Annotated in this window: 42 protein-coding genes and 8 pseudogenes; 38 read left to right on the top strand and 12 right to left on the bottom strand. The window is 52.6% G+C overall.

The window, feature by feature from the left end; all coding sequences use genetic code 11:
- Positions 1-15: 15 nt before the first annotated feature.
- A complete protein-coding gene (locus DW082_RS11095) occupies positions 16-624 on the top strand; it encodes a flavodoxin (RefSeq protein ID WP_118458638.1) in 609 nt (202 codons plus the stop codon).
- Positions 625-848: 224 nt separating this feature from the next.
- Here the strand turns inward: DW082_RS11095 and DW082_RS11085 are convergent, their stop codons facing one another.
- From DW082_RS11085 to DW082_RS11055, 7 genes and pseudogenes are all read right to left on the bottom strand, one after another.
- The gene (locus DW082_RS11085) at positions 849-1,568 is read right to left on the bottom strand and encodes a flavodoxin (RefSeq protein ID WP_118458670.1); all 720 of its coding nucleotides are present in this window, start codon (positions 1,566-1,568) and stop codon (positions 849-851) included.
- Between the two features lie 155 nt (positions 1,569-1,723).
- Positions 1,724-2,125 carry a hypothetical protein gene (locus DW082_RS11080; RefSeq protein WP_228385773.1) on the bottom strand — a complete coding sequence of 134 codons (402 nt, stop codon included), beginning with the start codon at positions 2,123-2,125 and terminating at the stop codon, positions 1,724-1,726.
- A gap of 356 nt (positions 2,126-2,481) precedes the next feature.
- A pseudogene (locus DW082_RS11075) lies at positions 2,482-3,626 on the bottom strand (aldo/keto reductase).
- A 2-nt stretch (positions 3,627-3,628) separates the two neighbouring features.
- Positions 3,629-4,195: a DapH/DapD/GlmU-related protein gene (locus DW082_RS11070; protein WP_118458668.1), complete on the bottom strand. Its 567-nt coding sequence runs from the start codon at positions 4,193-4,195 to the stop codon at positions 3,629-3,631.
- A 113-nt stretch (positions 4,196-4,308) separates the two neighbouring features.
- Positions 4,309-5,124 (bottom strand): AraC family transcriptional regulator, encoded by an 816-nt coding sequence (locus DW082_RS11065; protein WP_118458636.1) that lies wholly within the window; start codon positions 5,122-5,124, stop codon positions 4,309-4,311.
- 306 nt (positions 5,125-5,430) lie between these two features.
- Positions 5,431-6,069, bottom strand: a complete 639-nt coding sequence (locus DW082_RS11060) for a helix-turn-helix transcriptional regulator (RefSeq protein WP_259335610.1) — start codon at positions 6,067-6,069, stop codon at positions 5,431-5,433.
- Between the two features lie 215 nt (positions 6,070-6,284).
- Positions 6,285-7,181 (bottom strand): AraC family transcriptional regulator, encoded by an 897-nt coding sequence (locus tag DW082_RS11055; RefSeq protein WP_118458634.1) that lies wholly within the window; start codon positions 7,179-7,181, stop codon positions 6,285-6,287.
- Between the two features lie 278 nt (positions 7,182-7,459).
- On the opposite strand from DW082_RS11055, the gene DW082_RS11050 reads away from it, so the two are divergent.
- The 8 genes and pseudogenes from DW082_RS11050 (at position 7,460) to DW082_RS11010 (ending at position 15,278) form a co-directional block, all read left to right on the top strand.
- Positions 7,460-8,413, top strand: coding sequence for an alpha/beta hydrolase (locus DW082_RS11050; RefSeq protein ID WP_409049078.1), 954 nt, complete (start codon positions 7,460-7,462; stop codon positions 8,411-8,413).
- A gap of 278 nt (positions 8,414-8,691) precedes the next feature.
- Positions 8,692-9,072: pseudogene (locus tag DW082_RS11040) on the top strand (putative quinol monooxygenase); the annotation flags it as partial.
- An 11-nt stretch (positions 9,073-9,083) separates the two neighbouring features.
- A complete protein-coding gene (locus DW082_RS11035; protein ID WP_118458630.1) occupies positions 9,084-9,905 on the top strand; it encodes a carboxymuconolactone decarboxylase family protein in 822 nt (273 codons plus the stop codon).
- Positions 9,906-10,145: 240 nt separating this feature from the next.
- Complete coding sequence (locus tag DW082_RS11030; protein WP_118458628.1) at positions 10,146-11,192, top strand: cyclophilin-like fold protein; 1,047 nt, start codon at positions 10,146-10,148, stop codon at positions 11,190-11,192.
- A 15-nt stretch (positions 11,193-11,207) separates the two neighbouring features.
- A complete protein-coding gene (locus DW082_RS11025; protein WP_101570714.1) occupies positions 11,208-11,777 on the top strand; it encodes a DapH/DapD/GlmU-related protein in 570 nt (189 codons plus the stop codon).
- Between the two features lie 11 nt (positions 11,778-11,788).
- Positions 11,789-12,654: pseudogene (locus tag DW082_RS11020) on the top strand (DUF3737 family protein).
- Positions 12,655-12,672: 18 nt separating this feature from the next.
- A pseudogene (locus DW082_RS11015) lies at positions 12,673-14,105 on the top strand (MATE family efflux transporter).
- Positions 14,106-14,108: 3 nt separating this feature from the next.
- Positions 14,109-15,278, top strand: coding sequence for a MalY/PatB family protein (locus DW082_RS11010; RefSeq protein WP_118458626.1), 1,170 nt, complete (start codon positions 14,109-14,111; stop codon positions 15,276-15,278).
- Between the two features lie 174 nt (positions 15,279-15,452).
- On the opposite strand, the gene DW082_RS11005 is transcribed toward DW082_RS11010, so the two are convergent.
- Positions 15,453-15,794 (bottom strand): helix-turn-helix domain-containing protein, encoded by a 342-nt coding sequence (locus tag DW082_RS11005; RefSeq protein ID WP_118458624.1) that lies wholly within the window; start codon positions 15,792-15,794, stop codon positions 15,453-15,455.
- Positions 15,795-15,961: 167 nt separating this feature from the next.
- Between DW082_RS11005 and DW082_RS11000 the strand changes: the two genes are divergently transcribed.
- Complete coding sequence (locus tag DW082_RS11000) at positions 15,962-16,492, top strand: DJ-1/PfpI family protein (protein ID WP_118458622.1); 531 nt, start codon at positions 15,962-15,964, stop codon at positions 16,490-16,492.
- Positions 16,493-16,592: 100 nt separating this feature from the next.
- Here the strand turns inward: DW082_RS11000 and DW082_RS10995 are convergent, their stop codons facing one another.
- Positions 16,593-18,434 carry a VWA domain-containing protein gene (locus tag DW082_RS10995; RefSeq protein WP_118458620.1) on the bottom strand — a complete coding sequence of 614 codons (1,842 nt, stop codon included), beginning with the start codon at positions 18,432-18,434 and terminating at the stop codon, positions 16,593-16,595.
- 117 nt (positions 18,435-18,551) lie between these two features.
- On the opposite strand from DW082_RS10995, the pseudogene DW082_RS10990 reads away from it, so the two are divergent.
- Positions 18,552-19,123, top strand: a pseudogene (locus DW082_RS10990) (RNA polymerase sigma factor).
- Positions 19,120-20,352 (top strand): energy transducer TonB, encoded by a 1,233-nt coding sequence (locus DW082_RS10985; protein WP_182424154.1) that lies wholly within the window; start codon positions 19,120-19,122, stop codon positions 20,350-20,352. The pseudogene DW082_RS10990 and the gene DW082_RS10985 overlap by 4 nt, the downstream one beginning before the upstream one ends.
- Before the next feature lie 340 nt (positions 20,353-20,692).
- On the opposite strand, the gene DW082_RS10980 is transcribed toward DW082_RS10985, so the two are convergent.
- Both DW082_RS10980 and DW082_RS10970 read right to left on the bottom strand, forming a co-directional pair.
- Entirely contained in the window at positions 20,693-21,661 is a 969-nt protein-coding gene (locus DW082_RS10980) for a hypothetical protein (protein ID WP_118458616.1), read from the bottom strand.
- Between the two features lie 437 nt (positions 21,662-22,098).
- A complete protein-coding gene (locus tag DW082_RS10970) occupies positions 22,099-23,064 on the bottom strand; it encodes a hypothetical protein (protein WP_118458666.1) in 966 nt (321 codons plus the stop codon).
- 873 nt (positions 23,065-23,937) lie between these two features.
- On the opposite strand from DW082_RS10970, the gene DW082_RS10965 reads away from it, so the two are divergent.
- From DW082_RS10965 to araJ, 14 genes are all read left to right on the top strand, one after another.
- The gene (locus DW082_RS10965) at positions 23,938-24,612 is read left to right on the top strand and encodes a porin family protein (RefSeq protein WP_101570731.1); all 675 of its coding nucleotides are present in this window, start codon (positions 23,938-23,940) and stop codon (positions 24,610-24,612) included.
- 259 nt (positions 24,613-24,871) lie between these two features.
- Positions 24,872-27,439 carry a hypothetical protein gene (locus DW082_RS10960; protein ID WP_118458612.1) on the top strand — a complete coding sequence of 856 codons (2,568 nt, stop codon included), beginning with the start codon at positions 24,872-24,874 and terminating at the stop codon, positions 27,437-27,439.
- A 182-nt stretch (positions 27,440-27,621) separates the two neighbouring features.
- On the top strand, positions 27,622-28,389 hold the full coding sequence (locus DW082_RS10955; protein ID WP_118458664.1) for an amidohydrolase: 768 nt from the start codon (positions 27,622-27,624) through the stop codon (positions 28,387-28,389).
- 22 nt (positions 28,390-28,411) lie between these two features.
- Positions 28,412-30,028, top strand: a complete 1,617-nt coding sequence (locus DW082_RS10950) for a thiamine pyrophosphate-dependent enzyme (protein ID WP_118458610.1) — start codon at positions 28,412-28,414, stop codon at positions 30,026-30,028.
- A gap of 5 nt (positions 30,029-30,033) precedes the next feature.
- A complete protein-coding gene (locus DW082_RS10945) occupies positions 30,034-30,627 on the top strand; it encodes an indolepyruvate oxidoreductase subunit beta (RefSeq protein ID WP_101570735.1) in 594 nt (197 codons plus the stop codon).
- A 19-nt stretch (positions 30,628-30,646) separates the two neighbouring features.
- Entirely contained in the window at positions 30,647-31,963 is a 1,317-nt protein-coding gene (locus tag DW082_RS10940; protein WP_101570738.1) for a pyridoxal phosphate-dependent aminotransferase, read from the top strand.
- A 56-nt stretch (positions 31,964-32,019) separates the two neighbouring features.
- Positions 32,020-33,321 carry a phenylacetate--CoA ligase family protein gene (locus tag DW082_RS10935; protein WP_118458662.1) on the top strand — a complete coding sequence of 434 codons (1,302 nt, stop codon included), beginning with the start codon at positions 32,020-32,022 and terminating at the stop codon, positions 33,319-33,321.
- A gap of 24 nt (positions 33,322-33,345) precedes the next feature.
- Complete coding sequence (locus DW082_RS10930; RefSeq protein ID WP_055204030.1) at positions 33,346-33,762, top strand: ACT domain-containing protein; 417 nt, start codon at positions 33,346-33,348, stop codon at positions 33,760-33,762.
- A 276-nt stretch (positions 33,763-34,038) separates the two neighbouring features.
- On the top strand, positions 34,039-36,405 hold the full coding sequence (locus DW082_RS10925; protein ID WP_118458608.1) for a TonB-dependent receptor: 2,367 nt from the start codon (positions 34,039-34,041) through the stop codon (positions 36,403-36,405).
- On the top strand, positions 36,354-38,366 hold the full coding sequence (locus DW082_RS10920; RefSeq protein ID WP_259335609.1) for a HAMP domain-containing sensor histidine kinase: 2,013 nt from the start codon (positions 36,354-36,356) through the stop codon (positions 38,364-38,366). Before DW082_RS10925 ends, DW082_RS10920 begins: the two co-directional genes overlap by 52 nt.
- A gap of 112 nt (positions 38,367-38,478) precedes the next feature.
- Positions 38,479-39,183, top strand: a complete 705-nt coding sequence (locus DW082_RS15150) for a phosphatase PAP2 family protein (RefSeq protein WP_259335608.1) — start codon at positions 38,479-38,481, stop codon at positions 39,181-39,183.
- Complete coding sequence (locus tag DW082_RS15145; protein WP_259335607.1) at positions 39,107-39,652, top strand: hypothetical protein; 546 nt, start codon at positions 39,107-39,109, stop codon at positions 39,650-39,652. The genes DW082_RS15150 and DW082_RS15145 overlap by 77 nt, the downstream gene beginning before the upstream one ends.
- Positions 39,653-40,350: 698 nt before the next feature.
- Complete coding sequence (locus DW082_RS10910; protein ID WP_118458606.1) at positions 40,351-41,961, top strand: BACON domain-containing protein; 1,611 nt, start codon at positions 40,351-40,353, stop codon at positions 41,959-41,961.
- Positions 41,962-42,087: 126 nt separating this feature from the next.
- Positions 42,088-43,236, top strand: coding sequence for an MFS transporter AraJ (araJ, locus tag DW082_RS10905; RefSeq protein ID WP_101570746.1), 1,149 nt, complete (start codon positions 42,088-42,090; stop codon positions 43,234-43,236).
- A 70-nt stretch (positions 43,237-43,306) separates the two neighbouring features.
- Here the strand turns inward: araJ and DW082_RS10900 are convergent, their stop codons facing one another.
- Positions 43,307-43,759, bottom strand: coding sequence for a hypothetical protein (locus tag DW082_RS10900; RefSeq protein ID WP_101570749.1), 453 nt, complete (start codon positions 43,757-43,759; stop codon positions 43,307-43,309).
- A gap of 1,319 nt (positions 43,760-45,078) precedes the next feature.
- Between DW082_RS10900 and DW082_RS10890 the strand changes: the two genes are divergently transcribed.
- The 12 genes and pseudogenes from DW082_RS10890 to DW082_RS10840 form a co-directional block, all read left to right on the top strand.
- Entirely contained in the window at positions 45,079-46,833 is a 1,755-nt protein-coding gene (locus tag DW082_RS10890) for an Ig-like domain-containing protein (protein ID WP_220452658.1), read from the top strand.
- A gap of 592 nt (positions 46,834-47,425) precedes the next feature.
- Positions 47,426-48,727: a site-specific integrase gene (locus DW082_RS10885; RefSeq protein ID WP_118458601.1), complete on the top strand. Its 1,302-nt coding sequence runs from the start codon at positions 47,426-47,428 to the stop codon at positions 48,725-48,727.
- A gap of 29 nt (positions 48,728-48,756) precedes the next feature.
- Positions 48,757-49,740 (top strand): virulence protein RhuM/Fic/DOC family protein, encoded by a 984-nt coding sequence (gene rhuM / locus DW082_RS10880; protein WP_118458599.1) that lies wholly within the window; start codon positions 48,757-48,759, stop codon positions 49,738-49,740.
- 32 nt (positions 49,741-49,772) lie between these two features.
- A complete protein-coding gene (locus DW082_RS10875) occupies positions 49,773-50,192 on the top strand; it encodes a hypothetical protein (RefSeq protein ID WP_118458597.1) in 420 nt (139 codons plus the stop codon).
- A gap of 69 nt (positions 50,193-50,261) precedes the next feature.
- A complete protein-coding gene (locus DW082_RS10870) occupies positions 50,262-53,186 on the top strand; it encodes an N-6 DNA methylase (protein WP_259335604.1) in 2,925 nt (974 codons plus the stop codon).
- Positions 53,187-53,188: 2 nt separating this feature from the next.
- Positions 53,189-53,596, top strand: a complete 408-nt coding sequence (locus DW082_RS15140; RefSeq protein WP_259335603.1) for a hypothetical protein — start codon at positions 53,189-53,191, stop codon at positions 53,594-53,596.
- Between the two features lie 17 nt (positions 53,597-53,613).
- A complete protein-coding gene (locus DW082_RS15135; RefSeq protein WP_259335602.1) occupies positions 53,614-53,970 on the top strand; it encodes a hypothetical protein in 357 nt (118 codons plus the stop codon).
- A 187-nt stretch (positions 53,971-54,157) separates the two neighbouring features.
- Positions 54,158-54,256: pseudogene (gene rhuM, locus DW082_RS15505) on the top strand (RhuM family protein); the annotation flags it as partial.
- Positions 54,257-54,588: 332 nt separating this feature from the next.
- Positions 54,589-54,879 (top strand): helix-turn-helix domain-containing protein, encoded by a 291-nt coding sequence (locus DW082_RS10855; RefSeq protein ID WP_118458595.1) that lies wholly within the window; start codon positions 54,589-54,591, stop codon positions 54,877-54,879.
- A gap of 2 nt (positions 54,880-54,881) precedes the next feature.
- Positions 54,882-56,065: pseudogene (locus DW082_RS10850) on the top strand (primase-helicase family protein).
- 203 nt (positions 56,066-56,268) lie between these two features.
- Positions 56,269-57,246, top strand: coding sequence for a toprim domain-containing protein (locus tag DW082_RS10845; RefSeq protein WP_118458593.1), 978 nt, complete (start codon positions 56,269-56,271; stop codon positions 57,244-57,246).
- Between the two features lie 217 nt (positions 57,247-57,463).
- Positions 57,464-57,671, top strand: a pseudogene (locus tag DW082_RS10840) (plasmid recombination protein); the annotation flags it as partial.

Below are 57,671 nucleotides of genomic sequence, written 5' to 3'. Positions count from 1 at the left end.
AAACAGTATGAAATCATGAAAAAGATTCTGTCGATTTTAACCGTGCTTTGCATATGCGGGATTTCCGCATTCGCGCAAAACACTGCACCAAAAGAGAATATAATGAAAGACAAGAAAGTATTGGTGGCATTTTTCTCCCGTACCGGAGAGAATTACAATGTCGGAAACATCAGCAAAGGCAATACGCACATCATTGCCGAGATGATTGCGGGAGAGACCAATGGCAAATTATTTCAGATAGAACCGGTGAAGCCTTATCCCGATGAATACAGGGCTTGTGTGGACATTGCCAAAACAGAAAAGGAGAACAAGGCCCGGCCTGCCGTAAAAGAGGACATTGCCGCAGAGGATTACGATGTCATCTTCCTGGGTTATCCCAACTGGTGGGGAGATATGCCGATGGCGGTCTATACCTTCATCGAAAAGCACGACTGGAATGGGAAGACCGTCATCCCGTTCTGCACGCACGAGGGCAGCGAATTGTCCGGCACGGAGCGTCTTTTGGAACAAGCCTGCAAGGGCGCGACCATTGCCAAAGGTCTCGCAGTTCAAGGAACTACCGCCCAGAACTCGCAGGCCCAGGCAAAAAAGACCGTGCAGTCCTGGCTGAATAAATTGAAATAAAGGAATTCTTGTGCATCACAAACAGCCCCTGCCGCAAATTTATCCGGCAGGGGCTAAATATTTATCCCGCTTTTCTAATTCATTCCCGTAACATTTGCCAGTTTTTCGGCGGTTCGTGCCGTCGTTCCTGTCGCTGATAAATAGGCGACGAGGATACCGCGAAAACCATCACCGGAACAAGCAGCATCGATAGAATGAATATCTTTTTCATACCGTCTCCTATTTTATTCCGTATAACCTATATCTTCCAGCCATTGGGCTATCATCGAGTGGCAGTCGGACGTCTGGGACGAACGGATCCAGAGGCTCGGCGTCAGGAAGTTCCCGTCGGGAATCAACCGCTTGGCGTCCGACTCCACGCCGCTGATGCCGCTACTCGAACTCGATACGATCAGACCGATGCGCTTGCCGACCATCTCCGCACCATGGTTGAACAGGAACGTCTGCAAAGGAGCCGCCATGTTGCTCCACCAAAGCGGCGCCGCCACGATGATGGTGCCGTACTGCCCGAACTCTACCTCTACGGGATCGATTGCCGGATAAGAAGATGCATTGCCGGGATTGTTCCGGATCGCCTGAATCAATGCACTGCCGATGGCGTAATTGTTCGCTGCATAGTCGAGTCCTTTCTCGGCCGGTTCCACCCGTATCACATCGGCTTCGATCTGCGTGCGCAGGTCACCCACGACGGTATGCACGTTGTTCGTGAAACTGTAATAGACGATGAGCGTCTTTCCTGTTGTCGGATTCGGATTCGGATTCGGATTCGGGTTCGGGCCAGGGTCAGGGTTGGGATTGGGGTCCGGATTATCCGGCTGATCGGGGTCGTCCGGATTTTCAGGAATTTCCGTCGGGGGTTCATTCTCCGGATCGTCATCGGGAGAACAGGCGTTCAATCCCACTGTGATGAACATCGCAAAAAGAAGATACAGAAACTTTTTCATATTCATATATTTTACTGGTTTACATTGCAAAAATAGCCAGAGCCGGACGAACGGGCTTTGTTCGTCGGCTCAATTAAGTTTGCTATAAAGCTCATTCAGTATTTTTTGCCACTTGATTTCAACATCCTCTTCTTTTCGCAACAGGTCGAGCAGATTCATTCCGCATGTTCCGCTGAAATCGAACAAGGTCGGAACATATCGTTTGTCCGTATCCAGCATGTTTTCGCTGCGTGTCGCAAACGGCGGACAATACTCATCTGCGACCTCCTGACGGATTTGCGCCAACAGCGTATCGTAATATCGGTATAAGTATCCTCGGTTTCGAGTTCCACCATATCGCTCTTTACCATGTCGTGAATATAACCGGCTATTGTCCGCGTATTGCCCGTATGGGAGAAATAGACGATCTGTGCCTTGCGGTTACCGGCAGGAGCGACCGGTTCTTCCAGTTTCTCGGCCGGAGGCATATCCGACAAATCCTTACGAGATTCATCAGCGGAACATCCTGTGGCAGTCGCCATGAGCCACGCGAACAGAAGCAATATTTTCGTTTTCATATCTGATATTTTTTAGTTATTCCTTTGATGCAGAGGTAAAAGCAAAGCCTCGCAACGTATTTGCTGCGAGGCTCAATTTACTTCGTTCGTAAGTTCAAGATTATTGTAATTTGTCGTACTCTTCGTCGGTTACGGGTTCGAGCCACTCGTTGGATGTTTTTTCTCCGGGAACGTCAAATGCGAGGTGCGCAAACCAACTGTCGGCTGCTGCGCCATGCCAGTGCTTTACACTTCTCCGATGGGGAAAATCATTTCGCGCTGGAATACCGCTTTTGCATCCTCACCGGTGGCGTCTTCCGCCTATCCTCCGCCAACTATGGTTTCATAAGATAATCTATTATAGTAAATACTTTACATTATCGTCCCACCTGCCGCTGCTGTTCGGCGTTGTAGCGGTCGCCCACGACGGGAAGGGCGGCGACGGCTGTTTCGAGTTCTCGCCACTCCTCCGCTGCGAGGTCGAAATCGAGCGTGCGCAAGTTTTCTTCCAGATGCGAGAGTTTCGTGGTTCCCGGAATCGGCACGATCCACGGGGCTTTCTGCAACAGCCAACCGAGAGCCACCTGCGCAGAAGTCATGCCGCGCGTGCGACCGAACTGTTGTAGCACATTCACGATGCGCGTATTGGCTCGTATCGCTTCCGGCCGGAAACGCGGCAGGGTCTGACGGTTGTCGTTCGTCGGGTCGAAGACCGTGTACTCGTTGATACAACCGCCCAGAAATCCCCGGTTGATCGGGCTGTACGGCACGAAGCCGATACCCAGCTCGCGGCAGGTGTTCAGCACGCCGTTCGTCTCCACGTCGCGGTGCATCAGGTGGTATTCGCTCTGAATGGCTGTCAGCGAGCATACGGTATGGGCCCGGCGGATGGTGTCGGCGCTGACCTCGCACATGCCCCAGTGCTGCACCTTGCCCTCTTTCATCAGGTCGGCAATGGTCTGCGCCACCTCCTCGGCAGGTACGTTCGGGTCGGCGCGGTGCTGGTAGAACATAGGCAGCGTGTCGAGCCGCAGGCGGCGGAGCGAATCCTCACAATACTTGCGAATCGTTGCAGGACGGCTGTCCTGACGCCCCGTGCCTTTGCCGTCAATGACTTCGTGTCCGAATTTGGTCGTCACGTTGATTCTGTCTTTGAACTCCGCCAACGCTTCGCCTGCCAGATTCTCGTTGGTCAGCGGCCCGTAGATGATGGCCGTATCGAAAAGCGTTACGCCACGTTCCACAGCTTCATGTAGCAGGCGGATACACTGCTTCTTGTCCGGGTGCTGGCTACGGTTGTAGGTCATGCCCATCACGCCGAAGCCAATAGCGGACACGCCCGGCCCGTGCCGAGCGTACGGTGCGGCATACCGCCTTTTTCCGTGGACAATGCGTTTTCTCCGTTGAATGCGACATTGGCGGCTTTTACCTTATCTATTGCGGGCTGAATAGTCAGTGCCGCTCCTACTGCGGCCGCAGTCTTCAAAAAACTGCGCCGGCTCATTCCCTTTTTCTCTTCCATATCTATTTCTTTTCGATCGTTTTGATGATTCTTGCCGGATTGCCCGCTACGACGGTCATGGCCGGCACGTCTCTCGTCACCACGCTGCCGGCGCCGACGATGGCTCCGTAGCCGATCCTAACGCCCGGCAATATCGTAGAGTTGATACCGATCCACACCTTGTCCTCAATGACGATCGGGCGGCCGTAGGTGGCACTGCGGTTGTCGGGATTGACATCGTGATTGATGGTTATGAGATTAACCTTCGGGCCGATAAAAACATCATTGCCGATGGAGATGCCACCGCGACCGAAGAAAGTACAGCATTGTTGGATGAAGCATCCCTTGCCGACGGTCACGGGCTTGCCGTAGTCGATGTAGAGAGGCGGCAATACGGTGGTGCTCTTATCGAGCGGTTTGCCGAGAATGCGCCCCATATACTCGTGTACCTCTTCAGGCGTGCGATAGCCCGTGTTCATCTCCGTCGCCGTTTTCATCGTGGCGAAGATGTCTGCAATCAGCTTTTCGTAACCTGCGTCATTAGGCGAGACCATTTCGCCGTTCAAGTCCTTTGCAAAAATATCATTCATAACTTCTTTTGTTTTTAATATTCTGATGCAAAGGTAAAAAGGAAACCTCGCAACCATTTTGCTGCGAGGCTCAAACAACTTTGTCGTGAAGTTCATTCCGATTTTCTTCCAGCTCAAATCATACTGGGAGCATAACCGTATGTTTCCTTATAAACTTTCGAGAAATGGGAAAGATTCTTGAACCCGACATCGAAACAGGCTTCCGTTACCCGCTTCTTACCGGACTTTATCAACTCGTGTGCGGCCTCCAACCGGCGTTTAATGATCCATTTCTGCGGCGTCAAGTCGCTAACTTTGGCAAAATCGCGTTTGAACGTCGCCAGACTGCGACCGGTATAACTTGCGATCTCTTCCATCGACAGGTCATACATGTAGTTATCGTTCAGATAGTCGATGATGTCTATTTTCCACGGATCAACGAAATCGAACAGTGAAGCGTAGAGATTCTTGTCCGTGTTTAGTAAGACATAAGCCCCCTCGATCATCTTGAGTTTCAACACGTCATCGGAGGGTTTCACGCCCGCATCGAAATAGGGGACAACCGACTCAAACAAGCTGCGGATGTCCGGACGGTTATTCGGCAATACACGCAAGCTCACTTTTTCACGCTTCGATTCCATAGGAATCTCTTTTCTGTCGAGTGTCTGGTAGAACTCCCGCAGAAACGGTTTCGTGAATTTCAACACGACGGAGCGGTAAGGATGCTCCTCGTCGGCGTGTTTCTGTAACCACATGCGGTTGTCTCGCCGCATGAACGCGCACTCGCCCGGATGCAATATCGTTTTCTTGCCGCGTTCCTCGATTTCAAGTTCGCCTGAACACAGGTAGATCAGCGTGTGTTCCCGATTCTCGTGGGCGCAGCCTCTGTCATCTGTGAAAAAACTTGCTATAAGGACATTCGAGCAGTCAAATACATTCAGTTGTTCCATATCAATCTCTATTTTTTGCAAAAATAACGAGTTGCGTCTATTATTATCTGTTGTAAAGCTTATCTGTTGTAAAGCTCATTTTTTATCTATTGAGTTTAGTGACGTTAAAAGACTTGTATAGTATTAACATATCATTATCTTTGTTTTTTACATAGAAATAGATGTCCCGTAGAAGATTCCTTTATCACCCAGAATCTGTACGACATAAAGCGACAGGAATACGTAACCAACGTTGTGATCTACGTTCGGAATCCGCTTCGACAAAGAGCCGATAGGATCGGACAAGACCTGTCCAAATTTATCAACTCAATTTATTCTTTTATACTCGCCGGGGGAAAGTCCGGTCATTTTCTTGAAGAGAAAGCCGAAATATTGCACCGAAGGGAATCCGAGTTCTCGTACGATCTGGCAAAGCGGTTCCTGTGACAGGCGCAATTTCCGTTTCGCGATCTCGATACGCCTGAGTTGCATGTGGCAATGATGCGTGTGCCCGAGTTCCTGTTCGAGAAGGTCTTCGAAATAAGCTTCCGACAACCGGAGCCGTTCCGCGCAACGTGCGGCGGTAAGAGGGCCCCGTATCGCCCATTTTCCGTCGGTGAGGTAGCGGTCGGCAAAGGCTTCGTACTCCCAGACAAGGGCTTCGTTCGCCGTATTCCGGGTGATGAACTGCCGCTCGTAAAAGCGGGTCGTATAATCCAGCAGCCGGATGATATGCCGGGTCAGAATCGCGCGCGTGTAGCGATCCGCACCGTGACGGAGTTCCCGGCGCAGATCGTCGAAACAGGAGGTGAGGATGCGACGTTCTTCGCAGGATACGTGGAGCGCTTCTGCGGGAGCATACGAAAAAAAACGTATACTCTTCGGCCCGTTTCTCCTGTACGCAGCCCTCGAACAGATCGGGGTGGAATGCAACCGCCCACAGGCAGGAGGCCGGAAGTCCTGCATATGCAGCGTCCGGATGGCGGCAGATCAATGTCCCGCAGTTGTAATCGTAGTACTGCCGGCCGTATTTCGTCCCGGATTCGGAAACATCCGCCGCCATGACCAGCGCATAGTATCCGCATCGGACGAGGGACGGGAGCGCCGGGCGGAGATCGGCAGCTTCGCCGATATAGAGACCGGGAAATTGCAAGTCGCTCATCGCCTTTTCCGCATAAAAACTATTTCCGCGAGCGGAACTCGTTGGGGGTGCAACCCGTAACCCGTTTGAACATCCGACTCAAGTGCTGCGGGTATTGGAAGCCCAGGCCGTAGGCAATCTCGCTCGTCGTCTTATCGGTCGACAGCAAAGATTCTTTGGCCCGTTCGATCAGCTTGTTTTGAATGTATTCCGAAGCGGTCTGTCCGGTCTGCTTGCGGATCATATCGCCGAAATAGTTTGCCGAAAGAAACACCTTGTCGGCAAAGTATTTGACGGTCGGCAGTCCCTCCTGCAACGGGGCCTCGCTGTCGAAATAGTCGTCCAATAACCGTTCGAAACGGACGATGATGTCTCTGTTCACCTCTTCGCGCGTGGTGAACTGCCGTTCGTAAAAACGCATACAGTAGTCGAGCAACAGCCCGATGTTGGCCGTAATCAGCCGGCGGCTGTGCTTGTCGATGCCGTGCTTCAGTTCCGCTTCGATCTTATACAGGCAATCCATCACGGTTTGCCGCTCCTCTTCCGAGAGGTGCAACGCCTCGCGGGTTTCGTAAGAAAAAAAGGAATAATTCCGGATCTCCTGACCGAGCGCCGTTCCGCGGATCAGGTCGGGGTGGAACAGGATACCGTGGGCATTCGGCCGGGTATTTTGCGACATCTCGGTCTCCACGACCTGTCCGGGCGCGAAACTAACGATCGTCCCGTCCTGATAATCGTAACTCTGACGGCCGTACATGATGTCGCCGCAACGGGTATCCTTCAGGAAAAGGGCATACACCCAATAATTGATCCTGAAATGCTCGGGCCACCGCGTCGCTTTCGACAAATCGACCACGCTTACCAGCGGATGCCGCGTCTCGAGTCCGAAAAATTTGTTGTACTTGTCTACTTCGTCGAGTTTTATAATCTCTTCCATAGGTCTGAACGGTTTTCTTTCGAGCAAAAATAACTTATTTAATTCAAACGGCGCACGGCCTCACTGCAGAATCGGGGATTCGGGTATGAATATCGGTAAATCGTATACAATCCCGCCGTTTTATCGCGGTAATTTTGCAATCGGAAGTTTAATAAAAACTGAAAATTATGGATGGCAGAGTTTTTTTGAAAACGGCATTGGGCCTGCTGACGTTTCTGGCTTTCACGAACGTCGCGGCATCGGGAAAGACAACGTTAAAAAACATAAAATCGACCGACATGGACACATTGGAATTAACGCAGGAGTGGGACAAGACCTTCCCGCAGAGCGACCGAGTGGAACACTCGAAAATCACTTTCCACAACCGTTACGGCATCACGCTCGCCGCAGACGTGTATAAACCGAAGAATGCGCGGGGACGCCTGGCCGCCGTCGCGGTCAGCGGCCCTTACGGGGCGGTGAAAGAGCAGGTTTCGGGCCGTTATGCGCAGACCCTCGCCGAGCGCGGCTTTCTGACCGTCGCATTCGACCCCTCGTTTTACGGAGAGAGCGGCGGCGCGCCCCGCTACCTCACTTCGCCCGAAATCAGCACGGAAGATTTCAGCGCGGCGGTCGATTACCTGACCGCCCGCGAAGATGTCGATCCCGGGCGCATCGGCATTCTCGGCATCTGCGGTTGGGGCGGGTTCGCGCTCAATGCCGCAGCCAACGACCCGCGCATCAAGGCTACGGTCACTTCCACCATGTACGACATGAGCCGCGTGAATGCCAACGGATATTTCGACGCCATGAGCGCCGACGATCGCTACAAGTTGCGCGAACAACTGAACGCCCAACGCAGCAAGGACTACGGCAACGGCAGTTATGAGCGTAACGGCGGCGTAGTCGACCCGGTTCCCGAAGACGCTCCGCTCTTTGTCCGTCAATACCACGACTATTACAAGACCGAACGGGGCTACCACCGCCGGTCGCCGAATTCAAACGAGGGAATCATCAAAACCAGTTCCCTGGCATTCGTCAATATGCCGATCCTCTCCTACATCGGCGAAATACGCAGCTCCGTACTGATGATACACGGGGCCGAGGCCCATTCGCGTTATTTCAGCGAAGACGCCTACAAACGGCTGACGGGAGACAACAAGGAACTGCTGATTATCCCCGGAGCCAACCACGTCGATCTTTACGACAACCTCGATGTCATACCTTTCGACAAAATAGACGTTTTTTTTTAAGGAAGCCTTGAAAGGAAAATAGGATTCCGATTGCCGAAATCCCGCTTACCGAACAGCGACGGCTAAGGCCCATTCCGACCATCTCGACAATTTGCTCGGAGCGGGAATGATTCGTCCGTCGGCCTGGAAAACGGAAACGTTCGACCGGGAATACGCGCAAATCGATCTGATAGGTCACCTCGCCGAAAGTCAGATCGACGAATAAAACAGGTTTATAAAAACTGATTATGGTCAAAACAATCATAGGCTTTCTGTCTCTGTTCGTCCTGCCGTCATGCGGCAAATGTCTGAATCTGGATAAGCAACCCGGCATGTGCGCCAAACTGCCGATGGCGGCCGACGGCATCGTGCGGCTGTCGAAAGTAGAGGTCTATCCGGAATATCTCGACGAGTATATGAAGTATGCGACCGAAGTGGGCGAAATCTCCCTGCGTACCGAGCCGGGGGTGCTGACCATGTATGCGGTCAGCGAAAAGGAGAATCCCCGCAGGATAACCATTCTCGAAACCTATGCGAGCCGCGAGGCTTACGAATCGCACGTTGCATCGGAGCATTTTCAGAAATACAAACAGGGAACGCTGCATATGGTCAAGACGCTCGTGCTCTCCGACCAGACGCCGCTCAACCCAGCAAACCGCATCAATAACTTCATCCAATAAACGAAACGATTATGAATAAATTCCTTTTATTTTCAGTATTCAGCATGTTAACAATCAACGTTATGGCACAGGAAAAAATCGTACAAACGGCCGGACGCGACCAGTTAGGCGACTTCGCTCCCAAATTCGCGGAACTCAACGACGACGTCCTTTTCGGCGAAGTGTGGAGCCGCACCGATAAACTCGGTCTGCGCGACCGCAGTGTAGTGACCATCGCTTCCCTGATCAGTCAAGGCATTACGGACAATTCGCTCGTTTTCCATCTTCAGTCGGCCAGAAAGAACGGAATCACCCGCACGGAGATCGCCGAAATTATCACCCACATCGGTTTCTATGCCGGTTGGCCGAAAGCGTGGGCGGCATTCAACCTGGCAAAGGGCGTGTGGGCCGAGGATACGGCCGGCGAGGACGCCAAGGCCGCTTTCCAGCGCGAAATGATTTTCCCGATCGGCGAACCGAATACGACATACGCCCAGTATTTCACCGGCAACAGCTACCTCGCCCCGATTTCGCGCGAGCAGGTATCGATCTCCAATGTCACGTTCGAACCCCGCTGCCGGAACAACTGGCATATCCACCGTGCGACGAACGGCGGCGGACAGATGCTGATCGGCGTGGCCGGGCGCGGCTGGTATCAGGAAGAGGGAAAGCCGGCCGTGGAGATTCTTCCCGGCACGGTCATCCACATTCCGGCGAATGTCAAGCACTGGCACGGGGCGGCGACCGATAGCTGGTTCGCCCATCTTGCATTCGAGGTTCCCAGCGAGAACGCTTCCAACGAGTGGCTCGAACCCGTTACGGACGAAGAATACGGTCAACTCGACCAGCGATAAAAGGTTCGCCGGCGAAGGTCGAACGGCTCTACGGCATCGAATGTCCGAAATGAATACGGGCATACCGAAAACAGACTCCCGTAATCGATCGTATTACGGGAGTTCTTTTGTTGCGACGGGACGTTTTTGCAATCGGAAGCACAATCCGTAATTCGGGTATATAAACCGGGGAATTATCTACAAAAAGTACGACCGGGACAATCTACTTTTGTATCAAATAAATAATATAAATAAAGAGAGATGAAAAAATTACTATTGCTTCCGTTCCTGCTGCTCGCCGTTCTGTCGATGGTAGCCTGCGGGGGTTCCGACAACGAACCGTTTACGCCCGGACAGCCCGAAACTCCCGAACAGCCCGGCGGAGGAGACGATACGGACGATTCCGATACGCTCGCTCCCGAAGGCAGCGGCCGATACCTGGTACTTTACAGTTCGCGCACGAGTAATACCGAACGTATGGCGCGACAGATCCGGACGGCACTCGACTGCGACATGATAGAGGTGGAACCTCAAATGCCTTATGAGAACGACTATAACGCCATGCTGGAGCGAGCGCAAGAGGAACTGGCCGCTATCGAGCAAGGCCGTTATCCGGCCGTCGGCACTTCGGTAGACAGCTTCGACGGTTACGATATCGTGTTCGTCGGCTATCCGATCTGGTACGGCAGCATGGCGACGCCAATGCAGGCTTTCCTGCACGAACACGCCTCGAAACTCGCCGGCAGGCGGATCGCCCTGTTCGCCACGAGCGGCGGCAGCGGTATATCCGCTTCGATCGGCGAAGCGCGGTCGCTCTGTCCCGAAGCGACCTTCGTCGATCGAACGTTGCTGCTGACCTCCTCGACACTTTCCCAGATGGAGGGCCGCGTTGCGGAATGGCTCGACGAAATCGGCGCCGGCCGTGAAGAACCGGTCACACCCGGCATCTCATCGCCGAACGTAAACATCTCGGTCGGCGACCGCACGATTACCGCCACGATGGAAGACAATGCCGCCGCACGGGATTTCCTTTCGCGCCTGCCGTTGGAAGTGACGCTGAACGACTACAACCAGACGACCGAAAAGATTTTCTATCCTTCCCCGGCACTGACGACCGCCGGCACCGCGCGCGGCTGCGTCCCCATACCCGGCGACATCACGATCTACGCGCCGTGGGGTAACGTGGCGATTTTTTGCAAGAACGGATCGCGGAGCAACGACCTGATTAAAATCGGACATATCGACGGCGACGGCATCGAGGCGTTGCGTGTCGCCGGCGATGTGCGGGTAAAATTCGAACGGCAATAAGATAACGAACAAAACATGACTATCGAAACTTTCAAAGAATACGCGAAGACGCGCCAGGCGCTCGACTCGGAGGAGATTCGCCGTTTTATGGACGAAATGAGCAACGAGGCGAGGCGCGTCACCTTCCGGCTGAACGCATCCTTCCATACGGCGGACGAAGTGCGCGGGTTGCTTTCCGACCTGTTCGGCTACCGGGTTCCGCCATCGCTCCGCGTCTTCCCGCCGTTCTATACGGACTTCGGTAAGAACATCGCCGTAGGAGACGAAGTGTTCATCAACGCTTGCTGCCACTTTCAGGATCACGGCGGGGTAACCCTCGGCGACGGCTGCCAAATCGGGCACAACGTCGTATTCGCCACGCTCGATCACGGACTTGCTCCGGAAGACCGTAAAACGACTTATCCCGCCCCGATCGTTTTGGGAAAGAACGTCTGGGTAGGGTCGAACGCCACGATTCTTTCGGGCGTAACCGTCGGCGACAATGCCGTCGTGGCAGCGGGGGCCGTAGTAACGAAAGACGTGGCGACGAATACGGTCGTCGGCGGTATTCCGGCACGGCTCATCAAATCGATCAAAAACGAATAACACGATAAACGATGAAACTTATTTCGAATACGGAATTCGGAGGCGAGCGCCCCCTGTTCGAATCGCACGATCTCCGGCTGGAGAACGTAACCGTCCGCGCCGGAGAGTCGGCCATTAAAGAGTGCAGCAACATCGAAGCCGTCAATTGCCGGTTCGAAGGGAATTATCCTTTCTGGCACGTCCACGGCTTCGCCATCGACCGATGCTTCTTCGATGTCGGCGCCCGTTCCGCCCTGTGGTATTCCGACCACCTGAAAATGACCGATACGCGGATCGACGCTCCCAAGATGTTCCGCGAGATGCATGACATCGAGATCGAAAATGTGGAGATGACCGACGCCGACGAGGTGTTCTGGCGGTGCAACCGGCTGAACATAAAGAATCTGAAGCTGCACGGAGGAACTTATCCGTTTATGTTCTGCAACGGACTCCGCATCGACGGACTGGAAAGCGACAGCAAATACGTGTTCCAGTATGTGAAGAACATGGAACTGCGCAATGCCAAAATCACGACGAAGGACGCTTTGTGGGAAACGGAAAACGTGACGGTTTACGATTCCGAGCTGAACGGCGAATACCTGGCTGGCACTCGCGCAACCTGCGTCTGGTGAATTGCAGAATTTCCGGTACGCAGCCCCTGTGCTATGCGGAAAACCTCGTGTTGGAGAACTGCGTGATGGCCGACGACTGCGACCTGGCTTTCGAGTACAGCAGCGTACACGCCACGATCGACAGCCCCGTCCGCAGCGTGAAGAATCCCCGCAGCGGCCGCATAATCGCCGAGAGTTACGGCGAGATTATCCTCGACAAGCATATCAAGGCTCCTGCCGACTGCGCGCTGAAACTCCGGGACGAACGGACTTGTTTCTCCGCCTGATAATTTCCGGACAGGCCGATGGGAACGGGAAACGACAATACCGATTACCTTTTATCGCTCATCCGCGAAGGAAAAAAGATGACGCTGGGGCAGCAGTTGCGATTGACCGCCTACCTCAGTGCGCCGGCCGTTATGGCCCAGTTGTCTTCCATTGCGATGCAGTATATCGACGCTTCGATGGTAGGGAGCCTGGGGGCGAACGCATCGGCCTCCATCGGGTTGGTATCGACCACGACGTGGCTGTTCTGGGGACTGTGCGCGGCCGCAGCAACGGGGTTCTCCGTACAGGTGGCGCACCGGATCGGGGCCGGCGACTTCGCAGGGGCCAGAAAGGTGCTCCGGGAATCCGTTGCGGCTACATTTATATTCGGTTCTTTGCTGGCGGCCGTCGGCGTCTCCATCGGCGGAGCGCTTCCAGGCTGGCTGGGCGGCGACGAGGCCATACGGCACGATTCGTCCGTTTACTTTCGGATATTTTCGCTTTTTTTGCCGGCCCTGCAACTGAATTTCCTTGCGGGCGGGATGTTGCGGTGCAGCGGAAACATGCGCGTGCCGAGCCTGTTGAACGTACTGATGTGCCTGCTCGACGTCGTGTTCAATTTCTTTCTGATCTTCCCGACACGGCAAATGGAGATTCTGGACTTCAGTTTCGTCGTACCCGGTGCGGGCCTGGGCGTGGAAGGCGCGGCATTGGGAACGGTGCTCGCCGAACTGGCGACTGGCGGAGGGATGATGTGGTATCTCTGCCTCCGGTCGCCCCTGCTGAAACTGTCCGGGGAACGGGGGCTTCTCATGCCCCGAAAGGATACGTTGCGCAAAGCCGTGCGCATCGCCCTGCCGATGGGATTCGAACACGCGGCCATTTGCGGCGCGCAGATCATGACGACAGTTATCGTCGCCCCGCTCGGCATCGTCGCGATAGCCGCCAACTCGTTCGCCATCATAGCCGAAAGCCTTTGCTACATGCCCGGCTACGGCATCGCGGAAGCGGCTACGACACTGGTCGGACAAAGTCTCGGAGCGAACCGGATCCGGTTGCTCAGGCGTTTCGCCAACATCACCGTCTGGTCGGGGATGTCGGTCATGGGGATCATGGGCGCGCTGATGTATATGGCGGCTCCGCAAATCATCGGCGTGATGACGCCCGTCGAGGAAATCCGCGTACTGGGAGTCGAAATACTGCGAATCGAAGCTTTTGCCGAGCCGATGTTCGCAGCTTCCATCGTGCCTACGGCGTTTTCGTCGGAGCGGGTAGCACATCGGTTCCCAGCCTGATGAATTTCGCGAGTATCTGGGGCGTCCGATTGACGTTGGCCGCATGGCTCGCTCCCACGATGGGATTGCGCGGCGTGTGGCTCGCCATGTGCATCGAACTTTGTTTCCGAGGCGCGATATTCTTAGTCAGACTCTGGGGCGGTAACTGGATTTATAAATTACGGATAAAAAAATAAATTATGAAATACGATTTCGACACAATTATCCCGCGTCGCGGGACGAACTCCTACAAATGGGATACCCCCGAAGAAGAGGGCGTACTGCCCATGTGGGTGGCGGACATGGACTTCCGTACCGCTCCAGCCGTTATCGAAGCCTTGCAGCGGCGCGTGGCGCACGGGATTTTCGGCTATACCAAAGTGCCGCAGGCTTATTACGATGCCGTCGTGCGGTGGTTCGGGAACCGTCACCGCTGGCAGGTGGATCCCCCGTGGATCGTCTATACGAGCGGCGTCGTACCGGCGTTATCGGCGATCATCAAAGCCCTGACGGTTCCGGGCGACAGGGTGATCGTCCAAACCCCGGCATACAACTGTTTCTACTCGTCGATCCGCAACGACGGATGCGAAATGTCGGCCAATCGCCTCGTTTACCGGGACAACCGCTATACGGTCGATTTCGACGATCTCGAAGCGAAAGCCGCCGATCCGAAAGCGAAGCTGCTGCTGCTGTGCAACCCGCATAACCCGGTCGGACGGGTCTGGACGCCGGAAGAGTTGCGGCGTATCGGCGACATCTGCCTGCGGCACGGGGTATTCGTGGTTGCGGACGAGATCCATTGCGAACTGACCTACGAAGGGCATGACTATACGCCTTTCGCCTCCTTGTCCGAACGCTTCCTAATGAACTCCGCGACCTGCGTCTCCCCAAGCAAGGCGTTCAATTTGGCCGGGCTGCAAATCGCCGACATCGTCGCTGCCGACGAACAGGTTCGCCGCCGCATCGACCGCGCCGTCAACATCAACGAAGTGTGCGACGTCAACCCGTTCGGCGTGGCGGCCACGATAGCGGCTTACGACGAAAGCGGGGCGTGGCTCGACGCCCTGCGAAAGTATTTATGGGGAAACTACGAATACCTCCGCCGCTTTTTCGAAGAACGACTGCCGCAATACCCCGTGCTGCCGCTCGAAGGAACTTACCTGGTCTGGATCGATTGCCGGGCGACCGGTATCGGCTCGGACGATACGGCCCTGCGTTTGCAGGAAGAACAGAAACTGATGGTCAATTCGGGCACGCTGTACGGCCCCGGCGGAGAAGGATTCATCCGGCTGAATATCGCCTGTCCCCGGACGCTGCTTGCCGACGGACTGGAACGGACGGTACGTGTCCTGGAGCGCCGCCGGGATTGAATCGGCCGGAGATAATCTGAAATCGGGCATCGAAACATAACCGACATTAAATCATACACATATGACCTACCCATCCTATCTGCGTCCGGGAAAGGCCGTCGCCCAATGCACGCCCAGAATTTTCGCATAGCACCTCTTCGATCGTATCGTCGAACCAGGGCGGATGCGTCGCTTCTACTTTCTGCTTTCCAGAATGCCGTCCGCGTGCCGCTGCGCCCATTCCACCAACCCGTTCAGGTACGGCATCAGGCTCCGGCCCCGGTCGGTCAGACGGTATTCCACCCGCGGAGGCACCTCGGCATAGACTTTCCGTTCCACGATCCCGTCCGCCTCCAGCGTGCGCAGCGTGACCGTCAGCATCCGCTGCGACACGTCGCCGATCGACCGCTGCAAATCGCCGAAACGCATGACTCCGTTCGTTTGCAGCGAAACGAGCACGAGCAGCGACCACTTGTCGCCCAGCCGGCTCAGCACGTCCCGGATCGGACATATTCCGTCGCGATGAAAATTTTGCATGATTTTTTCTGATAACGACTCCCTGAAGATCAGCAACGGTTACATGCATGTAACTTACTTATCTGCAAGTGCCTTCTTGTTTTTACTTTTCGTTTCCGCTACATTTGTTCACAAATATAACGAACTTACGAAAGATAACTTTTGTTTCACTAAAAAAATCAAACGTCATGGCAAAGAAAGTAGCTGTCGTGGCCGTCAATCCGGTAAACGGGTTCGGCCTGTTCGAGTACCTGGAAACATTTTATGAAAACGGGATTCCCTGCAAAGTATTCGCCGTAGCGAATTCGAAAGAGATCAAAAGCAATTCGGGCATCGCGCTGGTCGCCGACGACGTGATCGCCCACCTCAAAGGACGCGAAGACGAATTCGACGCCCTGGTATTCGCCTGCGGCGACGCCGTGCCGGTCTTCCAGCAAAACGCGGAGAAACCGTACAACGTCGACCTGATGGCCGTACTGAAAGCATTCGGCGAAAAAGGGAAAATCATGATCGGGCACTGCGCCGCCGCGATGATGTTCGAGTTCGCCGGGATAACCACCGGCCGGAAACTGGCGCTGCATCCGCTGGCGAAAACCGCCATTCAAAAAGGCAAAGCCACCGACGAAGATTCGGTGACCGACGGCAATTTCTACACGGCCAAAGACGAACACACCATCCGGACGATGCTGCCGAAAGTCGTGGAGGAACTGAAAAAGTAACTACCGGCAACCGGTCGTTCCTCACACGACCATATCCTGAATACGAAACGGGAAGGCGCTCGTCTCACGCCTCCCCGTTTTGTATTCCCGGTTTCGAACGTTACAGGTTTTTCACCGTTTCGACCAACCGGATAAACTCCCGCCGGTATCCCTGCGGATCGTCGTCGAGTCCCCGGCGGGCCAGCGCGATCACATCGTCGTACGTGGCTTTTCCTCGGAAATCCGAATTGCGCAGCAACTGTCCGAACATCGCCACGGCCGAAGCGAAACGGAAATCGGACGACACCCGGTCTCCGCCCGAATCGACCAGGGCGACCTCCATTTTTTTGCTAACGTCTCCGTCCGGCTCCTTGTAACGGAGTTTGACGGTCAGCATCTCGGAATCGGGCCCCGCATAGGACGGAACCGGAGCGGCCGACTGGTATTTCAGCGGATCGACACTACCCGGAACGTTCCCCGCCGCACCCGCCGGAACCACTTCGTAAAGGGCCGTCACGCAGTGCCCGGCGCCGATTTCACCGGCGTCTTTCGTGTCGTCGTTGAAATCTTCCTTGTTCAGCAACCGGCTTTCGTATCCGATCAGACGATAAGTCTGAACCCGAGCCGGGTTGAACTCGATCTGCAATTTCACGTCTTTGGCAACCGTGTGCATCGTCGAACCGAATTCGTTCACCAACACGCGGTTCGCTTCCTGCAGGTCGTCGATATAGGCATGGTTGCCGTTACCCTTTTCGGCCAGCGTTTGCAGCTTTCCGTCCTTGTAATTCCCCATCCCGTAACCGAGAACCGTCAAAAAAACGCCGCTCTGACGCTCCTTCGCGATCAACCGTTCCAGTTCCGCCTCGCTCGAAACGCCGACGTTGAAATCCCCGTCCGTACAAAGGATCACCCGGTTGTTACCGCCGTCGATAAAACTGCGCCGAGCCAGGTCGTAAGCCTTCTGAATCCCCGCGCCGCCGGCCGTCGAACCGCCGGCCTCGAGTTGTTCGAGCGCGTCCCTGATTTTCTGTTTTTCGCTGCCCGGCACGGACTCCAGAACCGTTTTCGCACTGCCGCAGTAAGTAACGATGCCGACGCGGTCTTTGTCGCGCAGGTTGTTGATCAGCAACTTCATCGAAGAAACGACGAGCCCGAGTCGGTCGGGGCCGTACATCGATCCCGAAACATCGATCAGGAACACGAAGTTGGACGCGGGCAAAGCCTCGGAAGCGATCTCCCGCGCCTTGATACCGATCCGCACCAACCGGTGCGCCTCGTTCCACGGGCAAATCCCGGTTTCGGTCGAAATAGCCACCGGATCGTTCCCTTCGGGTTTTTTATAACCGTAGGTGAAATAATTGACCATTTCCTCGATCCGCACCGCGTCCTGCGGAGGCGTCTCACCCTTGCCGATCATGCGCCGGAGATTGCCGTAAGAAGCTCCGTCCACGTCGATCGAAAAGGTGGACAGCGGTTCGGACTGCGCCGGACGGAACCGATTTTCGGCAAAGGCGGCGTACGCTTCGCCGTTTCCGGCAACCGGCGCGGGCAGGGGTAGGCCGCAATCCGCGGCGAAAACCGCCCGCGGCATACGCTCCGCCCGCAGGCTCTGTTTCTCCGTCCCGTAACCGACGACCACGCACGCCTCTTCCAGTTTCAAGTTATCGCTCTCGAGAACCACGTGCAGCCGAACCGAATCGGCGGCTACCGAACGGGTCTTATACCCGATATACGAAAAAGTAAGCATACTCCCGCGTTCGACGCCTTTCACCAAAAAATTTCCATTTACGTCGGTAAGCACGCCGTCGGCCGCTCCCGCCCTGACGATTACTCCGAGCAGCGGGGTCCGGTCGGCATCGGTCACCCGTCCGCTCACGTCGATTCGTTCGGCCCGCAGCAGCGGCGCCGCAGACAGCAGCATAAAAGCCGCAACCAGCGTTTTTCTTAAAATTCCTTTTTTCATAATCCATGTTTTAAGGTTCGTTTGCCTGATAGATGCCTTCCGCACGGAAATTCCATAAATTACCCGGAAATTTTTTGACGAACCGTAAAAATAGCTACCTTTAAAACAAAAACAGGCTTGTTTTTCGCACAGACCCATACCCGGGAACCGGACGACGACGAATTGCTGCGACGCTTCGCCAAACCGGACAGGATAGCTGCTTCGGCACGCTGTACAGCCGGTATATACCGTTGCTGTACGGCGTATGCCTGAAATACCTGCAAAGGCAGGATCTCGCGGAAGATGCGGTAATGGCGTTGTTCGAAGAGCTGCAACCCAAAATCGCACGGTACGAAATCCGCGAATTCCGGACATGGATTTACAGTGCGGCGAAAAATCACTGCCTGCAGCAGTTGCGTAAAACGAAACGGGAAATTCCGCACGAACCGGACGCGCGATTTATGGAATCGGCGGGAATTACGCATCTATTGGACGAACCGGAAGCGGTATCGCGGAACGAACCGCTGAAAGCCTGCCTCGAGGAACTGCCCGAACCGCAGCGGATCAGCATCCGGCATTTCTTTTTCGAAGAGATGTCCTACGCCGATATCGCCGAAGCGACCGGATGGCACTTGAAAAGCGTCAAAAGCTACATCCAGAACGGGAAACGCAACTTGAAAATCTGCATCGAAAAACGGACGGAACGATGAAACTGATCGATTACATAACCGGAAACCGCAAGGGTAGGGAAGCCCGCCGCATCGAACGCGAAGCGATGGACGATCCGTTCCTGCACGATGCGCTGGAAGGATACGATGCGGTGCCGGGCGATCCGACCGATGCGATCCGGCGAATGCAGCGCCGGGTGACGGGCGCCGCTGGAAAACTGCGGCGCAGGATTTACTGGAGCGCGGCGGCGGCGCTGTTGCTGTGCGCCGGCGCGGGAGGATACCTGCTGACGCTACGGAATATTCCGATGCAGGAACCGGCGATTGCACTGCGGCAGGATACGCCCGAACGCTCCGTTCCGGCCGATTCCGTCGTACTCGCCGCCGCGACGCCCGAAAAATCCCGCCCGGAGGCAAAAACCGCCGCCGAAACGCCGTCGGTCTATCCGGAAGAGACGCCCGCAGCCGAAGACCGGGCGCCCCTTGCGAAACAAGAGGCAGAATACGCCGAAAACGAAAAATCCCGGCCGGGCGAAACCGTCGCCGGCACTCCGCCGCCGGCTCCTTCCGAAGAAAGCCTTTCGCAGGACGAGGCCGCCCTGCCGGTCGCTGCCGACATCGCCGCCGAACGCAGCGACCGCCCGGAGAAAATGCAATCCTCCGTTCAGGTCTCCCCGGCATCCGATTCCGAAAGAATCTTCCGGAAAATCGGGAGACCCGCATCGGTACGGGGCCGGATCACCGATAGAAACGGCACGCCGCTTATCGGAGCCACCGTCGCTTCCGGACCCGGCAAAGGCACCGTAACCGACAGCGACGGAAATTTCTCGCTATCCAAAATTCCGGGAACCGACACACTGGAAATCAACTACCTGGGATATCGCACCGAAAAAATACCGGCCGACACCTCCCGCCCGATACGGCTCGCATTGCAGGAGGACGACGAGCAATTGACAGAATGCATCGTCGTAGGCTACGGTACGCAGAAACCCGAAGCACGACAGGAAGACGTCCGCAAATCCATCCCCGTCGGCGGACACAAAGCCTATCTCCGGTATCTGGACGAGCACAAAGTCTATCCGGACGACGGGAACCTACCGCACGGCAAAGTAACTCTCCGTTTCAGGATCGACTCCGCAGGACGCCCCGTCGACATCGAAGTGATCCGCAGCCTGGGTGCCGCAGCCGACCGGGAAGCCGTCCGCCTCGTGCGGGAAGGCCCCGACTGGACGCCCGGCAAAGGCTTCGTTCGCCTCGACATCCGGTTCTGACCTCGGACCGAACCGTTTTCCGCGCCGGATGCAACCGCCAAGAGCGACTGTTCCTTTCTCTTTCCGCTTTCACGGGGGCCTCCCGGAATCCCGTTTTCCGGCAGACAGGTCGGAAACTCTTCCGTCCGGGCGGCGTACCCCGCGCTCATTGCCGCCCGCAACGGATTCGTCACCGGAAACCGTCCCGGCTGACGGTCTGCATCGAACGTAAAAATTTCCGCTTCTCAACGAGCACGTCCGGACATGGTACACGAAACGATACAGTACGTCCCGTTACGCAAAAAAGCCGACCCGTACATACATACGGCCCGGCCTTCGCCCGTTTTCGGCAAAGAACGAATCAGGCTTCCTGCAGGCTTTCGACGATCTCCCGCTGTTCGTTGAAAAATTGCCTCCGCTGGATCTCGCTGCTCTGCGAGATCAGCGTCGAATGACGTTTGAGCGACTGTATCCAGTTTTTCTGAATGTTGCACATGCGCGGATTCTGCGAATCCATCGAGTTGATCGAATAAACGCGAAACAGGCAGGCCTGGAAATCGCCCTTCTCGACATACGTGTAAGTCGCCTCGAAATTGATATCCGACAGGTAGATCGCCAGCGAATGTCGCTTGCTGAACTCTCCGGTCATCGTCACGGCTTCCAGTTCCGACAGCAGCAGTCCCAATTCTTTCTTCATATTTCTCACGTCCTCGGCGGAGAGCAGGTCGAGTCCGGCAAAATAACGGATCTCCTTGACGATCGACCGGAATATGTTGTAATCCCAGATAAAACTGGTGTGGGACAACTGCCGGATGCTTGCGCTGAGTTTCCAGTGCATCTGGGGCACTTTGTCCGGCACTTGTAGGTCGGACAGGCTGGCGGGAGGCTTCATTTTACCGTGATGGTAGATCCAGCGGCCCAGACGGAATTTCGAAAGGCATTCGTACGGAGAATAGAACGTAAACGGAATCAGGTTCGAAGCCGTCGCCACGCTCGCCGTCGGATCGTCGCGCAGCAGGTCGAACAATTTCGCGTAACGCACCAGGATTTCGTAATAACTCTCGATCGGGTCCCCCGTATGCAGCAGGTTCAGGTCGAACATCGTATCGTTGAGCATCCGGCGTCCGACAATTTTGTCGAGCGAAATGCCCAGATGCTGCGAGATCAGAGAAACCTCTTCGAACGTAAAGGCGACCTCGCCCCGCAGCCTACGATAAATGGCCTCCTTACCCATACACAGGATCTCCATCAGGGAATTGGCCAGGTTGCTGCCTTTGGGAATCCGTTCCCGCATGACTCCGATCAATTCATTAACCATCTCATTTTTCATTGTTTTTTGTTTTTGTCGTTCATTAAGTCATTTCATTCTACGCCCGGAAGCGCCGCCCGAACTCACGGGACGGATCAGCGGCTCCGCGGACCGGAGAAACCGGTATTTTCGGAATCAGACGCGCGCATCTCCCGCTGTTCCTGCTTGCGCCATCCGCACGCCCGGCTCCCTTTCGCTGCACGATACCCGGCACCGGCAGACTGCCCGTCCGGCGATCGACCGCGCCGTTTTTTTTCCCTCCTTTTCTCATCCATACAAAGATGCGTCTTCCGCTTCGAATAAAAGTTTCCGTATCCGCAGGATTCGAAACGAACGATTTCTAATATTGCACCGCACAAAAAACAGCCGGGCCGCATAATGCAACCCGGCTGCTTTTCAACTACCGTATTTTCGTTTTTCGCAACAAGACGTTCCGCAGAGTTGCGGAAACCCTTACACTACAATTCCGCGATAATCTCGCGCTGTTTTTTAAAGAATTGAATCCGCTGCATTTCCGCGCTCTGGGAAATCAGCGTGGAAAACTTCCGCAGCGAACGGATCCACTCCTTCAAGTTGCCGAACACTTCCGTATCGCGCGATGTAATGGAATTGATCGCGTATATCCGGATCATGCTGACATGGCGGTACTTCGACGCGGCATAACTGTACGTCGCCTCGAAATTGATGTTCGAAATGTAAATATGAACGTCTTTCCCCGATGCGAATTTCCCTTTCATGGCGATCTCCTCCAACTCATCGAGGGATTGGAGCAGTTCGGTTTTCAGTTGAAACACGTTATCTTCGGTCAGCAGGTGGATTTTCGTAAAATATTTGATATCGTTGACCAAGTACTGGAAAATCATGCTGTCCCATATATGGCAGGTCGATTCGAACTGCTGCGCCTCGTCGACGAGTTCCTTTTGCCGCTGCAACAACTTTTCCGGCAGCACCAGATCGTCGTAACAATGGTTCGTGCAGTCGATCTTGTCATGCTGGTACATCCATTTGAACAGCCGGAAACGAGACAACATATCGTACTTCATATAAAGCGTCTGCGGAATGATGTTGGACGAAGTCGCCAGCTCGGACTCGGGTTCTCGTTTCAATTCCCGGAAAATCTTCGTATAACCGTCGATCATCGCGTAATACGTCTCGACCGGATCGGCATAATGCACGATATTGAGCCCGAACAGCGCATTCCCGCCGAAGTTGGCGCCGATCAGCTGATCCAACGATACGCCCAACTTTTGCGAGATCACCGCGGCTTCGGTAAACGTAAAGGGCACTTCGCCCCGCAGCCTCCGGTAAACGGCCTCTTTACCTATATACAGTATATCCATCAACAGGTTCGCCAGGTTGGCTCCCTCCGGAATCTTTTCTTTCATCGACTCGATCAGGCCGGAATTCAGCTTGTCGATCATCATCATTTCCGTCGTATCCATGTTTTTTACTTTTTAATCCCAAAAAGAAACCGCGAAGGCGATCGCTGCGCCGGTCGGCAAAACAGGGCGGTTCCATCCGGAGCGCGTTGCGAAAATCGCACCGTTCCCGACTCCCGGGTTGTTTTATTAGAAAATATTTGAATTTAAATACTTTATAAACGACACCAATATGCCGTTCTCTGAAAATACATTTGCAGTACCGAAAGGTACGAATAATAATGCTCAAATCAAATCGTAAAATGCGAATAAAACGCAGGTACAGAGGACGGCCGATCCGTTCGGGAATACCGGTTCGGAGATTCCGCCCGTAAAAAAACAACATACGCCACATGAAAAGATATTTCTTCCAAAAACTTCGCAAAGTGCAGTACAAAAATTATTTATGTTTATGAAACGGCGGGCCGTACCCGGCTCGAAAATCAGGCGGACAATCCGTAAGCGGTCCACGTTTACTGTTTTCCCCGACGCCTCGGAACCGATTTGGTTCCGAGGCGTTTTTTCGATTAACGTTTCCCCTCCTGCCTACCACGGCCACGACGACGATCGATACAGGACAACGGATTTTCAGGGAAAGTGCGGTACCGCCGGAGCGGACGCCATCCGAAAATCACCGCCCGATTGGTCTTGAACAGTCTCGAACCGGACAGATGAATGCCGGATTTACTTTGCAGACCAACGTCTACTGAAACGTCCTTCGGGATTTTCGGTTACATACCCAGTTCAATCGAACACGGTCTCCGCTGCATATCGGATTGCAACGGAGACTTTTTTACGAATTATTTTTTACTTTTGCAGTAACGACAGATTTCCTCGGTTTTATTTTCAGTCAATTATTTACGGACAAAAACCCGCCTTATGAAAAAAACAATTCTCCTAATCGCAGTTGTGCTGGCCGCCGGAGTCGTTTCCGGGCAGAAAACCTTTACGTTCGGCCCGAAAGTCGGAATCAACATCGCCGACCTGTACGCTAGTTCCGCCGAGAATACCCGCGACCTGAACGGAACGAAACCCTCGCTGATCGTCGGCGCTTTCGCCGAATACCGCGCGCTGAAATGGCTCGCCGTCTCGGCGGACGTGCTCTATTCCCGGCAGGGTTCCACCGACAAGGCGACGTGGACGGAACGGGGCCCGGGAGGAGGATTCGTAACCGAGTCCGAAGAGTTTAGCTACCGGCTCAATTACCTGAACATTCCGATCCTGGCCAACTTTTACGTAACCAAAGGACTGGCCCTGAAAGCCGGCATCCAACCGGGATTCCTCATCGGTTCCAAACTGCGGGTGCGCAGCAACGACGGACCGTGGGAAACCGCCGACCTCAAAGACGAAAACCTGTTCCGGACGACCGACATCGCCATTCCCGTCGGCCTCTCCTATACCCTCGACTACGGACTGGTAATCGACGCCCGCTACAACTTCTCGCTGAACGACATCGCGACCGATACGTTCAAAGAGGAAATAGCGCAAGAAGGCGGCGACCTGAAAAAAATCAAAAACCGGGTATTTTCGCTGACTCTCGGCTGGAAATTCTAAACCTATCGGGGAAATACTTCCAGAACCGTTTTCTGATACGGGCGGGTGACTTTTGTAAAGTCGCCCGCTTTCTTTATTATTTTCCGGCACGACACGAACGAACGTCGAATTGTTTTGTAAATCAATCGAATATTTTATAAATTTGATACAATCCAATACCATATGCGCTATGGATAGATTTTTGCTGATTTTATGTACGGCAGTTTATCTTGCCTGCCCGCACACCCGTGCCCAAACAGCCCGCGAAAACCGGAACGCTATGCAAGATTCCGGGATACAGTCCTTTTTCGACGCGCAAGCCGCCAAACATCCCGAGAAGCTCTACCTTCATCTGAACCAGCCCTACTACGGGGTCGGAGACACGATCTGGTTCCGGGCCTATCTGACGGATGCCGTGACACACAGACCCGATACGCTCTCCAATTTCATTTACGTCGATCTGTACGACCGGGCCAAACGTTTGGTGACTTCGAGAAAGATCAAACGCGATTCGATGGGGTTCGCAAACTGCCTCCCGTTGGCCGATACTCTTTTTTCCGGGGAATACACCCTGCGGGCTTATACGGGTTGGATGCTCAATTTCGACGCCTCCGGTTTCTTCCAGAAAAACATCGTGATCGGACAGAATATCTCGAAAGTCCGCCATTCGGTCACTTATACGGACAAGCGTATGGTCGTCCGTTTTCTCGACCGTTACGAACGCCCCCTTTCGAAAAAGGAAGCGTCGTTCGATCTGTACGATAAGAACGGGAAACACCTGGGTTCCGGTACGCAGCGTCTTTCGTCCACGGGCGCCGTACTGGTTCCCCTGCCCGGAGATTCCGCTTCCCGCGGGGCCTATGCCGATATCCGGATTTCGATACGCGAGGATTCCGTTTTCCGCCGTACGGTCTTTATCGAACCGCCCCGCGCATCGTTCGACATCCAGTTCCTTCCCGAAGGGGGCGAACTGGTAGGATCCGACATGCCCCAGATCGTTGCGTTCAGGGCGGTCCGTCCGGACGGCAGTCCTGCGGAGGTGCAGGGGTATTTGTTGAACGGCGGCAACGATACCGTAGCCCGCTTCCGCAGCGAGCACGACGGAATGGGCCGTTTCCTGCTCACGCCCCGCGAGAGCGAGAGCTATCGCGCGATCGCGTTCCTCGATACGCTTTCCGTCTCCGTTTCCCTTCCGGCTGTGCGTGACAACGCCTGCGCTTTGCAGGTCGTTCAGGGAAACCGGGACATTCGTTACCGGATTCTGGGAAAAGTTCCCGCGTCTGGCCTTTTGGTCGGACATACGCGGGGCGTGTGCTGTCTGCTGCACCCGGTAGACGCGCGGCAAAATACAGGAACGATAAGAACCGATTCATTACCGGAAGGTATCCTTCACCTGCTGCTGACAGACTCGACCGGTTGTCCCCGCACCGAACGGTTGGTCTATATCCGCAAACCCGGCAGTACTCCCCGTTTCACCGTCCGCGCCGACAAACCCGCCTACGGAGTCCGCGAGAAGGTGCGGGCGGATATTTCGCTGAAAAGGGGAGCGCAACCCCTCTCCGGACGGTTTTCGGTCAGCATAACGGATGCGGACGCCGTGAAACCGGATTCCCTGTCCGATCATATATACACTTATCTGTTGCTGACCTCCGATCTGAAGGGATACGTCCACAATCCGGGGTACTATTTTCTGGACGACTCGCCGGCCCGGCAGCACAGCCTTGATTTGGTTATGCTAACGCACGGCTGGCGGCGTTTCCGTACGGACAGTCTGTTCCGCACCGCTCCGTTCAGGCCGAAATTCTTTTTCGAGCACGGACAGTTTTTCTCGGGTCGCGTGAACAATATGTTCGGCAAAGGCGTTGGGGAAGCGACCCTAACGGCGTTCGCCTCCCGGGGCGACGGTCTGGGCGACCGGGCGTTCACTGCCACGACGGACAGTGCGGGACACTTTCTGTTCGAAGGGTTGGATTTTCAGGATACGACGGTATTTCTGATCCCGTTTTACAACAAAAAAGGGAAGATTCCCTACGAGATCCATTTCGAAGACACTTATTACCGTCCGGGGCTTACGCCCCTGGCTCCTTATCTGAGCGAGACAATCAGGGAAAAGCGGCTCGAAGAGGTTCGTCGGGCGTCTCCGCCTCCAACGGGTTTGGACAGTCTTACAACGTACCAGATCGACGAGGTGGTGGTTCATGGCCGTGATCCGAACGCTCCGGCCCTGCGAGTCGAAAAGAGGCTGCACAAGGATACGGCGCAGTTCGCAAAACTGAGTACGATGTCGCTGGAGAAATATGTACAACACTTTCCGGGAATGAAACAGATGCCTTTGGGATGGTGCATAGATATGGGGGGCAGAATGAGTGTCCCGCTTCAATTCCGCCTGAATGGCGAGGTGATTATGGGTACCGAGTTTTTGAACTTATATACGGTCAGGGACATCGAATACATCCGTACGGTACTCATGCCTATGCCTGGACCTCCGCTGCGGGAGTTTCTTCCGTATCTGCCGATCGGTACCAGCCCGGATTATCCCTGCCGGTTCGAGATTTATCTGAAAGAGGACGCCCAGGGAAAACGCCGGTTCGGCCTGTACAGAACGGTGGGTTATATACCTGGAGCCGAGTTTTACCATCCTGTTTACGACACTCCGGAAAAATTGGCGAATAAAACCCCGGATCGCAGGACGACGCTTTACTGGGAGCCCTATTTACAACTTGGGGACGACGGCAAAGGTTCGATCGAGTTTTACACCAACGACAAAAACAAGTCTCGTTTGGAAATCGTAATCGAGGGTATTGCGGCGGACGGATCGGTATGTAAGACGCGACAGCGATTGGAGTGATTTTGGCGCATTTGTTTGATTCGGGATACGCCTACGATAGTTTTTCAACGCTTTCCGGCGTGAAATTTATCCCTGAACCGGAAGTCAAACGCCGGCAGCCGACAAATAAATTTTAACCGATTGTTATTTTTTTCAGGATATAAATCTTACTTTTGTAAGATATAGCGTTTTTGAAAAAATTTATGAACATCACCCTGATACAGGCCGATCTTGTCTGGAACGATCCGGCCACCAACCGCAACCGTTTCGAACGGGAAATCTTTGCGGTCGGAGAAACCGACCTCGTCGTACTGCCGGAAATGTTCCCGACCGGGTTCTGCACCCGCCCGCGCGAAGCCGCCGAACCGGACGGAGGGCCGACTCTGGCATGGATGCGACGGACGGCCCGGAAGAAAGGAGCCGCGTTGGCCGGCAGCGTAGCCGTAGAACAGGACGGCCGCTACTTCAACCGGTTCTATTTCGTCCGTCCCGACGGTGCGACGGTGCATTACGACAAACGCCACCTCTTCACTTACGGCGGCGAGCACAAGGAATACACCGGCGGAGACCGGCGCGTGATCGCGGAATACAAAGGCTGGCGCATCCTGCTGCAAGTCTGTTACGACCTGCGGTTCCCGGTCTGGTCGCGCAACCGGGACGATTACGACATGATTCTCTACGTAGCTAGCTGGCCGACGCCGCGCGTAGAAGCCTGGAGCGCGCTGCTCAAAGCGCGGGCGATCGAAAACGTCTGCTACGTGGCCGGGGTCAACCGGGTGGGAGACGATCCGAACTGCAACTACTGCGGAGGGACTGTACTGCTCGACTTCCTCGGCAAACCGCTGGCCGACGCCGGCACGGGCGGACAGCCGGCGACGCTCTCCGCCGAAGCGGACAAAATCTCCCTGACGACCTTCCGCGAAAAATTCCCGGCGCTTCAGGACGCCGATCCTTTCACACTGAATATCTAACAGCTAACCTCACACGATCAATATGGAAGAAAAATTATTGCTGCTGGGTGACCAGGCCGTCGCATTGGGAGCCATTCATGCCGGGATTACCGGCGTGTACGCCTACCCGGGAACTCCCTCGACGGAGATCACCGAATATATCCAGACCTCGGAACTGGCCACGCTGCGCGGCGTGCATAGCCGTTGGTGCACCAACGAAAAAACGGCGATGGAAGCCGCTCTGGGCGTCTCTTACGTCGGCAAGCGGGCGCTCGTCTGCATGAAGCACGTGGGCCTGAACGTAGCCGCCGACGCTTTCGTCAACTCGGCCGTAACCGGCACCAACGGCGGATTGGTCGTCCTCGTGGCCGACGACCCGTCGATGCACTCGTCGCAAAACGAACAGGACTCCCGCTTTTACGGCAAATTCGCATTCACGCCGATGCTGGAACCTTCGTCGCAGCAAGAAGCCTACGACATGATGTCCTATGCGTTCGACCTTTCCGAACAGCACAAACTGCCGGTACTGATGCGTATTACCACGCGGATGGCGCATTCGCGGGCCGTCATCAGCCCGGGCCGCATCCGCGAACAGAACGAGCTCGGTTTCCCGGACGACCCGGCGCACTGGGTGCTGCTGCCCGTCAACGCACGCAGGTGCTACGGCGAATTGCTGGGACAACAGCCCGCACTGGAAGCGCTCGCCGCCGAATCATCCTACAACAGCTATACCGACGGCCCGAACCGGAAAACGGGCGTAATCGCCTGCGGTATCGGCTACAACTACCTGATGGAGAACTTTCCGGCAGGATGCGACTTCCCGGTACTGAAACTGTCCCAGTATCCGCTGCCGAAGACGCTGGTGCGCCGTATGGCCGAAACCTGCGACGAAATCCTCGTGCTGGAAGACGGACAGCCGTTCGTGGAGGAACAACTGCGCGGCGTACTGCCTACCGCCGTCCGTATCCGCGGACGCCTCAGCAACGATGTGCCCCGCACCGGGGAGCTGACCCCAGACAATGTCAAACAGGCGCTGGGACTGGAATCGGCGCCCGGTTTCGCCCCGAGCGAACACGTGACTCCGCGTCCGCCCGCGCTGTGCTCGGGTTGCGGACACCGCGACACGTACGATGCGCTGAACCGCGTGGTGCGCGAATACAAGGATTACCGGGTATTCAGCGACATCGGATGCTACACGCTCGGAGCGCTGCCCCCGTTCCGCGCCATTCACTCTTGCGTCGACATGGGAGCCTCGATCACGATGGCTAAAGGCGCTGCGGACGCCGGCCTGTGGCCTGCCGTAGCGGTCATCGGCGACTCAACGTTCACCCATTCGGGCATCACCGGCCTGCTGGACGCGGTCAATTCGAACGCCAACATCACCGTCGTGATTTCCGACAACCTGACCACGGCGATGACCGGCGGCCAGGACTCCGCGGGGACGAACAAGCTCGAAGCGATTTGCCTCGGAGTAGGGGTCGATCCGGCCCACGTGCGCGTGGTGGTTCCGCTGCCGAAAAATATGGACGAGATCACCGCCATCCTGCGCGAAGAGATCGAATACCGGGGCGTCTCGGTCATCATCCCGCGCCGCGAATGCATCCAGACCCTCAAACGGCACCACAAGGAAGCCCGACAAAACAAAACGACCAAATCTTGAAACCTATGAAACTAGATATCATTCTGTCCGGAGTAGGGGGCCAGGGCATCCTCTCGATCGCAGCGATCATCGGCGAAGCGGCCCTGGAAGAAAAGTTGCATATCAAGCAAGCCGAAGTGCACGGCATGAGCCAGCGGGGCGGCGACGTACAATCGAACCTGCGGATCTCGTCCGAACCGATCCGTTCCGACCTGATCGCCCGCGGCGGGGCCGACCTGATCCTGTCGCTCGAACCGATGGAAGCGCTGCGCTACCTGCCTTACCTGTCCGACACGGGCTGGATCGTGACCAACGCCGCGCCTTTCGTCAACATTCCGAACTACCCGCAGGTAGACGACCTGCTGGCCGACCTGAAACGCTTGCCGCGCGTCATCCTGCTCGACGTGGATGCGCTGGCCAAAGAGAACAACGTCCCGCGCGCCGCCAATGTCGTGCTGCTGGGCGCCGCGTCGCCGATCCTGGGCATCGGGATCGAAAAAATCGAAGACGGTATCCGCCGCTTTTTCGGACGCAAAGGCGACGACGTAGTCGCGATGAACCTCAAAGCGCTGGCATGCGGCCGAGAAGCCGCCGAGCACATCATGCGGAAACATCTGTAAAAAAGCGAAAACGAAAAACATGCAAAATAGCGTATTCAGTCGACAACTGGTCGAATCGATCGTCGACGAGCTGAAGATCACCGACCTGGCACAGGCCACGATCGGACAGGTAGTGCTGCTGGCCTCGGCCCTGGAGCAGCGCACGGGCATCCCTTTCATCCGGATGGACCAGGGCGTACCGGGCCTGAGCCCCAACCAGGTAGGAATCGCCGCCGAAAAAGCGGCGCTCGACACCGGTATCGCAGCCATCTACCCGGCCGCCGAAGGCGTTCCGGAGCTCAAACGCGAAACCTCGCGCTTCGTAAAGGCCTTCCTGAACGTAGACATCACGCCGGAAGCCTGTATTCCGACTACCGGATCGGTCGCGGGATCGTTCGGCTCGTTCATCGTCACGAGCCAGTGCTCGCCCGGTAAGGATACCGTGTTGTTCATCGACCCGGGATTCCCGATCCAGAAATCGCAATTGAAAATATTGGGTGTCAAATACCGCCAGTTCGACATTTTCAACTATCGGGGAGCAGCGTTGCGCGATAAGCTGGAAAGCTTTCTGAAAGAGGGAAATATCTCGGCGATCATCTATTCGAACCCGAACAATCCGGCCTGGATCTGCCTCGAAGAGGAGGAATTGCAGATTATCGGCGAGCTGGCCACGCAGTACGACACGATCGTGCTCGAAGACCTGGCCTACTTCGCGATGGATTTCCGACGCGATCTGAGCCGTCCGTTCGAACCTCCTTTCCAGGCGACCGTAGCGCGTTACACCGACAACTACATGCTGATGTTGTCGGCCTCGAAAATATTCAGCTATGCCGGCCAGCGAATGGCCGTCGTATGTATTTCCGACAAACTCTTCAACCGCCGTTACCCGGCCCTGGCCGAACGCTACAACGGAGCCGGACTTTTCGGCAACACGTTTACCAACGCGATCATGTACATGATCACTTCCGGCGCCAGCCATTCGGTACAGTTCGGCCTCGCGGCGATGTACAAAGCGGCCTGCGACGGACAGATCGATTTCGTGGCCGACACGATGGAATACGGCCGGCGGGCGGAAAAGATGAAGCGGCTTTTCTGCGAAAACGGCTTTCACGTCGTATACGACAAGGACGTCGAGCAACCGATCGGCGACGGATTCTTCTTCACGATCGGCTACCCGGGAATGACTTCGGGCGAACTGATGCGCGAACTGCTCTACTACGGGATCAGCTCGATCACGCTGAATACCACGGGCAGCCTGCAGGAAGGCATCCGCGCCTGCACGTCGCGGATGACGGACGAACTGTTCGACATCCTCGAACAGCGACTCAAAGCCTTCAAAACCGACCACCCGCTGTAACCTGAAAACCGAATGAAAACCCACCGCATCGCCGGATGCGGAATATCTACAAAATTATGATCTGGAATCAAACGAAGGAGTGTATGGACCGCGAACAGATGCGGTTGCTACAAGGAGCCCGGCTCAAAAAGCTGGTGCACCGGGTTTACCACCATACCCCTTTCTACCGCGACAAAATGCAGCAGATGGGCCTTACGCCCGACGACATCGACACGATCGACGACATCGTCAAACTGCCTTTCACTACCAAGCAGGATCTGCGGGACAATTACCCGTACGGGCTGTTCGCCGCCCCCCAATCGGAGATCGTCCGGCTGCACGCCTCGTCCGGGACGACCGGCAAACCCACGGTGGTCGGTTACACGCACCGCGATCTTTCGATCTGGTCGGAGTCGATCGCACGCTGCCTGACGGCTTTCGGCACCACGCGCGACGACCTGTTCACGGTCGCCTACGGCTACGGCCTTTTCACGGGCGGACTGGGTCTGCACTACGGGGTGGAACACCTCGGAGCGACCGTCATCCCGATGTCTACGGGCAATACGGCCAAGCACATCCAACTGATGCACGACTGCGGCTCCACCGCGCTGGCCTGCACGCCGTCTTACGCCCTGTACCTGGCCGAACAAATCATCAAGTCGGGTATTCCGCGCAGCGAATTTCGGCTGCGTACCTGCATTCTCGGCGGAGAACCGTGGACCGAAAACATGCGCCGCGAGATCGAAGCGAAGCTGGGCGTCGATGCGTACAATATATACGGGCTCAGCGAGATCATGGGGCCCGGAGTATCGTACGAATGCCGCTGCAAATCGGGTTCGCACATCGTCGAAGACCATTTTTATCCGGAAATCATCGATTCGAACACGTTGGAACCGCAGCCCGCCGGCGGGCAGGGCGAGCTGGTGCTCACGACCCTGACCAAAGAGGGTATGCCGCTGTTGCGCTACCGCACCAAAGACCTCTGTTCGCTGACCTACGAACCCTGCGCCTGCGGACGCACGAACGTCCGGATGAGCCGTATCGTCGGCCGCAGCGACGACATGCTGATCATCCGCGGCGTGAACGTTTTCCCGTCCCAGGTCGAAAGCGTGGTACTGGAATTGCCGGAATTCGAACCGCACTATCAGTTGGTGGTCGACCGGGTCAACAACCTCGACACGCTGCAGGTGCAGGTCGAAGTGCGCGAAGCATTCTATTCGGACGAGATCAGCCAGATGATGGCGCTCAAAAAACGGATCGCCGACCGTCTGCACAGCGTGCTGGGCATCGGGGCCGACATCCGTCTGATGGAACCGCACAGCATCGAGCGCAGCGAAGGCAAAAGCAAACGGGTGATCGATAAACGCGTACTCAAATAGACAAACCTTAAAAACTGGATAATCATGACGATCAAACAATTATCGGTATTTCTGGAAAACAAGACGGGACGCATCAACGACGTGGCCCGCATCCTGGGCGAACACGGCATCAACATGTATGCGTTCAGCATGGCGGAGACCGCCGATTTCGGTATTCTGCGGATGATCGTCTCCGACGTCGAAGCGGCCAAACGGGTGCTTCGCGAAGCTAAATTCGCGGTGACGCTCACCGACGTGGTGGGAATCAACTGCCCCAACACGCCGGGCTCGCTCTCTCCGGTGCTGGATATTCTGGCCCGCGAGCAGGTCTTCATCGAATATATGTACGCCTTTTCCGAAGGGGAACTGGCCAGCGTGATCATCCGTCCTACGGACGTGGCCAAATGTATCGAAACGCTCAACCGGTGCAAATGTCGTTTGGTTTCGTTCCGTTCCGAATAAACGGGCAGCGGCTCCAATATATCGAAAAACGACAAAAAGCGGATGAAAAATCATCCGCTTTTTGTTATTCCGCACTTCCGGCAATCGACCCGGTACGATTCGGCGTAAAACGCTCCTGTAGTGATCGTAAAGATTCTCCGGCCGCATTTAATTCCATCCGGAAAAACTTTTTGTATATCAACGGATAAAATATTGACATGCAGGAAAGACGAAAAGACACAGTAAATCGGAAAAAGTTTCTAAATTTGCACCGATTGTACTTACACATTCCTGTGAATGAAAAAACTCCTGCTCCCGTTCTTCTGCATGTCCTGCGTATCGGCCATAAGCGCCCAAAATATTCCGGAAGATGCGGACACCCTGTCCATCGGACTGAAAGAGGTGAAAGTAATGGCTTCCTACGGACATGACAAAGGCGTCGAGCCGGTCGTACTGTCGACGATCAGCGCGAAAGACATCGCGACCAAACTGAGCAATCAGGAATTTCCCGAAATCATGAAATCCACGCCGTCGATTTATGCGACCAAGCAGGGAGGAGGCTTCGGCGATTCGCGGCTGATGCTGCGCGGCTTCGGTTCGGAAAACATCGCCGTGCTGATCAACGGCATCCCGGTCAACGGCATGGAGAACGGAAGCGTCTATTGGTCGAACTGGTCGGGACTGGCCGACGTTACGAACAGCATCCAGGTACAGCGCGGTATCGGGCTCTCCAAACTGGGTCTCTTTTCGGTCGGCGGGACGGTCAATATCGTCACCCAGAGCACCGAAGTCAACCGGCAGGGTTCCGTGTATTACGGCATCGGGAACGACCGTTACCAGAAAATGGGCTTCAACCTCTCTTCGGGTCTGCTTCCGAAAGGGTGGGCCTTCTCGATCATGGGAACCCGCACGACGGGCGACGGATACGTAAAAGGAACGAATTTCGAAGCTTGGAGCTATTTTGCGAACGTTTCGAAAAAATTCGGACGCAACCACATCCTGTCGCTGACGGCCTTCGGCGCGCCGCAGTGGCATAACCGGCGCAGCAACAAACAGTCGATCGAAGATTACGACCTCCATAAAGACGGCATCCGGATGAATACCTGTTACGGTTATATCAACGGACAGATCGTTCCGACCTATTCGGGCTATAACGAATACCACAAGCCGCAAATCTCGCTGAACCATTTCTGGCAGATCAACGGCAAATCCACGCTGTCGACCTCCGTTTATGTCTCCAATGCGACGGGAGGAGGCCGAAAAGTGTACGGCAAAGACGCCAACCGCCTGCAATACAATTATAAGACCGGACGGCCCAACGAAAACACTTCGCTGACCCCGGACGGACTGATCGACTACCTGCCGGTGATGGAAGACAACAAAAACTCCGACCACGGTTCGGACGCCATCTTCACGATGGGAACCAACTCGCACGATTGGTACGGGTTGCTGTCCACCTATACGAACGAACTGTCGAAATCGCTCAAACTGACGGTCGGTATCGACGGGCGTTATTATAAAGGCTATCACTACGACAAGATTTCGGATCTGCTGGGAGGCGCCTACTACAAGGACAACAAACTCGCATGGCGCGATCCGGACACGAAACTGCGGGAAGGCGACAAAGTCAACCAGGACTATCTCAGCAAAATCCTGTGGATGGGGGCTTTCGCCCAGTTGGAATACAACCGGGAGCACTACAAGGCATTCGTCTCGACCTCCGTGACCAGTCACTCCTACAAACGCGAAGATCCCGGAAAATACGGGACGTACGGCAACCAGGAGACCTATCCCGTTGCAAACGTAAAAACCCCTTGGAGCAATTTCGTGCCGTTCAGCGTGAAAGCCGGTTTCAACTACCGCTTCAACGGAATGCACAACGTATTCGTCAACGGCGGCTACGTAACCAAAGCGCCGATGATGGACAACATCTTCGTAGACAACACGCCGCTGTCGAACCCGATCCCCGAAAAAATCGCGACGGGCGAAATCGGCTACGGATTCAATTACCGGACGCTGAGCGTCATGCTGAACGGTTACTACACCCAATGGATGGACAAAAGCGTGACCAAGGCGATCGGCAGTTGGAACGGCCCCAGAGCCTGTATCCCGAACATCGACGCGCGGCATATGGGTATCGAACTGGAAGCGAGCTACCAGCCGCTCGAATGGCTGCGGGTGTACGGCTTCTTTACGATCGGGAACTGGCGCTGGACCAACGACGTGAATTTCACCCTGTTCAACGAGCTGAACGAAAAAATCGGGGAATACCACGCCTACATCAAGAACCTGCATGTCGGCAACGCGCCGCAGACGAGCGCGATGCTGGGGCTCAGTTGTATGCCGGTATCGGGACTGACCCTTGGCGTCGACTTCAACTATTACGGGCGCCACTATGCCGATTTCGCCGCAGCCGACCGCACGGATGAAAAAGACAGGGCGGAAGCCTGGAAGCTGCCGGATTATTCGACGGTCGACCTGAACCTCAATTACGATTTCAAAATGGGTACTTTTCAGGGGCAGCTTTTCGGCAACGTGAACAACCTGTTCAACCGGAAATACATATCCGACGCACTGGACGGATCGGATCATACGCGGGAAACCGCCGTCGTATGGTACGGATTCGGCATTACCTGGACAGCCGGCCTCAGGATATCGTTTTAACCAAATCGGGGAAAAATATGTCGGTCAGAAGACTCAATAAGCTGAAACTCATAGTCGGGTGCGCGACGGCCGCGCTCTTCGTCAGCTTGTTGTTTCCGATCGGCATCGCGGCCAAAAGCAGCCTCGACAGTCCCGGGGATCAGGGCACCATCCTGATCATCGCGTCGTACAACCCGGATACCAGACGCATGTCGAGTTTCATATCCGACTTCGAACATAAGATCGCCAACGAAAACGTTCCGTTCGAAATTCTAATCGAAGATCTGGGTTGCAAAAGCGTAGCGGAAGCCAATCTGTGGAAAGACCGGCTTATCTCGGTGTTGGAGCGCTACGACAGGAACCGGCTGAAAGCCGTTATCCTGCTCGGTCAGGAGGCATGGGCATCGTTCGTCTCCCTGGACAGTTTTCCCCAGGACATTCCGTTTTTCGGATGCTACGCCAGCACGAACGGAATTCCGCTCCCGGACCGGAACCGTCCGGTTACGGATAAATGGATGCCCGAGTCCGTCGATATGATACGGCAGGCGGACAGCATCGGAAACGGGGGAGGAAGTCTCAACCGGTACGACATCGCCAAAAACATCGACCTGATCCGTTCCCTCTACCCGAACGTAGATAACATCGCATTCCTATCGGACAATACCTACGGGGGTATTTCGCTGCAGGCTTTGGTCAAGCAGGAAATGAGCAGCCATCCCGACCTGACCCTCACCCTGATCGACGGGCGGAACGGGGAGAAAAAGGCCTATGCAGCCATCGAACGGCTGCCGCGCAAATCGGTGCTGCTGATCGGCACCTGGCGGGTAGGTCAGGACGGCCAGTATTTTATGGACAATTCGCTGAAAACGCTCCTGGCCGATCAACCCCACCTGCCCGTTTTTTCGGTCAGCGGCTCGGGGATCGGCAGCGGGGCTATCGGAGGCTACATCCCCAAATACGAAAACGGAGCCAGCGAAATAGCCGGGCAAATAGCCGACTTCTATAAAAAGAAACCCCGGGCGGTACATTTCGATCCGACGGAAAACGAATATCGTTTCGACCTGCAAAAACTCAAGGAGTTCGGAATCGCGGAATATAAACTGCCGTCGGGTAGTATCGTCGTAGACACCGTAGAGGCGCGATTGCAGAAATACGAATCGTACATCCTGATCCTGATCGTTATTTTCATCGTGCTCTCGCTGTTCATCGCCTTCTTGTATTACCTCTACTACCGGAACAAAAAACTGAAAATCAGCCTGGAGAACCGGGGTAGGGAGCTCATCGCCGCCAAAGAGAAAGCCGAGGAATCGGACATGCTGAAATCGGCGTTCCTGGCGAACATGAGCCACGAAATCCGGACGCCGCTGAATGCGATCGTCGGATTCTCCGCCCTGTTGGGCGACGAATCCATTTCCGAAGAAGACCGGAACGTATACATGGGCATCGTGAACCAGAATTCAGACCTGCTGCTGACGCTGATCGGGGATATTCTCGATATTTCGAGGCTCGAGACGGGGAAAATCAGTTTCACGCTGCATCCGGAGAATATCGTCGCCATCTGTCAGCAGGTCATTTCGACGACCGCCCACGGCCGTAAAAAAGGCGTGGAGTGCGTTTTTAATCCTCCCGTCGAATCCTTTATCCTGAAGACCGACTCGCAACGCCTGTCGCAGGTGCTGATCAACCTGCTGACAAACGCCAGCAAATTCACCGAAAAGGGCACGATCGCGCTCGCATTCGAAATACAAAAAGAGCAGCGGCGGATTCTGTTCTCGGTTTCCGATACCGGATGCGGCATCCCGCGGGAACGGCAGGAACGGGTTTTCAACCGATTCGAAAAACTGAACGAATTCAAACAAGGCACCGGTCTCGGCCTGGCTATTTGTAAACAAATCGTACTGCGGTTCGGAGGGAACATCTGGATCGATCCGGAATACACTGAGGGAGCGCGGTTCGTCTTTTCGCACCCGATTGTCCCGTGACCCGTATTTCCCGTTACATAACGCTCTCTCGGAATCTGTTCTTGGGGATGATGATGATATTGATTGCCGGATACGAAAGTTCGGGGCAGATCCCGTCCGTCTATCGCCGTACATGCCTGCAGGACTCGCTGCCGGCCCTCGCAGCGCCCGCGCGGACCAATGGGACCGGTTCACTTCGTCGCAAACCTACCGCATGACCTACGTGGCCGTCCCGCTGATCGCAGCGGGACTGATCGTGGCAGGGGAAGACTCGCATTTCCACAGCCTGCGCGACAACTTCCTGCCCTCCTTCCGACACCATTACGACGATTACCTGCAATACGCCCCCGCCATCGCCATGCTGGGGCTGAAAATCGGCGGCATACAGGGAAGAAGCTCCTGGGGACGAATGCTGGTTTCGGACGCATTTTCGGCCTCGCTGATGGCGATCGCGGTCAACACCCTGAAACACACGGTCAAAGTGATGCGCCCGGACGGATCGAACCGCCACTCGTTCCCGTCGGGACATTCGGCAACGGCCTTCATGACCGCGACCATGCTGCACAAAGAGTACGGCATGACCCGCAGTCCGTGGTACAGCATCGGCGCCTATACGGCGGCCACGCTCACCGGCCTGTCACGACAAATGAACAACAAACACTGGCTGAGCGACGTGCTGGTAGGGGCCGGCATCGGCATTCTGTCTACCGAAGTGGGGTATTACCTGGCCGACCTGATCTTCAAAGGTCGCGGGATCACGTATGCGCGACTGCCGGACAGACCTTTCGATCCGGGTTACAAACCTCGTTTTTCGGGCTTTACCTGGGACTCAACCTGACACCGGGAGCTACGCGCTGGAAGACGGCCGCGAAGCGTCGCTTTCGACCGGAGGCACGGCAGGCGTCGAAGGCGCTTGGTTCATCACGCGCCACATCGGGATCGGAGGACGCGCGACCATCTCCAACATGCCCCTGTCGGTCGATAAAATCCTTCAGGACGAATCGCTGGACATGATCTCCGGGTACGTCGGCCCGTTTTTCTCCTATCCGCTGACCTGCCGCTGGCTGGTCGGCGGCAAACTGCTCGCCGGATATGTTCACTATCCCTCCTGTCGGCTTTCGGACATCCGGATCGGCGACAAGAACGGATTCGGGTTCGGAACGGGCCTGTCGGTCACGTTCCTGGCCAACCACAAATTCGGGATGAAATTCTCTACCGACTACGATCTCGTCACCTCCGGTTTCGTTCCACGCGGAGGAATCCGGCACGTTCTCACGCTCTGCGGCGGCGCCAGCATCATGTTCTGACACGCAGCCGGCGGACGCATCCCGCAGGAAACGTCCGTCGCCTCAACGCTCTTTAACGGCCGATACGATCAACATCATCGGCTACGCAGCTCGTCGTTCATCCCGGCAACGGTTCTCAGCAATTTCTCGCCGGGTTCGGGCTCGACCAGCCCGGTAATCCCGAACCCTTGCCGAATCAGTCCGTTCACATAAGCAGTCAACATTTTATGGTACTTTACGACCTATTCGCCGAGAAAGTTCGAAACGCGCCGCCCCTGACTGAAATAACTCCGCCAGTGCAGTCGATTACCTTGTCCGGCAATACCACTCTTCATGTCCCTGCGCCGTAAAGACCGGATGCCCGACCGAGAAAACGAACGTCCCGCCCGGACGAAGGCAGCGATACACTTTTTCACAAAGATTGTCGAACGACTCCAGGTTTCAACGAAAAAACCAAATATTTTATCGGCTAAGATGGTAATAAATCGGAAAAAAACACGTTAAAAAAACAGGATATGAAAAATATATTCCTGCAAAACGATCATTTTTCAACGGCCTCCAACGTACTGAACCATAAAAGAAAAAGCTGCATATCGCCGTATCGGTAAGAGCAACGGACCGCTAAAAACGAGAGTAAACCTTCGAAAAACGCAAAATAATTAGCATATTTGTGAAACTTTTTAACAAAAATGCAACATTTTCGATCAAAAAATAATTAGATGAAAAAAGTAATTCTGTACAGTTTGTTGACTGTTTTGTCCGTCATGTTCTACGAATGCGGTAAAAGCGAGGAAGCGCCGGGCGAAACTTACACGTTCCAGTTTTCGGAAGAAGACTGGGCGGTTCCGGTGGCCGGAGCCAACAAAAACGTTCCGCTGGAAGCGCCGGGAGAGTGGACTGCCGAAGTCGTTTACGTTTCGGGAAGCGGCAAATGGCTCAATGCGACTCCGCTGAAAGGGAAGGCCGGAAAATCCCAGATAAACCTGTCGGTCGGTAAAAACACCTCCTACGACGAAGCGCGCGAAGCGACGCTGACCGTAACCTGCGGCACCGAAAGCAAAAGCATAAAAATCACGCAGGACACCCAGGAAGGCGTCGTCATCGAACAACAACTGTTCAACCTCAAACCGGGCGACACGCTGATCGCCGTCAAAGTATCGGCAAACGTCGGATACGAGCACACGATCGACAAATCGGCCGAAAAATGGATTCTCCCGGCCGAAGCCAAATCTTCGATGAAAGACTCCACGATCCGGTTCCAGGTGCTGGCCAACGATACGGACAAAGAACGTACCGGCACGATCACGTTCTCGCCGACAAAAGGAAACGACGTCACGGTAACCGTTAAGCAGGCCTGCGAGCCGAGGCTGACGCTGCTGCAGTTGAACCTGTGGATAGAATGTACGAAAGTTCCGAACGCTTTCAATGCGCTGGTCGACCAGATCGTATCGCTGCAACCCGATTTCGCTACGTTCTGCGAACTGTACAAAGGCGGGGACGAAGCGATCATGCCCCTGCTCGTGGACGCACTGAAACAAAAAGGGCTGACCTATTACCAAAGCCGCGTGGACGGCTGCGGACTGCTGTCGAAATACCGGATTACCGAAACGCAGAAGATCAACGAATGGATGTTCAAAGGGGTCTGCAATGTCGACGGCCGCAGAATCGCCGTCTATCCCTCACATGCCAACTACGTCTATTACTCCTGCTACTACCCGCGCGGGTACAACGACGGGGGCAACAACGGCGACTGGAGCAAAATGGCTACCGGCCCGAATACGGACGTAGCCCTGATCCTGGAACGCAACCGGCTGTCCGGACGTCCGCAGTCGACCCAGCAATTCATCGACGATGCGAAAAAAGAGATCGCCAAAGGCGCGCTCGTCTTCTTCGCAGGCGACCTGAACGAACCCTCCCACCTCGACTGGCAGGCCGATACGAAAGATCTGTGGGACCACAACGGCTGCGTAGTGAACTGGCAGAGCTCCATGCTGATGTACGACAACGGATTCATTGACGCTTACCGCGAAACGTATCCGAACGTCGTGGATTATCCGGGGCTTACCTGGCCGGCCGATAACAAAGACGTCGACGTAAGCACGCTGGTATGGGCCGGCGATGCCGACGAACGCGACCGGATCGATTTCGTTTATTACTATCCCCGACAGGGGCTCAGCGTCGAGAAAGCCCAAATCGTAGGGCCGTCCGGAACGATCGTCCGTAGCCAGCGGGTGGAAAACGACAGCAAGGACGAATTCATCGCCCCCGCAGGAGGACACTGGCCCAGCGACCACAAAGGATTGCTGATCACGTTCAAACTGGACGAATAATCCTCCAGAAAAAACGTATCCGAACAAGCCAGTCCGTTCATTTGCGAACGGACTGGCTTGTTTCATAAAATCTTTTCTCCGGGACGCTTCGCTTTATTACCTTTGCAGCCGGAAAAACGTCTGTCGATGAAAAAGAGTCTTATTGCGCTGGCTTTCGGAACCCTGGCGCTGGGGATCGCCGAATTCGTGATGATGGGGATTCTGCCGGACATAGCGTCCGACCTGCACGTCAGCATCGCCGAAGCCGGACACCTGATCTCGGCCTACGCGCTGGGCGTATGCGTAGGCGCCCCGATGCTGATCCTGGCCCGCAAACACCCATTGAAACGCATCCTGCTGGTACTGGTAGCCGTCATCATGGCCGGAAACGTCTGTGCGGCCCTCGCCCCGAATTTCTGGACGCTGATGGCGGCTCGGTTTGTCTCGGGACTGCCGCACGGCGCTTATTTCGGGGTCGGTTCGATCGCTGCCGAAAAACTGGCGGACAAGGGGAAAGACTCCGAAGCGGTCTCCATCATGATAGCCGGCATGACGATCGCCAACCTGCTCGGCGTTCCGCTGGGTACGGCGCTCAGTTCGATGCTTTCATGGAGAGTCACTTTCCTGCTGGTGGGATGCTGGGGAATGATCGTCCTTTACTACATCTGGCGATGGATTCCGCCGGTGGAAAATCTACCGGACACGGGATTCCGGGGGCAGTTCCGCTTCCTGCGATCACCGGCCCCGTGGCTGCTCATTTTCGCCACGATGCTCGGCAACGGCGGCGTATTCTGCTGGTACAGCTACGTCAGTCCGATGTTAGTGCACGTTTCGGGATTTTCCCCCGACAGGCTGACCCTGCTGATGATACTGGCCGGTTTCGGTATGGTCGTGGGGAACCTGACCGGCGGCCGTCTGTCCGACCGGTTCACTCCGGGCCGGGTCGCCGCCGTTTCGCAGGGATCGATCTTCGTAATCTTGCTATTGCTGTTCTTCACCGCACATACGGCCTGGCTCGGCGCACTGCTGATGTGTCTGTGCACCGCAGGACTGTTCGCCGTATCGAGCCCGCAGCAAATTCTGTTGATCCGCTACTCCAAAGGCGGCGAAATGCTCGGCGCCGGAAGCGTGCAGGTAGCATTCAATCTCGGAAACGCCATCGGAGCCTATTGCGGCGGATTGCCGCTGGATGCGGGATTGGGATACCAGTATCCGGCTTTGGTCGGAGCGCCTTTCGCCCTGGCCGGTTTCGTCCTGCTGACCGTATTCCACCGCAAATACGAACGGAGTCGGTAAACCGTGCGGAAGACGAAAGATCCGTATTTGATATGTGTCTTTAATCTGTCTGAAAAAGATAAGAAACGGTCTAAAACCCTTCCGGAAGCGGGAAAGTATACATCGGCGCTTCGGTGTTCGAATTCACCATGACCAGCACCTGATTGACCGTATCTATATCGAATCCGTTCACGCGACGATTCAATTTATATTTCCGAAGCATCGTACCGTCAAGATCATATACCAATAGTTGATCAGAGCCATCCGGAACATTTTTACCTCGCCGTACAAGTTCAATCATTTCTTTACGATCCGCTCCCCGGATGACGTCCGGTACGCCTCCTTCGCCTATTATTGAAATGATCCCGTCATGCCCCTGCTTATATATCTCCAAAAGATCTCCGAGCTGGGACACGTTTACGGCTATTTTCGGTTTTTCTTGATAGGCAATCGATGAATTCCACAACGAAGTCATATATTTCTCCAATACCGATCGACGTTTTACATCGACGTAATCAGGCAACTCAACCTTTAACAAAGGCATAGTATCCGATGCAGACAGTTCAACGAAATTCCTCTCCTTCGAATTATGGATTATAAAAAGGCCCCGCAGAGTAACTTTGTAATTCAAAACGGGACTGAAACCGGTAGGATAGTATATACATGTGTCGGGGTTATCGCTTCCTTCGGCGGTAAGACAATACCCGAACGAAAGCGCCGTCGCCGGCGTGAAGATCCAATATGAAAACCAATGAATCGGCCAATCTGATTTTATACGGATAGAAGAAAACTGTTTCACGCGGCATCGAGCAACGCCTCCTCCACCTGAGTGACGGACATCATTCCGCATGAACGCATGGGAGAAGGGCTGGGCATGTACGGACTTTCGATGGCCATATCAACTGCCGTGGCACCCGCATTGGGTCTGGCAATGATGAACCTATTGCGCTTCGTTTGTAAATGGTAGAATCCGCAATTGAATCGCTATCGGATATAGGGAATACAAATGTAAGAGTTCGTTATTGCTATGAAAGCGCAAACGTGGTCGTATGCTATGTATATTCCCTCTGGCTTTAGTCAGAATAGATATTTATAAACGGCTCACGATTTTTCAGGCTTGGGCTGGCAATAGAATTTCATCTGAATCAAAGTAAATCGGATAATTCTTTGTAATTCGCGTTTTGGGTATTAAATTTAACATTGAATAGGTTAGAGTAAGACGAACGCCTCAACTTATCAAGTGGGGAGAGTATTGCCGAGCGATAGGGTTCTCCGACGGATAGGCCCGTAATCTCGTGAACATGCGGCCCGTCCGTTTTTCCAGTAGTCTATATTCAAGCGAACACTCCCAACATTTCGATGCAGAAAATGCCGAAGCGAGGCTCACAAAGGATGAGAAAGGCCCCGGAGGGTTTCAACTGTTCATCGACCAAATACCGATTCTGAGATGGTTCCGGCAAAAGGCGAAAGAGTTTTTGGAGCATATCGGAATCAAGATCAAAGACCGCGAGCAGGGTCGGGGAATGGGGATGAGATAAATCCTAAACCCGGCATTTCATTAATATATTAGACAAATTTTCGTATATTTACCGCGATAAACCAATTAATTAAAGGCGAGCCTATGGCATAAACGGAAATATACAAGACATAATATAAAAAGCGTTAGCTTTTATTCTTGCTTCTGAAATTACCACTTTTAAAGCGATCAAGAGTAAAGTTAATGCCTGCGGAAACGTGGGCTTTACTCATTTATTTGATCGCAGGTTGTGGTAGACCTCAGAAGCAGATAAAAAGGTACTGTCCCACGTCTTTTTATGTGTAACTAAAACTCCGCCGGGGGACGGGCGGAACCGATTTATACAAATGAAAAAACATCTGTTTTTATTGATGCTTTCAACGGCGATTCTTGCCGGTTGCAGCAAAAACGAAGGCGGAGAAGGCGAGCCATTCACTCCGCCCGCACAAGAACAACTTACACAAAACGCCTATGCCGATAACGAGAGTACGGGCGGCGGCTTTTCGTTCACGGCCGGCGCCCCCTGGACGGCGACCGTGAACGAAGTGCAGGCGCAGGCTTCGGCATTGGCATCCGTACAAACAAAATCCGTTACACGGGCTGCAGACAACAACGGCAATAACGTAGTCTGGCTGAAACTCTACAACGGCGACAAGGAGGCTTACAGCGGCGGGGCCGGGACGATTACGCTCCGCATCGAGATCGACCAGAACTATACGGGAGAACGGCGCGAGGCGACGATTACCATCCGTTCGGGCAACAACACCTTTACCGTGACGGTCGTTCAGGAGGGAACCAAGCAAGACGGCAGCAAGAACGAGCCGCCGGTCAAAGTGACGAAGATTACCCTCGACAAAACCGAACTTTCGTTGGATGCAGGAGCTAAAACGACGCTGACCGCCACCGTAGAGCCTGCCGACGCCACGATCAAATCGGTGGTATGGTCGAGCAGCAACCCTGCCGTTGCGGACGTAAATCCCGTAACCGGCGAAATCACCGCAATAGCCGACGGAACGGCGACCGTTACGGCTACCTCTTCCTCTAACAAAGAAGTGTCGGCCTCTTGCGCGGTAACGGTGGGCGACGACGAACCTGTCGTGCCCGATCCCTCGAGCTACGCTCTTGTCAGCCGGATCGAACGCACGGTAACTTATTGGAGCCAGCTCCCCACTTCGGATCACGATGAAGAGGAGGCGACCTATACGTTCGAATACGACGACCATAATCGCGTTTCGTCATATACGATCGACATCCGCCCCACCAACGATCCGGAAGGTTCGAGCCAACTGGTCAGCAGCATCGACTACTCGGCACCGGATCGTCTCCGCATCGAGGATCGGTGGTCGGACGCCGGAACACAAACCTACGACGTCCTGCTGAACGACAAAGGATACATCCGACAGGGCAAATCGCATCCCTATTCCCATGACGAAGATAATTATGAGTTTTACACCTATGAGATAGAATATAACGACGAAGACCGTATCTCGCGCGTCGCCTACTCCAATACGTGGAACACGTATACCTATAAAGACGGTGTGCTGTCGGGCGGTTCCTATTCCGACGGAGCTCAGCCGGACGAAGTGTCCGGGTTCGAGCAATATTTCAACCAGACGCCGAACGACAAGTTGAATCTGGACATCAATATGCTCTTTTTACCGGATATGCTATTGGAAGAAACCGAAGACGGAGAGGTGCCGGGCCGGCTCGGGCGCTTGGCTCTGCTGCGCCTGGCGGGTCGCGGTATGGACCGTTACACGACAATATTTACCGGATGGAGTGACGATGAAGGAGCCTCTGTCGCTACTCCTGGCTATCCGGAGCCCAATGTGAAGGTTCATAAGAGTTACGAATACTACACTTATGTCGAGGACACGGAGGAGCGCCTGGATTACGTCTTTAACGACGACGGTACGGTCGCTTCGGTCACAGCACACGCAACCGTAGCCAAAATCAAGCATGAATACGACATCGTGGTAGGTAATGAACCCGTCCATCCCGAATACCCTGAAGCAGGATATAAATACGAGATCAAAAACAGAAAAGATACCGAACTGGATCGCGGTACGAATTCGGCCGTCTATTCGTTTACCTACCGCTAATTTCTTGTATAACTAAAGAAGACAGACTACGATATAACTTTTTAATCTATCTTTTAACGATACGCAAATTATATGAAAGAGCATCCCTCCGAATGTGGGATGCTCTGATTTTATGTGTTTGCCATTGCGGAGCAGTTAATACGAGGTAAAAGCATAAAAATATCTGCACGGATTCCCGGAAATTCACTATCGTTTATGAATCTATATTCTTTTAATTTTGTCCATATTTCTTTACTCAGATTCGGGATTGTAAATGCTCCCAGCTATTGTCATACCCTTTTTGATGATTGCTAAGTGATATTATCACGGAAATTGTCCTATCTGTTTTTAATTCCATCAAATAAAATGCCGTACAAATTTAAAACAAAGCCGCCTCACAGTGCACTGTGAGGCGGCTTTGTCGAGGTCTGAAGCGGACGCCACAAATATTTCTCGTATTTAATCTATCTTTACTTTATTTGCCATGTTTATCAATTGGTTATAAGTCACTTTCATTAATTACGAGGTCTGGAAATTTTCGAAAATCAAGCAGATACCGTACAAATGCCGTACAAATTTCTTATCTTTGCATTAAGAATCAAGCAGGTAAAATATGGCAACTTTTTCGTATCGCATCCGCACAACAAAGAAAAGCGCATTGACGAAAGTTTATATTCGGTTTAACGTAGATCGGAAAACCTCATTTTATGCCGAAACCCAATATCTTGTATTTTCCGGGGCATGGGACGATAAAAAACAGACGGTCAAAAACCGCTATTCCTTTACAGCCGACTTTACCGAGCAACAAGGTCGTGAGCTGACGGCAAAACTGGCCGAACTACGCAGTTTCATCCTCGGCGAAATGGCGAAAGACCCCAAACATGCGATGACGAAAACGAAGCTGGAAAAGATTATTTACAGTTTCCATCATCCGCGCAGCGTGTCCGGCGGTCGCAACACACGCAGTCGGGAATCGCTGACCGACTATATCGCCCGCTATACGCGCGAAATGGAAGACGGCACACGGCTCAATATTCATAAACTCCGTTACGGAGCATCGACGATCAAGAACTATAAAGGTTTCATCATCCAATTCGATGAGTTCTGCAAAGCCAAACGCAAACGATACGATTTTGGGGACATAGATCTCAAATTCTATGACGATTTCGTTGCTTATTTTACAGCTAAAGACTATTCGGTCAACACCATCGGGCGCCATGTCAAAGAACTGAAAATCATTATGCGGGCTGCACGTGAAGAGGGCCTGCACGACAACGGGACAATCGAAAGCCGCAAGTTCCGCGTACTGACCGCCGAGGTCGAAAACATCTACCTGACCGAATCCGAGATCAAGGTCCTTGCCGACCTCGACCTGTCCGGCGACAGACACAAGGAGGTTGCCCGCGATATTTTTCTGGTCGGATGCTACACAGCGCAACGATTCAGCGACTATTCGACCATCAACGAGGGTAATATCCGTACGCTGGAAAGCGGACAGCGAGTCATTGACCTCAAACAGCAGAAGACGGGCAACCATGTCATTATTCCCGTCCGACCCGAATTGCAGGCAATATTGGACAAATATGAAAATCGCTTGCCCAAATCCTACGAGCAGAAAGTAAATAAATACATCAAGGATGTCGCACGCGAGGCCGGTATCACGGAAAAGATCGAGGTTTCGTACATCGAAAACGGAGAGAAAAAAACGCATATCGTCGAGAAATGCGATATGGTCAAGACCCACACGGCCCGGCGAAGCGGTGCAACAAATATGTACCTGGCCGGAATCCCCACCATCGCCATTATGAAGATCACGGGACACAAGACCGAAAAGGAGTTTATGAAGTACATCAAGATCACCGAAGAACAGACCGCTATGGAGCTGATGAACCACCCCTATTTCAGCGGAAAGTAATAAATGCTAACTTTGTAAAAACGACAGCCATGAACACAGGTGAAATAATATTATACCAAAGTCCGGACGGAGCGACGGCAATCGACGTGAAACTGGAGCAGGAAACGGTCTGGCTGTCCCTGAATCAGATGGCCGAGCTTTTCGACAGGGACAAGTCGGTCATTTCAAGGCATATATCCAAAATCTACGCAGAAAAGGAGTTGGACTACGATTCAACTGTTGCAAAAAATGCAACAGTTCAGACGGAGGGCGCAAAGAGCGTCGTCCGAAGTATAGAGTTCTACAATCTGGATGTGATTATCTCAGTCGGATACCGGGTTAAATCCCAACGGGGGACTCAATTCCGCATTTGGGCGAATAAAGTATTGAAAGAGTATCTGATAAAAGGCTATGCCGTTAAGGATACGATAAAACTGGAGCAGTACGAGGACTTGAAGCAGACGATCAAACTGTTGTCGAACGTAATGGATCACCGGCAACTGAACCATTCGGAGGCGACGGGCCTGCTGAAAGTCGTTACCGATTATGCCTATGCACTCGACACGCTCGACAAATACGACTATCAGCAACTCACCATCGACAATACGACCGCGGCGGCTAAATTCGAGGCAACCTACGAAAGCGCCAAAAATGCAATCAAGGAACTACGCGACAAGTTCGGCGGCAGTCCGCTGTTCGGACACGAAAAAGACCAGTCGTTCCAAAGTTCCATAGGGGCGATATACCAAACTTTCAACGGCGAAGACCTCTATCCGAGCGTCGAGGAAAAAGCGGCGATGTTGCTCTATCTGGTTACAAAAAACCATTCGTTCAGCGACGGCAACAAGCGGATCGCCGCATTCCTGTTCCTTTGGTTTATGGAAAAGAACGGTATTCTTTACAACACCGACGGTACGAAACGGATCGGCGATAATGCACTGGTCGCACTGACCCTGATGATCGCCGAGAGCCGCACCGAAGAGAAAGACGTGATGGTCAAAGTCGTTGTCAATCTTATCAATCACAACAATTAATTGCCATTTTGCCGTAACAAAACCAGTAATTTATGCCGCGCCGACGTAAAATAGAGATCAAAGCCTCTGAACTTAAATGTTTTGACATTTTAGCCGGGGAACTACGCACGAGGGAGGAATTTTCGGATTTCGACCCGCAGAGCATCCGCGTATGGGCTTATGAAAATTACGAGCAGGAGTTAAAGAATGCCGATAAAGCACTCTACAACCTTGACCATTGGCTGGCTGTACACCGCAACGAAACATTCCTTACCTCGACAAAGGGAGATCGCCTGCTCACCAAAAAAGAACTGGCAAAAGCATTGGGTATCACGCGACCGACACTCGACCGATGGCTCGGCAGTGTATGGATGAAAGAGTGCCGGAATCTTTCCAGATTCCGTGACAATACCCATTATTACTCTTCGGAAGAAATCCGCGCTGCACTTCGGATATACAATACAGACAAATAAATAAAAGTAGTACCTTTGTACATTGGGATATTATTATATAATTTTGGTTGCAAAAGACATATGAATACAATGCCATTAGAAGCTGATACAAGGAATCTTATTGATACCGCTTTAACTAATTTAGGATGGAAATTAAACGGAAAAGATAAGAATGTTTTTTTTGAACAGCCAAAAACAGAAGCAGAACGTAAATCTCTCGGAGGAAAACGTCCTGATTATGTGTTGTACTCAAATGAAAGTGATAGACCTTTAATTGTTATTGAGGCCAAAAAGAAAGGCACTCGCCTTGATGTAGCAATGGAACAAGGCATTAGTTATGCCCGTGCAATTAATGCTCCACTTGTATTTGCTACAGATGGTGTATTTTGTAAAGCATATCATACAGAAGCCAATAGAGTTCCTATTTTAAATGGAGAAGAAATAGACGAGTTTATCAGAGAAACTCTTGCATTGCGGTATCTGACAACTTATGAAGTAAATACCATAAGTCCCAAAGTTCAATATGATAGGAAAGAGCTAATCCGCATATTTGATGAAGCAAACAATATGTTACGAGGGGAAGGATTGCGTGCTGGAATCGAACGTTTTGGTGAGTTTGCAAATATACTATTTTTAAAACTTATTAGTGAAAGCGAACAAATCAAAAGAGAAAGTGGTATTAAAACGCTTTTTGATGCCACAGCATGTAGTTGGGATAGCATTAAAAATATCCCTTTTACAACTCGCATTGACTATATAAACAAAACTGTTTACGAAAAACTAAATTCAGTATATAATACTGATATATTTACTCCCTTACAGATTCGAGATGCAAGTATCTTGAAAGAAATAATGGATAAGCTTGACCCACTAACGCTTACTGATGTGGATAGTGATGTAAAGGGAGATGCTTTTGAGTATTTTTTGAAAGCTTCAACCGCAACTAAAAATGATTTAGGAGAATATTTTACTCCACGCCACATTGTAAAAACAATGGTACGTTTGGTTAATCCTCAAATTGGGGAAACCATATATGACCCATTTTGTGGCACAGGTGGGTTCTTAATAGAAAGTTTTCGCTATATATACAATAATATGGCGAGGACCGAAGCCAATATAAAGATGTTGCGAGAGCATACAGTTTATGGCAATGAAATTACCAATACTGCACGTATAACCAAAATGAATATGATTTTGGCCGGTGATGGGCATAGCAACATCAATATGTGTGATAGTCTGGCAAATCCTATAGATGGGAAAGCTACATATAAAGATAATGATGGGAATGAGCATCATTACGGATATGATATAGTTCTTGCAAATATGCCGTATTCTCAAAAAACCAAGCATGGAGAATTGTATGATTTGCCAAGTAAAAATGGGGATAGTATTTGTGTACAACATTGTATGAAAGCAGTAAAGAGCACATCTCCTAACGGTAGAATGGCTTTGGTAGTTCCGGAAGGGTTTCTTTTTAGAAAGGATTTAACTAAAACTCGTGAATACCTATTAGAAAATTGCCAATTGCAAAGTATTATTTCATTGCCACAAGGAGTATTCTTGCCATATACAGGTGTTAAAACAGATATTATATATGCAACCAAAGTAAATAAAAAGATAAAAAAATCAGAAAAGAAAAAAGAATTTTGGTACTTCGATGTCAAGAGTGATGGATATACATTAGACAACCACCGCCGCAAATTAGATACCCCAAGTGATTTGGTTAAATATGAGGAGTTTCGTAAATTGGATGAAGATCAATCTACAGAAATGACTAATGTAGGATTTGAGATAATTCCATTGGATAAAGTGCGTGGTAACTCTTTTATATTGGCAGGGAACAGGTATCGAATATCTCCAAATATTACTTCAAAATATGAAATTGTTGATTTTTCTGATATTGCGACAATAACAAGAGGCGTAAATTATCAAAAAGCGCAACAGACAACATATAAAACATCTAACATTATACTTCCCGCGGATAATATCACATTATCAGGTGAATTAGAGGTTATAAAAGAAATATATATAGATCAATCTATTATTCTTGCTCCAGAAAAACAATTAAGGCGAGGCGATATTTTTATATGTATGTCAAGTGGTAGTAAGGAGCATATAGGAAAGGTTGCTTTTATTGATAAGGATACGAATTATTATGCTGGAGGTTTTATGGGAATTATTAGAACAAGTACATCTCGTTGCCTTCCACAATATCTATTTTTCTATCTGCTGAAATCTTTAAAATACAGAGAGGAGATTAAACTATTAACACAAGGTGCTAATATCAATAATATAAGTAGTACAATTAATTCCATAAAAATCCCATTGCCTTCTATTGAAGTCCAGCAGCAGATAGTTGACGAACTTGACGGATATAGAAAAATTATTTTCGGTGCTCAATCTATTGTATCAAACTATGAGCCGCATTTGCCAAAGTTTAAAACAGGTAATATTGTAAAGCTTTCGGATATTTGTGAGATAAATCGTTTTTCTGTAAATCCAGAACAAGAATACGGAGAAGAAACATTTACTTATATTGATATTTCTTCTGTTACTAGCGGTACGGGCAAAGTTGATACATCACAAAAAATAAAAGGGAAAAATGCTCCAAGTAGAGCAAGGCGAGGAATGAGCAAGGGAGATATATTAATGTCAACTGTTCGTCCAAACCTAAAGGCTTTCAGTTATGTTGATTTTGATACCAAAGGCTTTGTTGCTTCGACTGGCTTTGCTGTTTTGACCCCCAAAAATGTGAACGGAAAGTATCTACTTTATGCGTTATTGGATGATTTTGTTGGGAACCAACTAAGCGATGTAATGAGTAAAGCAATGTATCCAAGCGTAAACAAATCTGATTTAGAAAATTTGGATATTATTTGTCCTTCTGTTGAAGAACAGAATGAAGCAGTTATCCAAATTGAAAGAGAATTATCATTCATAAAACCAGCAGAAGAAATTGTTTCTATTTTCACAAAAAAAATAGAGCAAAAAATTAACGAAGTTTGGGGTGAATGATTATGGTAGAAGAAATTGACTATACAGAAGTCCCATATTTGCAGGAAATATTGAATTATCTTCCAATCAATCCTGATGATGAAGAAGATATAAATAGTTATGTCAATAATGTAACTAATTTAATTGCCGTAAATTACAAATATGAGCAGTATCAATTTGCCTATTTTGGTGTTCATCTGCTCTATATGACTTACATTTATTGTACCGCATGGAAAATCAGTCAAATTATTCCTGATAGATATCAAGATGTAATTGTTTTTGCACGGCCATATAGTGGTAGAGAGAAAGACTTGAAGATAGAAGATGCTAATTCAATATTTGCATATAGTTTATTACCGGAAAAAGATATCGCAAAACTTTTTAAGATTATATGTTTGGATAAATCCCAAATTGCAAATGTCAGTGATTAGTAGATGCACGTAACGATATGGCACATGCATCTGGAAAATTCAATATTCTCACAGAAGATGGTTATGATGCAAAAGTCAGTAGTATATTGTCTTCAATGAAAAATATTCATAAATGCATGAATGAATCAATGCGAAAATGGTATTCTGAAATCTTAATAAGTTTCTGCGCTGGAGAATTTTCAGATTATAAAGAAGCGCGAGATTTACTGACAGAATATATGATTCAGAGTTTTAAATTATCGGTAAATGAATTGTTAGTTTGTCATGAAATGAGTGTAAGTGGCATAATAACTCAGCATCGTGGATATCAAACCAAACTTAAACATTTTAAGAAAACTGTCGCAGATTATTGCAAAGAAATGGGATATATTTAGTCATGGGCAAAAAACTTCAGATACATAATAGTACTATTGAATTCCTTATGTTTTAAAGAAGAAGGAATAGAAGTTTTATATCAAGATGAAACGCTTTGACTTACTCAAGATGCCATAGCCACGCTATTTGATAAAGGGCGTTCAACAATTACGGAACATTTGCAAAACATTTTCCAAAGCCAAGAATTACCTGAAACTAACTGATATTTATGCAACAAGTATTGACTATAATCGAGGTGCCCCAACAACCAGAACGTTTTTCAAAAAGGTGCAAAATAAAATAAACTGCAAACTGAGCGAAGAACCGAACTCGTTCGAATTATTCCGAAGCGTAGTGTTTATTATAAACGAAGTTTAAAATAAAATATAACCTGTCTTTTGCGGGAATGGCGTTTTGCTGTTCCCGATTTTATATTCCCTTATTTATTACTTTACACGATAGGGACAAATGTAGCATATGGCGGCCCATATGCAATCAATGTCTTTTGTCCTACCGTATCGTGTCACCGAAACGACCGCTTTTGTCACCGACTGTCACTGTCTTGTAATATAATTCCCTGTTTTAGAAAGGTTTGACCAATAGTTTTCTTTGTGGCATTAACCTTAACGAACTACGTTATGCCAAAGGAAATTTATCTGTCCGGCCTGACGGCCGACCAACTCTCCGAAATGATACGGGAGTCCCTGCGCGACGAGCTTCAGCAGTTCCGTCCCGCACGTTCGAAGTCCGAAACCAAGTACCTGACACGGCAGGAGACGGCTCGCCGCCTGCGGATTTCGCTCGTAACGCTCACCGATTGGGTGAACCGAGGTAAGATATGCGCCCATAAGATAGGTGGGCGCGTCCTGTTCCGCGACAGCGACGTCGAAGCGGCCTTAAATCAGATCGTACCCATCAAAAGCCGATAGCGATGAAAGAGAAATATATCCGCATCGGCACACAGTTGTACAAGGTTGTGCTGCGGCCCCTAATCAGCGGGGATTTTATCGAGGAAAAAGTGCAATGGAGTTACGAAACGCTCCGGCAGGACTACGGCAAAAACAACCTGCCGGAAATCGAAAAGTATGACGGCTTTTGCAGCATTCCCGACCATGTGAACTACCAACGGGTACACGGCACATACCTGAATCTCTACGAGCCGATTCCGCATCGGCCGGGGCCGGGCGAATTTCCCCATATCCGGGCATTTCTGGCCCATATTTTCGGGCCGCAGATCGAATTGGGGTATGACTACCTGCAACTGCTTTTGACCCGTCCTACGCAAATATTGCCGATACTTTTGCTCGTATCCGGAGAAAGGAATACGGGCAAGACCACCTTTCTGCGTCTGCTTAAAATGATTTTCGGCAAGAACGCTACCTTCAACACTAACGAGGATTTCCGCAGCCAGTTCAATCTGGACTGGGCCAATAAATTGCTGGTCATGGTCGATGAGCTCCTATTGAACAAAATCGAAGATACGGAGAAGATCAAGAACCTGTCCACCGCCGGAGATTATAAAGTAGAAGCCAAAGGGAAGGACAGGCGGGAGATAGAATTTTTCGCAAAATTCGTCCTTTGCTCTAACAACGAAAAGAACCCGATCATTATCCGCAGGAGGAAATCCGATTTTGGGTACTGAAGATAAACCCCATCTCCTGTGACGATATACGCCTCAAGGATAAGATGCGCGCGGAGATCCCTGCCTTTCTGCATTTTTTACTGCACAGGAAATTATCGACCGAACAGCAATCCCGCATGTGGTTCGCTTCCACGTTGCTCGAAACCCCGGCCCTGCTGAAAATTAAAAAATACAATACGAACAAGGTCGAAACGGAGATCGCCACCTACTGCATCGAAGTAATGGACAGGCTCGAAAAAGACACCCTGCTATGCTGCCCCAAAGACATGCTCGACATCGTAAAGGATGCGGGCCTGAAAGCCGACTTGGTGCAGATTCGCAATATATTCAAAGACAATTGGAAACTGCGCTCGGAGAAGAACGGCGACTATATTTTTTATCATATCGGGAGCGAAGGAGAACTGTTCCCGGCCAAACGTAAAGGGCGCTATTTCGAGATTCCCCGTTCACTGGTCGAAAAACTGCTGTTGTAGTGTTGTTTTTATCGGATCATTAAAATAAATACCTGATAATCAACTTCAACACTTCCACAACAGTCCAACAACAAATCCACAACAAAATAAAAATCGTTGAAGACAACGGCTCTCGTCGTTGTTGGGGAATTGTTGTCTGTACAAATACCTGTTTTATATCTTATTATGCTATCTCACAACAAAACCACAAAAAATCCGCCACCATGAACTACGAAGAAATAAAACGACGCATCAGTATTCGGACTTACCTCGCGGCACAAGGAATCAACCCCCGGTGGGAGTGCGGCAACCGAGGCATGTACCTCTCGCCACTTCGTAAGGAACGCACCGCCAGCTTCAGCGTCAGTTACGACAAAAACCTCTGGCACGATTTCGGGACGGGCGAGGGCGGCTCAATCATCGACCTTGTAGCCCGTATGGAGGGCTGCTCCGAGGCCGAGGCCGCCCGAAGGCTTGCGGCGGGCGAACACGGAACGCTCGTCCCCATCCATGCCGAACCGCCGAGAGCGAGCGAACCGACACCATCCCGCCTTATCATCCTCTCCGACCGCGAACTGACCCACCCGGCATTGGTCGGTTACCTGACTGGCCGGGACATAGACCCTGCCATCGCCCGGACTTATTGTCGCGAGGTGCGTTACACGATCGGCGGCAAAGAGTATTTCGCCATCGGGTTCCGCAACGATGCCGGAGGCTGGGAGCTGCGTAATCCCCGATTCAAAGGAAGCAGTACGCCCAAGAACATTACCACCCTCGACAACGGCAACGATACGGCAATGGTGTTCGAGGGGTTTATCGACTTCCTATCTTATCTCTCACTGAAAGCCAACCCGTCGCCGTCGATTGATAGCACTGTACTCAACTCGGTAACGAACCTGCCAAAGGCCGTTCCTTTCCTTGCACGCCATAGGATCGTCCATGCCTTCCTCGACAACGACAACGCGGGGCGGAAAGCGTTGGCCCGACTGGAAGAATCCTTACCCTCGTCCGAAGTGATCGACCAATCCGTTTTTTACCGCGACCACAAAGACCTGAACGACTACTGGCAGGAGAAACGAAACCTCGCTACCCCGCAACCCCCTCAATGGAAGGAAACAAAACGGGCACATCTTGCTGTTCCGCGAGTCCGGCAATGTGTCTCGTCCCCGGCGAAAAAGAGAGGCCCCGGTTGGAAGTTCTAACCCCGCTGCGTACCCGCGGCATTTACGCCCCCGGAAAAGCCATAATCTATTAGGGCTTTTTCTTCTCGCATCGCTGTGGCGACGCGGAAAAAGCCCCAATAGGCCAGCAGGGAGAACCCCGCTGGACACCCCCTCTGCGGTCGTTCCGACCGCCGGACGCTCCCCGCGTCCGAAACCAGCCAACCCAATCATCCACCGCATTGACAGAGAAAAATATATGGGATACGTAGTATTGCATTTAGATAAAGCGCCTGGCAACGAAGCCCGGATGACAGCCCACATCGCGCGGACGCAGATGCCCCCGAATGCCGACCCCTCGCGCACGCACCTGAACCGGGAACTGATCGCCTTCCCGGAAGGGGTGGCCGACCGGACGCAGGCGATCAATTACCGGCTGGCACACGCCGGGCTGACACGAAAGATAG

It is taken from the genome of Alistipes sp. AF48-12, assembly GCF_003477565.1.
Classification (GTDB): domain Bacteria; phylum Bacteroidota; class Bacteroidia; order Bacteroidales; family Rikenellaceae; genus Alistipes_A; species Alistipes_A hominis.
Note: the sequence above shows the minus strand (reverse complement) of the source record. Positions and strands in the feature narration are given on the sequence as shown.

What these genes read in the sequence shown, in the direction of transcription:
- DW082_RS10885 (WP_118458601.1), top strand. Translation starts at nt 47,426, where the DNA reads ATGGCAACTTTTTCGTATCGCATCCGCACAACAAAGAAAAGCGCATTG.
- DW082_RS11030 (WP_118458628.1), top strand. Translation starts at nt 10,146, where the DNA reads ATGAAAAAATTACTATTGCTTCCGTTCCTGCTGCTCGCCGTTCTGTCG.
- DW082_RS11010 (WP_118458626.1), top strand. Translation starts at nt 14,109, where the DNA reads ATGAAATACGATTTCGACACAATTATCCCGCGTCGCGGGACGAACTCC.
- DW082_RS10890 (WP_220452658.1), top strand. Translation starts at nt 45,079, where the DNA reads ATGAAAAAACATCTGTTTTTATTGATGCTTTCAACGGCGATTCTTGCC.
- DW082_RS10980 (WP_118458616.1), bottom strand. Translation starts at nt 21,661, where the DNA reads ATGAAAAATGAGATGGTTAATGAATTGATCGGAGTCATGCGGGAACGG.
- DW082_RS10845 (WP_118458593.1), top strand. Translation starts at nt 56,269, where the DNA reads ATGAACTACGAAGAAATAAAACGACGCATCAGTATTCGGACTTACCTC.
- DW082_RS11070 (WP_118458668.1), bottom strand. Translation starts at nt 4,195, where the DNA reads ATGAATGATATTTTTGCAAAGGACTTGAACGGCGAAATGGTCTCGCCT.
- DW082_RS10940 (WP_101570738.1), top strand. Translation starts at nt 30,647, where the DNA reads ATGCAAAATAGCGTATTCAGTCGACAACTGGTCGAATCGATCGTCGAC.
- DW082_RS10870 (WP_259335604.1), top strand. Translation starts at nt 50,262, where the DNA reads ATGCCATTAGAAGCTGATACAAGGAATCTTATTGATACCGCTTTAACT.
- DW082_RS11080 (WP_228385773.1), bottom strand. Translation starts at nt 2,125, where the DNA reads ATGAAAACGAAAATATTGCTTCTGTTCGCGTGGCTCATGGCGACTGCC.
- DW082_RS11060 (WP_259335610.1), bottom strand. Translation starts at nt 6,069, where the DNA reads ATGCAGGACTTCCGGCCTCCTGCCTGTGGGCGGTTGCATTCCACCCCG.
- DW082_RS10970 (WP_118458666.1), bottom strand. Translation starts at nt 23,064, where the DNA reads ATGATGATCGACAAGCTGAATTCCGGCCTGATCGAGTCGATGAAAGAA.
- DW082_RS11055 (WP_118458634.1), bottom strand. Translation starts at nt 7,181, where the DNA reads ATGGAAGAGATTATAAAACTCGACGAAGTAGACAAGTACAACAAATTT.
- DW082_RS15150 (WP_259335608.1), top strand. Translation starts at nt 38,479, where the DNA reads ATGCCTGCAGGACTCGCTGCCGGCCCTCGCAGCGCCCGCGCGGACCAA.
- DW082_RS10955 (WP_118458664.1), top strand. Translation starts at nt 27,622, where the DNA reads ATGAACATCACCCTGATACAGGCCGATCTTGTCTGGAACGATCCGGCC.
- DW082_RS11095 (WP_118458638.1), top strand. Translation starts at nt 16, where the DNA reads ATGAAAAAGATTCTGTCGATTTTAACCGTGCTTTGCATATGCGGGATT.
- DW082_RS10920 (WP_259335609.1), top strand. Translation starts at nt 36,354, where the DNA reads ATGGTACGGATTCGGCATTACCTGGACAGCCGGCCTCAGGATATCGTT.
- araJ (WP_101570746.1), top strand. Translation starts at nt 42,088, where the DNA reads ATGAAAAAGAGTCTTATTGCGCTGGCTTTCGGAACCCTGGCGCTGGGG.
- DW082_RS15140 (WP_259335603.1), top strand. Translation starts at nt 53,189, where the DNA reads ATGGTAGAAGAAATTGACTATACAGAAGTCCCATATTTGCAGGAAATA.
- DW082_RS10925 (WP_118458608.1), top strand. Translation starts at nt 34,039, where the DNA reads ATGAAAAAACTCCTGCTCCCGTTCTTCTGCATGTCCTGCGTATCGGCC.
- DW082_RS11000 (WP_118458622.1), top strand. Translation starts at nt 15,962, where the DNA reads ATGGCAAAGAAAGTAGCTGTCGTGGCCGTCAATCCGGTAAACGGGTTC.
- DW082_RS10950 (WP_118458610.1), top strand. Translation starts at nt 28,412, where the DNA reads ATGGAAGAAAAATTATTGCTGCTGGGTGACCAGGCCGTCGCATTGGGA.
- DW082_RS11025 (WP_101570714.1), top strand. Translation starts at nt 11,208, where the DNA reads ATGACTATCGAAACTTTCAAAGAATACGCGAAGACGCGCCAGGCGCTC.
- DW082_RS11035 (WP_118458630.1), top strand. Translation starts at nt 9,084, where the DNA reads ATGAATAAATTCCTTTTATTTTCAGTATTCAGCATGTTAACAATCAAC.
- DW082_RS10960 (WP_118458612.1), top strand. Translation starts at nt 24,872, where the DNA reads ATGCAAGATTCCGGGATACAGTCCTTTTTCGACGCGCAAGCCGCCAAA.
- DW082_RS10930 (WP_055204030.1), top strand. Translation starts at nt 33,346, where the DNA reads ATGACGATCAAACAATTATCGGTATTTCTGGAAAACAAGACGGGACGC.
- DW082_RS10995 (WP_118458620.1), bottom strand. Translation starts at nt 18,434, where the DNA reads ATGAAAAAAGGAATTTTAAGAAAAACGCTGGTTGCGGCTTTTATGCTG.
- DW082_RS15145 (WP_259335607.1), top strand. Translation starts at nt 39,107, where the DNA reads ATGCGCGACTGCCGGACAGACCTTTCGATCCGGGTTACAAACCTCGTT.
- DW082_RS15135 (WP_259335602.1), top strand. Translation starts at nt 53,614, where the DNA reads ATGGCACATGCATCTGGAAAATTCAATATTCTCACAGAAGATGGTTAT.
- DW082_RS11065 (WP_118458636.1), bottom strand. Translation starts at nt 5,124, where the DNA reads ATGGAACAACTGAATGTATTTGACTGCTCGAATGTCCTTATAGCAAGT.
- DW082_RS11005 (WP_118458624.1), bottom strand. Translation starts at nt 15,794, where the DNA reads ATGCAAAATTTTCATCGCGACGGAATATGTCCGATCCGGGACGTGCTG.
- DW082_RS10945 (WP_101570735.1), top strand. Translation starts at nt 30,034, where the DNA reads ATGAAACTAGATATCATTCTGTCCGGAGTAGGGGGCCAGGGCATCCTC.
- DW082_RS11050 (WP_409049078.1), top strand. Translation starts at nt 7,460, where the DNA reads ATGGACACATTGGAATTAACGCAGGAGTGGGACAAGACCTTCCCGCAG.
- rhuM (WP_118458599.1), top strand. Translation starts at nt 48,757, where the DNA reads ATGAACACAGGTGAAATAATATTATACCAAAGTCCGGACGGAGCGACG.
- DW082_RS10965 (WP_101570731.1), top strand. Translation starts at nt 23,938, where the DNA reads ATGAAAAAAACAATTCTCCTAATCGCAGTTGTGCTGGCCGCCGGAGTC.
- DW082_RS10985 (WP_182424154.1), top strand. Translation starts at nt 19,120, where the DNA reads ATGAAACTGATCGATTACATAACCGGAAACCGCAAGGGTAGGGAAGCC.
- DW082_RS11085 (WP_118458670.1), bottom strand. Translation starts at nt 1,568, where the DNA reads ATGAAAAAGTTTCTGTATCTTCTTTTTGCGATGTTCATCACAGTGGGA.
- DW082_RS10875 (WP_118458597.1), top strand. Translation starts at nt 49,773, where the DNA reads ATGCCGCGCCGACGTAAAATAGAGATCAAAGCCTCTGAACTTAAATGT.
- DW082_RS10935 (WP_118458662.1), top strand. Translation starts at nt 32,020, where the DNA reads ATGATCTGGAATCAAACGAAGGAGTGTATGGACCGCGAACAGATGCGG.
- DW082_RS10910 (WP_118458606.1), top strand. Translation starts at nt 40,351, where the DNA reads ATGAAAAAAGTAATTCTGTACAGTTTGTTGACTGTTTTGTCCGTCATG.
- DW082_RS10855 (WP_118458595.1), top strand. Translation starts at nt 54,589, where the DNA reads ATGCCAAAGGAAATTTATCTGTCCGGCCTGACGGCCGACCAACTCTCC.
- DW082_RS10900 (WP_101570749.1), bottom strand. Translation starts at nt 43,759, where the DNA reads ATGCCTTTGTTAAAGGTTGAGTTGCCTGATTACGTCGATGTAAAACGT.